Below are 57,671 nucleotides of genomic sequence, written 5' to 3'. Positions count from 1 at the left end.
CGGGGTCGACCTCGGCGGCGGCGAGGGCGCCTGCCACGGCGGCGGCCTGCCCGGCCGGTCCGGGTACGGCGAACCCGGCCCGGTCCGCGCCGTCGTTGGTGACCGCCCAGCCGGGCAGGATCGCGTAGATCCGGTCCCCGTCGGCCTGGGCGTCGGCGAGCCGGCGCAGCACGACCACCCCGGCTCCGGAGCCGAACCCGGAGCCGGCGGCGGCCTCGTCGAAGGCCCGGCACCGGCCGTCCGGGGAGGCCAGTCCGCCGGCCCGGTAGCGCGGCCAGGTGACGTTGACCCCGCCGGCCAGGGCGACGTCGCACTGGTAGTCGGCGAGGCTCTGCGCGGCGAGGCAGACCGCCACCAGCGAGCTGGAGCAGGCGCTCTGGGTGGCCACCGCAGGCCCGGTCAGCCCCAGCCGGTAGGCGACCTGCCCGGGGAGGTGGTCGGTGAACTGCCGGCCGATCAGCCGGGCCTCCCAGTCGTCCGGGTCGACGTCACCGACCACGGCCGGGTTGTCCATCAGGTGGAACAGGAAGTAGCGGTTGGCGGAGGTGGCCGCGTACACGCCGACCAGGCCGGGGAAGCGGGTCGGGTCGCACCCGGCGTCCTCCAGGGCCTCCCAGGCGGTCTCCAGGAAGATCCGGTGCTGCGGGTCGGTACGGGCCGCCTCGTCCGGGCCGAAGGAGAAGAAGTCCGCGTCGAACTCGTCCACCCCGGCCAGCCGTCCGGTGGCCCGCACGTGCCGGGGGTCGGCGCGCAGCCGGGGGCCGATACCCAGAGCGGCCAGCTCGTCGTCGGTGTGGTCGTGGACGGCGTCCACCCCGGCGCAGAGGTTCCACCAGAAGGTGGCGACGTCGGGCGCGCCGGGGAACCGGCCGGCCAGGCCGACCACGGCGATCTCGTCACCGGTGTGTTCCCGGACGGTGGTCGCGGGCGCGGGCGGAGTGGGCAGGGCGGGGGCCCGCACCGGGGCGGCCGGGGCGTCCAGCAGCCGGGCCTGCGCGGCCACCGTGGGGTGGGCGAACAGCTTGGGCATGGGCAGCCGTACGCCGAAGCGCTCGGCCAGCCGCTCCTGCACCAGGCCGAGCAGGAGGGACTGCCCACCCAGGTCGAAGAAGCTGTCGGTACGGCCGACCGCCGCCCGGCCGAGCACGGCGCACCAGATGTCGTGCACCACCCGCTCGGTCGGGGTGGTCGGCTCCTCCCCCGTCGGCACGGCGACCGGCGGGTCGGGCAGCGCGCGCTCGTCGACCTTGCCGGTCACGGTGAGCGGGAACGCGTCGACCACGACGACCGCCCGGGGCAGCGCGTACTCCGGCAGCCGTCGGGCCAGCGCCGCGCGCAGGGCCGCCGGGTCCAGCGACCCGCCGGCCGGGGTGGCGTACGCGAGCAGCTCACCGTCCCGGGCGATGGCGCGGACGGCGGCCACGCCCGGACAGTCGGCGAGGTGCGCCTCGACCTCGGTCAGCTCGACCCGGTGCCCGCGCACCTTGACCTGCCGGTCCAGCCGGCCGAGGCAGACCAGCTCCCCACCGGGCAGCCGCTCGCCCAGGTCGCCGGTGCGGTACGTGGGCACCCCCGCCGGGTCGACGCCGAACCGGTCGCTGTCGAGGTTGAGGTAGCCGGGTGCCAGGTGCGCGCTGCGGACCTCGATCTCGCCGTCCGCGGTGAGGTCGACGGCGTACCCGGGCAGGGCGTGGCCGATCGGCAGCGGGCCGCTGCGGGTGGCGTCCACCCCGGCCAGCGGGAGCGCGTACCGGGCGGCGAAGGTCATCTCGGTGGCGCCGTAGCCGTTGACCAGCACGCAGTCGGCGGCGAACCGGTCCCGCCCCCGGGCCGCGTCCGTCCAGGTGGCCTGCTCGCCGCCGAGGAGCACCACGCGTACCTGGTCGAGCCGGCGGTCGCCGAGGGTGTCCAGGAGGAAGCGGTAGACGGTGGGGGTGGAGTGGTAGACGGTCACCCGGTGCCGGACCAGTTCGTCGACGGCGTGGGCCAGCCCGTGCCGGCGCAGCTCGACCGGGACGACCGCCGCGCCGGTGAGCAGCGCCGGCCAGAGATCCGGGATGGCGGCGTCGAAGCTGAACGAGGCGAGCAGGCTGAGCCGGTCGTCGGGGCCGATCGCCAGCGTGGCGATCTGGTTGTCCACCACGTGCCGCAGGTTGCGGTGGGTCTGCCCGACGGCCTTGGGCAGCCCGGTCGAGCCGGAGGTGAACAGCACGTACGCCACCGAGTCCGGGTCGACCGGCACCGGCGTCAGCGGCGCGGGGGCGGGATCGTCGGCGACCAGCACCCGCGTCCCGGGGCGGGCCTGGCTCAACCGGCGCGCGAGTGGTTCTCCAGCGGCCCCGGTGACGATGGTCCGCACGTCGGCGGCGGCGAGCATGTGCCGCAGCCGGTCCTCGGGGAAACCCGGGTCCAGCGGCACGTACGCGCAGCCGGCGGCGAGCGTGCCGAGCATGGCGGCGATGGTGGGCACACCGTGCGCGGTGAGCAGGGCGACCCGCTGCCCGGTGGGGACCGTGGCGGCGGCGAGCACGGCGGCGTACCCGCCGGCCAGCCCGCGGAGCGCGGCGTAGCGCACCGGCCGTTCGCCGAGGACGGCCGGTCGGTCGGGGTGCCGCGCCGCGACGTCGGTGAACCGGTGGACGATCGTGGACTGCGGCATGTCAGTGTGCGACTACCGCCCGTAGGCCTGCCCGCACGCAGCGTCCGACGCCTGCATTCATTGGTCCCCCCAGGATTTCCACAATGGAAGCAGCATAGGCCGGGCCGGGCTGGCGGGAAGATCATCGATCGGGAGTTGAACCGAAGGTCCGATACCCGGTCGGACGTCGGACATGAAGAGCCGTCCGATCAGCCCTCCACCCTGGGAGGCGCTATGGCCTAGGGGGCCACCGGCCGGTCATCCTCCGCGGAACCGGGGCCGGCCCGGGAAGACTTCCGGCTGATGGACCGGGGGCCTTCCGACCCCGGGGGCGGGACCGGGGGCCTTCCAGCCCTGGGGGCGGGACCGGTACCGGCGCGTGGGGGGACACACCGGCGACGGGCGCCGAGCCCATCATACGGTCCGTTGTGGATTGACGCCGCCCCGTCGACGTCGTCCGGCATCCCGGTGGTCACCGGCCCGCCGGTGACCACCGACCGCTACGGTGGGCGTCATGGGCAAGCCGACCCGCTGGGTGACCGAGACCGGACCCGACCACTCCCGCTGGTACATCGACCGGTTCCGCCGGCTGGCCGCCGAGGGGGCGGACCTGACCGGCGAGGCGCGGCTGCTGGACGCCATGGTCCGGCCCGGCGCGCGGATCCTCGACGCCGGCTGCGGCACCGGCCGGGTCGGCGCCGCGCTGGCCGACCGGGGGCACACCGTGGTCGGGGTCGACGCCGACCCGGCACTGGTCGAGGCGGCCCGCGCCGACCATCCGGGGCCGACCTGGCTGGTCGCCGACCTCGCCGAACTGGAACTGCCCGGCGAACCGTTCGACGCGGCCGTGGTCGCGGGCAACGTGATGGCCTTCGTGGCCCCCGGCACGGAGCGGGAGGTGCTCCGCCGGCTCGCCACCCACCTGCGCCCGGACGGGGTGCTGGTGGTCGGGTTCGGCACCGACCGGGGATACCCGCTCGCCGACTTCGACGCCGACGCGTCCGCCGCCGGGCTCCACCGGGAGCACCGGTTCGCCACCTGGGACCTGCGGCCCTGGCGGGCCGACGCCGACTTCGCGGTCACCGTGCTGCGCCGTCCCGCCGACTGAGACCCCGCCGGCCTCGCGGTTGCCGTGCCGCCTTCGACCGGTCGCCCTCAGGCGGGTACGACGACCTCCCGGGCCGCCTCCGGGTCCAGCGGAGGGCCGGCGGGCACCAGGCTGACCAGGCCCGCGGGCAGGCGGACCGGCCGGACGTCGGGATACCCGAGCATGCCCAGCACCTCCGTCGAGGCCACCACGTGCCGCCGGCCGAGGTCGGTGACCACGGAGACGGCACCACCGGTCGCCCCGGGCGCGGCGACCGACTCGACGACCGCGCCCCGGCCCGGCTCGACCACCACGTGGTCGGCGACCACGCCGCCCGTCCCGGCGGGTCCGCCGTCGCGAGGCACCGCCCCCCGCTCCGGCACGGTCGCGCCGACGCGTACCTCCCGGACGCCGCCGTCGTCACCGGCCTGCCCGCAGATCGCGCCCGCCTCGGGGCGCGCCAGCCGGGGTGGGCTGGTCGGCGGGGCGGTGGGGCCGGTCGGCACGAGGTCGGGCAGTTTCGGCAACCGGGCGAACCGGCCGAGGGTCAACGGGTGCGGGTCACCCTGCCCGGTCCGGGCCAGCAGGAGGCTCGCCTGCAACTCGGTGATGCCGGCGACCCCGTCCCGGTCGACGACCACGTACTGGCGACCGCCACCGGAGTTGGTGACCAGATGGACGTCGCCGATGTCGGCACCGGAGACCGCGTCGGACGCCTCCCCCAGGCCGGGCAGGTCCAACGGGGCCAGGTCCGGGCCGGCCGGCAGGCTGTCGAGCAGCGCCGGAGCCACCGGCACCGCCCGCTGCCGGGTGGTGGCCAGCGCGGCCAGCACCCGGTTCGCGTCGCGCAGCCGGTGCCGGTGCCGGTGCCAGACCAGGTGGAGGCTGCCGTCCGGGTGACGGAGCAGCACCGCGTCGTCGCCGAGCGGCCGGCCGTCCCGGGCGGGGGCACCGACCAGCAGCACCGAGTGGGGCGGTGTCGCGTCCGGGCCGGTCACCGAGCAGACCGTCCAGGGCGCGGTGGTGAGCCGTCCGGCGTCCGGCAGCGAGTCGGGCGCGTCGGGGATGCCCAACGGCAGGCCGCGCGGCACCCCCTGGATCGAGCGGCGGGAGACCAGCACGGTCTTCGCCCGCTCGGCACCGATGATCAGCAGCGCCGAGGCGTAGTTCGACACCGGGTGGAGTTTCCCGTCCCGGTAGACGAAGCGGGCACCCGACTCCTTCTCCACCACCACGGCCCGCTCGTCGCGCCAGCCGGAACCCCCGCCGGCGAAGAGACCGTAGAGCGCGGCACCGCCGAGCACGATCACCGCCACCAGCACACTGGCCAGGGCCGCGCCGGCCAACCGGCGAAACGGGGGGACCGCCGGGTCCGTCTCCCGCGTCACCAGGGCGGCGACCGCCCGTTGGACGGTGAACTGGTACGAGTGGAGCTGGTCCTGCCGCGACGGCATGCGTTCCCTTCCCCGTGGTCGGTCGGGTCACAGGATAAGGGGTGCACGATCACACCGCGTACGGGCACGGCGGCACCGCTGGCGACCCGGACGTCACCCCTTCGCGGACGGGACGTCCGTTCCGCTGATCTCGGCGAGCACCCGCTCCTGCACGGCCCGCGCCTGCGGACCGCTCGGCGGCACGCCGCCACCACGGGCCGCGATCGACCGCTCGATCACGTCGGTGCACCAACCCGCCTCCGCGAGCCGGCGCCCAGCCTGGACCTTCGACAGCCACACCCCGTGCCGGAAGCGCACCAGGGAGCGGCAGGCGCCCAGCACCGCGTCCTCGGCGCCGGGCGCCGGCCGGTCGTCGTCCGGCGTGGGCAGGGCCAGCCACCAGCGCAGCGCGTCGACCAGCAGCCGGCGCAGGTCGGCCGGGGCCGGATCGGCGAACACCTCGGCGGCCGGCGGGCCGAACAGCGTCAGTCCGTGCTGGTGCAGGATGCTGCGGTCGAGCCCGTACCAGAACAGGCCGTCGGTGGCGGGTCGGTCCGGCCCGTCGACGCTGGCCCGGAAGGGCATCCCCCGCCCGGTGTTCAACTCGACCTCGTAGCCCGGTTCCGGGGTGCCGGAGCGGGCGACCGCCTCCCGGTAGAGGACCAGTTCCAGGCCACGGGCCGGGCAGGGCAGGGCCTCGTGCCGCAGCCGCGCCACCAGGCGGCGGCCACGTTCCGCCCCCGGGGCGTACGCGCAGAGCAGGGCCACGTCGACGTCACTGCGCCCCGGCTGGTACGCGTCGAGCGCGACCGAGCCGGCGGCGTACGCGCCCACCAGGTTGTCGCCGAGCACGTCGCGCGCGGCGTCGACCAGGTCCCGGAGATAGATCCGCACGTCGGGATGCATGCCGCATTCTGTCCCGCCCGCCGCCGGAGGTGGCACACCCACCCCCGGGGCTGCGCGCACGGAAGGTAGGGGCGAGAATACGGATCGACATGTTTGCCTCCGGTCGCCCGCCCACGACGCCACAGGCGCGTACCACCGTTCGCACCGAGCAGAGGAGCCGGGAGGCGTGATGGACACGAACTGGTCGGTACGACTGGACACCGAGACCCGGACGCTCGGCGCCCGGACCGCGGCCCGCCTGCGGGAGCTGATCCGGGACGGGGTTCTCGCCCCCGGCACGCGGCTGCCGGCGGAGCCGGAACTGGCCCGCCGGCTCGGGGTGAGCCGCCCGACCCTGCGCGCGGCCGTCACCGAGCTGATCGGGGACCTGCTCCTGGTCCGTCGCCGGGGTGTCGGCACGTTCGTCTCGGCGGCCCCCCGCCCGGCGCACGGCCTGGAGCGGCTCACCGGCACCGGACGCGGCATCACGCTGGTCGGACGCAGGCCCGGGACGACCGGACTACGCGTCCGGCACGTCGTCGCGGATCCGGCGCTCGCCGCCCACCTGCACGTCGATCCGGGTTCCCCGGTCGTGCACCTGACCCGCACCCGCACCGCCGACGGCGTTCCGGTGGCGCACTGCGCCGAGTGGATCCCGGCGGGCCTGCTGCCGGAGCCCACCGCGCTCGACGCGTTCGGCGCGGAGGACTCGCTGCACGACCGGCTCGCCGCGCTGGGGCTGCCGCTGCGGCAGGCGGTGGCGCGGCTCGTGCCGGTGGTACCGGACGCCGATCTGCGGGACCGGCTCGACCTCGCCTCGGACGCCCCGCTGCTCCTGCTGGAGCAGCGGCACTTCGCGGTGGCCCCGGGGGACCGGGTGGCGCTGTTCAGCCGCCACTGGTACGACACCGACCGGATCGACCTGGAACTCGTCCGCCGGGGCTGACCGCCGGCCGGACGCGCCGCCAACCGCCAGCCAGCGGGCGGCGGTCGGCGGTCGGCAGTCGGCAGTCGGCGGCGTCAGCCGACCAGCGAGGGCTCGCGAGTCACCGACGGCCGGTCGTCCACCGGGCGGGGGCCGGCGGCGGACCGGTTCGGCAGGGAGAGCCGGATGACCTTCCACCAGGCCGAGGCGACCTGCCGGGGCAGCGAGCCGGTGGTGTACGACAGCCCGTACCGCCGGAAGACCTCGCGCACCTCCGGGGCGATCTCCCCGTAGCGGTTGCTGGGCAGGTCGGGGAAGAGGTGGTGCTCGATCTGGTGGGAGAGGTTGCCGGCCATCAGGTGCAGCAGCCGACCACCGCTGATGTTGCCCGACCCGAGCATCTGCCGCAGGTACCACTCCCCCTTCGTCTCCCCCTCGATCGAGGTCTTCTCGAAGGTCTCCACCCCGCTCGGGAAGTGCCCACACATGATCACCGAGTGGCTCCACAGGTTGCGGATCAGGTTCGCGGTGAAGGTGGCGGCCAGGGTGCTGAGGAAGGACGGCCCGGACAGCAGCGGGTGCAGCACGTAGTCCTTGAGCACCTGACGGCGGATCTTGCGCAGCACCGCCTTCCCCCGGCGGCGGAACACCGGGTCCCGGGTGGTCTTCTCCTGGAGGTGACGGCCCAGTTCCATGTCGTACGCGGCGATGCCGTACTCGAAGAAGCAGGCGTTGACCAGGTTCCACAGCGGCTGGCCGAGGTGCATCGGCCGCCAGGGCTGGTCCTCGTCGACCCGCATGATGCCGTAGCCGAGGTCGTTGTCCCGGCCGACGACGTTTGTGTACTTGTGGTGCAGCTCGTTGTGTGACTGCTTCCACTGCTCGGCCGGGGAGACGTGGTCCCACTCCCAGGTGGTCGAGTGGATCTTCGGATCCCGCATCCAGTCCCACTGGCCGTGCAGGACGTTGTGGCCGATCTCCATGTTGTCCAGGATCTTCGCCACCGCGAGGCCGGCGGTGCCCACCACCCATGCGGGTGGGAAGAGCGAGAAGAGCAGCACGACCCGACTGCCCAGCTCCAGCTTGCGCTGGGTGGCGATGAGCCGGCGGATGTAGGCGGCGTCCCGCTCCCCCCGGCTGGCGATGACCCGGTCCCGGATCGCGTCGAGGTCGGCGGCGAGCGCCTCGATGTCCGCCTCGGTGAGGTGCGCGATCGGGTTGTGCGGCTTCTTCTGGATCACGGTCATGTCCGCAACTCCCGTCGTCAGAGTTCGATGTCGCAGGGGCCGGCCGCGGCCGACACGCAGGTCTGGATGAGTACGCCGTCGCCGGGCAGTGCGGTGGTGAGTTCCCCGGTACGCAGGTCGCGAACCGCGCCCTGGCGCAGCGGCAGGACGCAGCCGAAGCAGATGCCCATCCGGCAACCGGAGGGCATCAACACCCCGGCCTCCTCGCCCGCGTCGAGCAGCGCGCGGGCCCCGTCGGCCTGGACGGTGACCCCGACGCCGGTGAAGGTCACCGGCCCGCCCTCGCCCGCGGTGATCACGGTCGGGCGGAACCGCTCGGTGTGCAGCCGGTCGGCGGCACCGGCGTCGGCCCAGTGCCGCTCCACCGCGTCGAGCAGGCCGACCGGGCCGCAGGCCCAGGTCTGCCGGTCGAGATGGTCCGGCACGAGATCGGCGAGGTCCGCCACGTCGAGCAGCCCGTCGGTGTCGGTGTGCCGCTCGACCAGGCGCAGCGCGCCGCGCGCGGCGAGACCGCGCAGTTCGGCGCCGAAGATCACGTCGGCCGGCGTGGGCGCGGAGTGCAGCACGACGACGTCGGCCCCGGCCAGGACTCCGGACCGGAGCATGCCCATGACCGGGGTGACACCGCTGCCGGCGGTGACGAACAGGACCCGGTCCGGCGCCGGTCGGGGCAGGACGAAGTCGCCCTGGGCCTGGTCGAGCTGGACGATGGTCCCCGGCCGGATGCGGCGGACCAGGTGGTTGCTGACGACACCGTCAGGGAGGGCCTTGACGGTGACGGTGACCGGGTCGGTCCGCCGACCGGGCGGCGAGGTGAGCGAGTACGCGCGCCACTGGCGCACGCCGTCGACGTCCACGCCGAGTCGGACGTACTGGCCGGGCCGGTGGCCGCGCCAGCCACGGCCGGGGCGGATCACGACGGTCGCCGCGTCGCGGGTCTCGGGCCGGACGTCGAGGATCCGGCCGCGCAGGTCGGCCCCGGCGCGCAGCGGCGCGACGAGGTCGAGGTAGTCCTCGGGCAGCAGCGGGGTGGTGACCGCGCCGGCGAGCCGCAGGAGCCGGTCCCGGAGGGGAACCCGGCTGGACCGGTGCGGGACGGTGGTGGTCATATAACCATGGTGGGCGCACCGTAAGTACAAAAGCTTGGCTCGGCGAGGTAAAACAGCCTCACCTTCTTGTGCGGAGGGAACAAAAAATGGCGGAAACCTCCCGCGCCACCCGCGAGGCGGCCCGGCTGGCCCTGGACGAGCGGGTCGCCCGGGAGCTACAGGACCAGCTCCCGCTGCTGGCCGAGCGGACGGTCAGCGCGATCACCGCCGAGGTGCCCAGCTACTCCGGCACGCTCACCGGCCAGATGCGCGACAAGATCTCCAACGCCGTGCAGATCGCCCTGGGCACCTTCCTCAACCTGCTCGAACACGCCCAGGGCACCGACCCGAGCACCCCCCTGGCCCCCGCGTTGGAGGCCGCGTACGCCCTCGGCAGCGGCGAGGCGCGCTCCGGCCGCAGCATGGACGCCCTGCTGGCGGCCTACCGGATCGGGGCCCGGGTCGCCTGGCGGGAGATGTCCACCACGACGGTCCGCAGCGGGCTCCCCGCCGCGACGGTGGCGGAGTTCGCCGAGCTGCTCTTCGCCTACATCGACGAACTCTCCGCCGCCAGCGTGGCCGGGCACGCCGACGAGCTGGCCAGCGCCGGACGCGCCCGACGGCGCAACCTGGAACGGCTGGCGCAGCACCTGCTGGCCGGCGAGCCGGAGAAGGTGCTGCTGTCCAGCGCCGAACGGGCGGACTGGCCGCCACCGCAGACCCTCACCGCCGTCCTGGTTCCCCGGACGAGCCTGCGGGGCCCGCTCGCCCTGCTCAGCCCGCACACCCTGGAGGCCGGCGAGGACCTGCCCGGGCCGGAGCCGGGTGCGGAGACCGCCGTGCTGCTCGTACCGGACATGCATGGAGCCCGGCGACGGCAGCTGGCCCGGGTGCTGCACGGACGCCGCGCGGTGCTCGGGCCGGCCCGCCCCTGGCACCGGGTGGCGGTGTCGTTCCGCCGGGCCTGCCGGCTGCTGGCCCTGGACATCGGCCCACCGACGGACGGCGAGCCGCTGGACACCGAGCGGCACCTGGCCGAACTGGTGCTCGGCATGGATCCGGAAGGGCTGGCCGACCTGCGGAGCCGGGCGCTGGAGCCGCTGGCGTCACTGCCGCCGGCCACCGCGCACCGCCTCGCCGAGACGCTGCGGTCGTGGTTGCTGCACCACGGCCGGCGCGACGACGTGGCGACCGATCTCTTCGTCCACCCGCAGACCGTCCGCTACCGGATGGGCCGGCTACGGGAGCTGTACGGGGACCGGCTCACCGACCCGGCCACGGTGCTGGAGCTGACCCTGGCCCTGGCCTTCCCGGAGCGCCCGGCCCCGGCCGGCGACTGACGGCCGACACCGGACCGAAGGCATCGACGAGCGTTGACGGAACGGATGGCGGCTCGTATCGTGACTGCACCGGGAAAGCGCTTTCCAAGACACCAACCCGCCGCCGTCCCCGGATCCCGCGCCCGTCCCGCCGGGGTCTGCCGGCCGGCCGGCGGGCGGCTCCCGCATCCCCGCCTACCTCCACCGGCGGCGCGCTCCGCGACGGCTCCGCGCGCCCGGAAAGCAGAGCGATCCGATGACCACCACCCCCACCGTCCCCACCACCCGGCTCCACCGGGCCTCCCGGCGCACCGCCCTCCTGCTGGCCGGCGTTCTCGCTGTCCCGCTCGGCGGCAGCGTGGCCGGCCCGGCCGCCGCCCGCGTCGACGCCGGCAGCGCCCCCGGCGTGGCCTGCACCGGCGCACCCGACGGGTTCGCCTCGGTCAACGCCCTCGGCCAGAACGGCACCACCGGCGGCGCGGGCGGCCCGACCGTCACCGTCACCACCGCGGCGCAACTGGCCTCCGCCGCCGGACAGGCCGGACCGCTGGTCATCCGCGTCTCCGGCCGGATCCAGGTCAGCGACATGATCACCGTCGTGGCCAACAAGAGCATCATCGGCGTGGGCACCACCGCGGAGATCACCGGCGGGGGCCTCCAACTCGGCTCGACCACCCGGCCCGGCAACAACGTGATCATCAGGAACATCACGTTCACCGACGCCGAGGACGACTCGATCAGCGTCACCAACAAGGCCCACCACGTCTGGATCGACCACAACGACCTGTCCGACGGGTACGACGGGCTGCTCGACATCAAGCGGGAGTCGGACTTCGTCACCGTCTCCTGGAACCGGTTCCACCAGCACAGCAAGGCATCGCTGGTCGGCCACTCGGACACCTACCCCGCCGACCGGGGCAAGCTGCGGGTCACCTACCACCACAACTTCTTCGACGGTACGGACCAGCGGCACCCGCGCGTCCGGTTCGCCGAGCCGGTGCACGTCTACAACAACTACTACCGCAACAATGCCCTGTACGGCATCGCCTCGACCGAGGACGCCGGACTGATGGTCGAGGGCAACTACTTCGAGAACGTCGCCCACCCGATCCACGTCGGCTACGCCGACAGCGCGCCGGGCCGGGTGGTCGAGCGGAACAACCTGTACGTCAACTCGGGCACGCCGGAGACCGCCGGCACGGTGGTCGAGCCGCGCACCTACTACCCGTACACGGTGGACTCCCCCGCCAGCGTGCCCGCCACGGTCTCCGCCGGGGTCGGCGTCGGCAGGGTCTGCCCGTGAGTCCGGCGACCAGGCCCGCGCCTGGCCGCACCACCCGAATCTCCTGGTCAGCGACGGCTTGACATCTTGACGCATTGATAAGCGTCATTTAATGTACGTTGTTAACAGCTGCGACATGTCCCGGCTACTGTCCACTCGAAGGAGAGCGAGTCATGCGACACCGCAAGCTGACAGCACTTGCCGCGCTGGCCGTGATCTTCGCCGGGGCGCAGCCGGCCCACGCCGCCAGCAACCTGGTCGACGGGAGCATCACCGCCGGAGGCTCGGTCTGCACCTGGACCAACGGCCGGACCAGCGCCAACCCGCCCAGCACACTGACCATCGACCGCACGAGCATCAACCCGCCCGGCGGTAACCTCCAGTGCGGTAGCGGCACCACCGTGACGCTCAACAACAGTCCGACGGTGACGTTCAACGACTCGAACGCCACCGCCACCGGGGACGCCGTGGACGTGAGTGTCTCCCTCATCGGGATCACGTGTCGCTACCGGGTGAGCAACGCCGTGTTCACCCGCCAGGGCACCACCCGCGACTACGTCGGCGGCCCCTACACCGCCAGCCGTGTCTCGGGCTTCCTCTGCCCCAGCACCACCACGATCGACCAGGCGAGGCTGTCCTTCCGCTGATGCGCAACTCGGGTGAGGTTGCCGTGCGGGAGCCTCACCCGACCCGTCACCGCTGAGCGGCGGGTCAGCACCAGCGCCAGCCTGGCGTGTCACCCGCTCCACCTGGCCGGACGATCTCCCGCCGGGCATCCCGACCTGCTGCGCCAGCACCCGGACAGCCGGACTGCCGGACCGGTGGACGACCGGTCCGGCAGCTCGTCGATACCAGACCGCACGGTCAGGACAGGGTGATGCGTACCTCGATCCGGCCCTCGTGCGGCACCCGCAGCATGTGCGTCCGTCGCCGGGCGTCGCGCAGATAGGTCCGGGACGTGCTGGTCACGGTGGCCGGCCGTACGCTGTCCCAACTGACCGTGATGACGGTGCCGCCGCGACGGATGGTCAAGCCGTCGGTGCTGGCGGTCGCGTTGGCGCCGTAGGCGACCGGGGTGCCGTCGGCGAACGTCACGACGTCCTCCGGTTGCAGCACCAGTGGGATCTGCTCGGTCGCCGTCGAGGTGACCCGCACCGAGCGAACCACGCTGTCCCGGGTGACGGTCAGCTCGGTGGTGATCCGCGAGTCCGGCAGGCGGTAGCGCACCCGCACCGGCGCGCTGCCGGGGGAAAGCGACTTCCCGTCCCACTCCCGGTCACCGACCTGGTATTCGGCTACCAGGTTGCTCCGGCCGTCCGGGTTGCCGTTGGGCAGCAGGGTCGACCAGCAGCCGGTGTCGGTCTGCTGGGCGTGCACGATGGTGCCGGCCGCCGGGTGCCACAGGAAACCCGGTCCGCTGCGGACCGTGCTCGTCGGCCGGGTGCCGAAGAACGCTCCGAAATAGAGCTGCGGCCGCTTGACGTAGAGGTAGTCCTGGTTGAAGTTGGTGTCCCGGCGCACCTCGGCGAACTCCGGCCGCCGCAGGTAGGGCAGCGCCGCGATGGCCCGCTCCTTCTCGGCGTTGCTCGGCAGCGTCTCCCCGTACGGCGCGTGCGCGATGATCCGGGGCGAGGTGTCCTGCTTGGCCAGTCCCGGGGCGGGCCCCGGCTCGGCGGCCCAGGCGGCGCGGGCGGCGGCCCGGTCCTCCGTGGAGGTGAAGAACGCACCGAGTTCCGGCAGGTCGGGGACGAAGAACGAGCCGAGGTTGCTGCGGTCCGGGTCGGGAATCACGTTGTCGTAGTAGGCGACGCTGGTCCGGGCGGACACCGCGTAGTAGGTGAGCCAGCCCGATCCGTCCGGCTCACGGAGCAGGTTGTAGCCGAACCACTCGGTGAAGCGCCGGGCCATCTCCAGAATGGCCCGGTTGCCGGTGAGCAGGTAGATCTCCGCGATCTCCGGCAGCATCACCTCGAAGTTGTAGTTGATGTCCATGCCGGTCGGGTCGTAGAAGAAGCCGGCCGGGCTCTGCCCGTGCTCGGCCAGGAAGTCGATCCGCTCGGTGAGCCGGGCGGCCAGCGCGGCGTCCGGATGGAGCCGCAGCGCCAGGGCCGAGCCGGCCAGGCCGCCGGCGACCTGGTTGGTCCACTCGACCGGCGTACGCCAGATGTTGTTGGCCGGATTCAGCAGCCAGCCGATCCCGGCGTGCAGGGCCCGCTCGATCTCTGCCCGCCGCTGCGGCAGCGCGGCCGACTGCCGCAGGTTGGCCAGGGTCTTGGCCAGGTAACCGAGGCCGAAGCCGGTGGCCGCCAACGCGTGTTCGTTGGGGTTGTACTCCGGCCAGGAACCGTCGTCGTGCTGGAGCCCGAGGTAGTGCCCGAGCGCCGCGTCGAGCCGTCCGGCCAGCGCCGCGTCCCCGGCGTACGGGTTCCAGGGCCGCTGGTTGGCGTGGAACCAGCTCAACGTGTAGACGTGCTCCTGCACCCGGGCGTTGTACGGCGCGTTCGGGGAGCGCCACCAGCCACCGCCCATGAACCCGCGGCGGGTGCCGTCCTCGATGTCGTTGGTCATCGCCGGCAGGATCGCCAGGTAGCCGGCGTACCGCTGTTCCAGCGGAACGAACAGGGTCCGGTCCGGCGCTCCGGGCGGCAGTGGGGCCAGCAGCGGCAGGCTCGACGCGGTGGTCTCCAGCGTCCCGGCGACCGCCCGGGGCGGTACGGCGAGCAACGCCGCTCCGCCCGCCGCGGCAGCCAGCAACGCTCGGCGGCTGAACATGGTCGGGGTCGGATCGTTGGCCATGGTGGTCCTCCTGTCGGAACGGGCCGGCGGGTCGGAGCGGAATCGGCGACTCGGACGAGGCACGGGGACCGACCGGCGGTCGCGGCGAGGGCGGCGTCGGGGCACGACCACCCGTAATCATCAGTGGCGGAGGGAGCGGCAGGCGACTGGCCTGCCCGAGTGCTGAGTTTGATCCCGGGTGATCCGTGGAGTCAAGACGCTAATACGGATTAGCGGCGCACTTCTCGACCGTCGGGACAACGCTCGGGGCCCTTGACCCGGATGCTCACTGCGGCCAAGGATGACATCCGGCCGTAACCCGTCCGTCCCATGCGGGACATCAGTCGACACTCAGCGTGACCGTGGCTGGTGCGGTTCGGCCGACGCGACCAGACAGAATGGGGGTACGTCATGCCGCTGACCGACCTGTCGTTGGCCGAACTCGCCGGATACCGGCCGGTGCGCCGCGAGCCCGCCGATTTCGACGGGTTCTGGGCCGACACGCTGGCCGCGGCGGCCCGGCACGAGCTGGACGCCACCTTCGAGCCGGTCGACTCGCCGCTGCGGGTGATCACCGTCCACGACGTGACCTTCAGTGGCTTCGGCGGCGACCGGGTCAAGGCGTGGCTCGCCGTCCCGGCCGGCGCCGAGGAACCGCTGCCCTGTGTGGTGGAGTTCCCCGGTTACGGCGGCGGGCGGGGCCTGCCGCACGAGAACCTGCTCTACGCCGCCTCGGGCTATGCCCACCTGTTCATGGACGTACGCGGTCAGGGCAGCGGGTGGAGCGCCGGAGCAACCCCCGACCGCGAGCCGGACGGCGGGAACCCGCAGCATCCCGGCTTCGTCACCCGGGGCGTGCTCGATCCCCGGACCCTCTACTACCGTCGGGTGGTCACCGACGCGGTACGCGCCGTCCAGGCGGCCCGGGCGCATCCGCTGGTCGACCCGGACCAGGTGGTGGCCACCGGGATCAGCCAGGGCGGCGGGCTGTCGCTGGCGGTCGCGGCCCTCGACCCCCGGCTGCGCGCGGTCGCGCCCGACGTGCCGTTCCTCTGTGACTTCCGGCGCGGCGCCGAGCTGGCCACCGCCGGCCCCTACCAGGAGATCGTCAACTACCTGAAGGTCCACCGGGGCAACGTGGAGCGGGTCTTCGACACGCTGAGCTATGTCGACGGGGTCAACTTCGCCACCCGGGGGCGCTGCCCGGCACTGTTCAGCGTGGCGCTGATGGACGCCAGCTGCCCGGCGTCGACGGTGTTCGGCGCCTACCACCACTATGCCGGCCCGTCCCGGATCGAGGTGTACCCGTTCAACGGACACGAGGGCGGCGAGTCGGTGCAGGACGAGGTCCGGTTGCGCTTCTTCGCCGAGGTGCTCGCCACCGGAGGAGACCTGTGACAGCCGGGCGCTGATCAGACCACGCCACGCACGGAACCAACGCGTCAGGAGTTGTGGAAAGGTGTGGACGCGGCAGACAGGGGAGGCGGCGTTGCCACTGTACGAGATCGACGGCGGACACCTGCGGCGGCACGACGCGGCCCGGTTCGCCGCCCTCGGGCTCTACGAGCGTTCGGACCTGCAACGTCTCCTCCGGGACGACATCGCCGTGCTCAGCCCCGATCTTCTGGTCGTGGCCGAGGAGTTCGGCAACTGGGAGGACTCCCGGCGCCGGATCGACCTGCTCGCCGTGGACAAGGCCGGGCATCTCGTGGTCATCGAGCTCAAGCGCACGGACGACGGCGGCCACATGGAACTCCAGGCGCTGCGGTACGCGGCGATGGTGTCGGCCATGAGCTTCGACGAGGTGGTCGCCGCCTACGAGGCGCACCTGGCCAGGACCCGGCCGGACGACGAGGTCGACGCGCGTGCCGATCTGCTCGGCTGGCTGGACGTCAGCGACGGCGACGACCCCCCGATCGTCTCGTCGGACGTACGCATCATCCTGGTCTCGGCCGACTTCGGGCGGGAGCTGACCACCGCCGTTCTGTGGCTCAACCGGTTCGAGGGCATGGACGTCCGCTGCGTACGCCTCATCCCGTACCAGATCGACGGGCGGATCCTCCTCGACATCCAGCAGGTCATCCCGCTGCCCGAGGCGGCGGACTACCAGATCCGGGTCGGACGCAAGGCCACGGAACAGGAGCGGCGAAGCAGCGACAACCGGGACTGGACCCGCTACCACATCGTCATCGACGGCCAGTCGCTGCCCGACCAGAACAAACGTCGGGCAGTACGACTGATGATCGAGAGTCTGGTGGCGCGAGGGGTGCCGGCGGCAGCCATCGGGAAGGTACTCACACCCGGCCGTTTCCGACCGCTCAAGGGAGAGCACCACACCGACGAGGAGGTCCAAGCCGCGCTCACCGAGCAGTACCCGGACGTGGACGTCCGCCGCTGGTTCACCGACCACGCCCTGGTGGAGAACGGCATGACCTGGGTGGTACGCCGGATATGGGGCCGTAACACCGAGCCCACGCTCACCGCGCTGCGCGATGCGTTCCCGGACGCACGGGTCGGCTTCCAGCGCGCGAGCACCTGAGACGCCTCAACCACGTGTCTGCGCCGCCAGGCGCATGAGCATGGCTGTGGTGGCGGCCCAGCCGCCTTGCGTGCTCCTGTCAGCGCAGTCCGGCGAACAGGTCGTCCTCAGGCGTTGGCGCATCGGTGGTGTCGCGGACCCGGACGAAGGTCTCCACGCCCATCAGCTCGGTGAACTGTTCCTGGCCGAGTTGCAGGAAGAAGATGTTCTCGGCCTGACTGGCGTGCGCAGCCAACGACTCGAACTTCTGCGCGCCGTAGCCGCTCGTGTCCACCCAGGTGGTGATCTCGTCGTCGGGCAGGCCGAGCTGCGGCATCGCGTCCGACGGCCCGTCCGGCTCGGGAAACTCGACGCCGATCTCCTTCATCACGCGGCCGAACTCCTGAAACGCACCACGCGGCACGGTGGTCCAGTACACCTTCGCGGGGATGTCCGTCCGCTCGACGGCGGCCATCGTGATGCGGTGCGCCTGGATGTGGTCCGGATGGCCGTAGAAGCCGTTCTCGTCGTAGGTGACGACGACGTCGGGTCGATAGCGCCGGAACAACTCACTCAGCCGGTCGGCCGCCTCCGCCACCGGCGTGTTCCAGAACGCGCCGGGCGCGTCGTTGGCCGCCCAACCCATCATCCCGGAGTCGGCATAGCCGAGCGTCTCCAGGTGCGTGACCTTCAACGCCTCGCAACTGGCCGCCAACTCGGCCCGGCGCATCGCTACCACGGCCTCCGGGTCGTGCCCCGGGTCGCCCGGCTTCACTCCGCCGGGACCGTCGCCGCACCGCCCATCCGTGCAGGTCACGAGCACCGTCGTGATCCCCTCCGCCGCGTACCGCGCGAGGACGCCGCCAGTACTGGACGCCTCGTCGTCCGGGTGCGCGTGTACCGCCATCAACGTCAGAGATCGCTCAGCCACCCCACCACAATACGAGGGACGTCCGACGCTCCCGCATCGCCGCGGTCCGCGACGGCGGTGAACCGTCGCCAGCCATGTTGGACCGGCGGTGGCTGCGCGAGCGCACGGCGAACACGAGCAGCCACCCCATGAGGATGATCTCACCGCCGAACGTGACCGCGGCGACCTCAATCATGTACGCGGACGAGATCAATGGTCCGATCGAGTCGGCGAGGTAGCCCGCACCGGCGATCGCCACGAGCACCGCCACCCAGGTCGGCGCAGACGGAGACCGCCAGGCCAGCCACCCGAGCAGAAGCAGGTGGACGCCGAACAGGATCAGACCCCGGCTCCAGATCTCCTCGAATTCGGTGATCTGCGCGTACACGCTGGGGCTGATCCGGTCGGTCGCCGGATCGTCACGCAGGAGACCAGCCGCGGCGATCAGGTGCGTGATCGCGACGGCGAAGACGACCGCGTAGACGGTGATCCTCGACGCGCTGGCGGTGCACGGCAACGTCACGCGCCCGTCGTCAGCTGCCGAGCCCGGCGGTGAAGCTACCCGGCTGACCAATGACAGCGGCGGCTCCCGGGTGGTCGCCGTGATCAGCATCATGTGTACGAACCGACCTGCAGCCCTGTAGATCAACTGCTTAGTGCCACCCTCCGGGCAGCGCTCAACCTCGCCGTGCACCGCCCGGTCGGCCTCGGCCAGTCCCGGAGGCCTGGTAACCGACGCGCGGAGCCCGTACCACCGGACCGTTGCTCGATCCGGGGCGGAAGTCTCGCGCCGCGCCGGCAACCATCTCGTCGGGATCGCGACCGAGTGCCTGCCGGATGTGCGGCGGGACCACCTCCGACTTCGCCATCGCCATCCGAACCTGCACCGAGCGGTCGTCAAGCAGGCGTCGCAGGTCCGCCTCGTCCAGTTCGACCGCGAGCACCAGCGCGGCGCGGACGTCCACCACGGGATCCTGGGCGAGCGCGCTGCGCTGGGCGGTGGTGGTCCGCGGGTTGCGGGCGAGCCCCTTGCGCACGCGTGCGGTGCGATCGGCCATCAGAGCGGTGATCACGTCGGGGTCGTGGGTGTGGGTGGCGAGTCGTTCCCGTACCTCTGCTGAGACGTCGTCAACCAGCCGCGCAGCCAACTCGGGCTCCAGTTCGCGCCTTTCCGCGAGGAGACCGCGTAGCTCCTTGTCGGGGGCCTCCGCCATCACCCGGCGAATCGACTCGTCGCAGGCCGGGTTGCCGGCGACCGCCCAGCGGACCCACCGGTCGGCGTCTTTGACGAGTCGCAGGAGATTGGCGACCGAGGTCGAGGGGTTTCTCGCCACGGCCTCCCGGACGTGACGATCATGGTCCCTGGTCAGCGGTCGCAGTGCCTGCGCGGGCGCGTCGGTGCGGGACGCGACCGCCTTACGAACCACGGCCGACGGGTCGGACGCCAGGTCGATGAGGGTCATCTGGGGCGTTAGGGGGTCCTGTGCGAAGGCGAGCCGCGCATCGACGCTGCCACCCGTCGCACCGTCCGAGGCGGCACCTGACCCACTGTGACGGTTGGGCCCGCCGACATCCTGCTGTTTCCCCATGGGCGCCATCATGTCACGCCCTCTGCATTTGGATCCGGAGAGGGAGGTCCGTGATGGTCGACTATCTTGCCTGGGCTCTGGTGACATGATGGTCACGTTCGTCGAGTCTGGCCGGAATTCGGATCGCATGGCCCTGAATGGGGGCGAAAGAAGGAGCAATGTTCGACGAGACTGCGGCGATTCCATCCGGACTGCACCACGACCAATTCGTTGCGGCGCCACTGACCACCGACACGGCTGCCTTGGATTACGAGTCGTACATGGCAAGCCCGCACGTCATCCGCGCACACAGCGACGGCCGGTGGCCCGTCGAGGGGTTCACCCTTGCGGATGACCTGAAACTGGTCACGAAGCACCAGGCTGATCACGAGAACCGCCGCGCGTTCACGTTCGTCCTCCTCGCCCCGTCTCTGCGCGAGGCACTGGGCTGCTTGTACGTGAATCCACTCCGCGAGTACCTCCAACGCGCTGGGGCCGATCGCCGACTCCTCGACGCCGTACCGTCGGCTTCCGCGCTGGTCACTTTCTGGCTTCGCCAAGACCAGCAGGACACCGGTCTGGCAGACGTTGTGGTTGAGGCCGTGAACGACTGGCTGCTCACCGAGTGGCCCTTGACGACGCACGTGTTTCGCGTCCTGCCCGATGAGCGGTCGTCATGCAGGGCCCTCGACCAACTCGATCTTCGGAAGACCCGCCTCTCCTTGCCGGGCGATACGCGGCCCTACATCTGGTATCAGCCTTCGGCGTAGGCGCGCTGGCTCGACCTGCGCCGCCACGCTGGTTGCCACCTCACGTCCAAAGGTTGACCGCCATCACCCATCCCAACGGGCACGCTGCTCCCCTGACTCCACCCCATCGGCTCGCGCACGCCCCTGATGGCCCAATCGAATCTGGCGGCTCCTCGCCCAGAGCGGCAACGTCCCGCAACTGAGCGAGAAAGCTCCGGCGCCCGGGGGTGCGGCCCGAGGGACGTCGCGTCCTCCCTGGCGGTAGAGCTGCTGGCCGCCCTGCCCGGACCCGAGGATCTCCAGACGACCGTGAGCCGCCGAGCCTTCGACGGCATGTGTCAGCCCCACGGGCCAAAACCGCTGGTGACGCCCCGGTACTGCCCGGTCGGGCGGTCCCAGTGCAGGACAGCCGCACATGGCTCGGTGTCGACGCGACGCGCCGACACCACAACGGTTTTTGCCTGCTGCGGGGCCGCGCGCGGCGTGTCGAGTCGACCTGTGGTGGCGTGGACCTCACCCGACCGCCACAACTGCCCGTCAATGCTTATCTGCCACCTCAGGACGGCGTTGGCGCAGTCGTTCGACGGCAGGAGCCTGAACTCGCCGCCCATACCCTGGAACTGGATCACCCGTTGCCGGTTCGGGAATGTGAAGGTGGTGTCGACCCGGCCACCAGGGCCGACTGGCCACTGGTAGCCGGCGACGTACTCGACGCAGCTCGGGCTGCCACCGGCACCGCCGCAGCTCACGTCCATGATGGTCTCGGGCCGGTCCCCGGAACGGTAGTTGGGAGCCCACTCTCCGGTGGAGAGCACGAACAGCCCCAGGAAAGCCAGGCCGACCGACGCCACGCAGAGGCGGACCCGCTGCTGGTGCTGCTTTGGTCGGTGCCCGTCCGCCTGCTGCGGCGCCAGCGTCACCGAGGGAGGCTCGGCGGTCAGCGGACTTGCCCCACCAGCCAGGTGTTCCTGCAGAATCAGGTGCCGGAACTGGTATCGGGCACCCGACTGGCGGAGCACTCCCCGGCGGTGAGCGTCTTCGAGGAATCGCGGCAGCCCGAACGGCAACCGGCCGGTGACGCCCAACCAGAACCGGGCGACGAGGAACGAGCCCCAGGGGTGGTCCAGCGCGGTGGCCAGGGTGTAGGCCCCGCCGAGTACCGCGACGAGGAGTACTGCGTACCCGATTCCCAGGCCCAGCAGAATCGCCAGCAACAGACCGATCGCGACACCGATGAGCGCGCCACCCCCTACTCCCCGGGATATCGCCCGTGCCCGCTCAGTGGACAGAGCCGACCGGGGGGTGGTCTCCTCGGCATGGATGCTCTGCGGCGGCCCACCTGTCTGGACCACGACCACGACGGTGACCAGACCTGCCACGGCGGTCACGGCCAGCCCGAAGACGGGCCCGAAGACAGGTACGAACAGCAGCGCCGTCATCAGCGTGACCAGAAGACCGGCAAGGGTGACGAAGACGGTACGGATGAGCGGGCTCAGCTCCCACCAGCCCACGTCCTGCACGCCGTGCTCACTCATGTGCCGGGCGAGGAACGTCAACCACCGTTGCGCCTTTTCCGGATGGTAGTGGACCCCGGCCTGTGACTGGTCGGACGCGAGACGGCGGGGCCGAGGCGCGTAGACCGCCGGGACGAAGTCCGCCATCAGCCGGGCCTCCACAGCGCGCTGACCGGCGGCGGTCTGCGCCACGTCAAGCAGGTCCACGGGGTCTGCGGTGGACCCGGCCTGGTAGGTACTGCGGGCCAGGGCCACCATCAACGGGGTGGACAGCGCCTTGGCCAGCGGCCCGTCCTGGTGCGCCCGTAGGTGGGCGAAGACCGGCTCCCAACGCGGATCCGGCACCGGCTGGGACAGATAGGTGATGGCATCCTCGACCTCCACCGAAGCCAACTCGACCACCGCCGCCCGGGACAGCACGCGGCTACGCGCCACGGCCTCCTCGTACTCGTCGCCGCGGCAGGTGACGACCAGCGGCCGCCCTGCCGCGGCGAACAGGTCGAGCCGGTCCATCGCCTCAGCGACAGCATCAGCGGGCAGCTCGTCGAGGCCGTCGAGTACCGGCAGTACCCGCTGGTCTTCCACCAGACGCCGCGCCACGGCCAACGGGTCGCCATGCGCGGCCAGCACGTCACCGTAGTCCTCGGCCAGCCGACAGGCCACGAAGTCGTCCAACAGCTCGGCGGCGTCCCAGAGGTGGATCGACAGAAGTACCGGCACCGGCTCGCCTGCGGCAGGACGGCGGATCAGGCCCAGGGTCAGCAGCATGGCGAACACGGTCTTGCCCGCGCCAGGCTTGCCGAGGACCATCAACTGTCGGTGCGGCAGGCTGCGGAACGCCGCCACGATGTCGTTGCTGTCGTTGTTCGGCTCATCAGTCTTCCCGGACAGCGGAAAATGGTGCCATTCACCCCCGAGCTGATCGTCGACGACAAATTGTCGGGCGGCGGCTGGCCGTCCCGTCGATGACCAGCGCACCAACACCGGCGCCGGCCGGGTGACCTCCCGCCGCACCGCCTCCTCCGCCCAGTCCCGCCGGATCCGTCCCGCGAGATCCGCAACCGCCCGCCCGATCCGGTCCTCGTCGACCACGGGCGGATCCACCCGCCGGGCGCGTTTCCCCCAGACCTGGATGATGATGCCGAGTGAGCCGGACAGCGCCGCGAGAATGGCAGCCCATTCCCCCCACCGCTTGAATTCCTCCGGACCGTCGGCGGCGACGGCCCTCACCAGGATCCACATCATCGCGGCAAGCAGAACGCCACAAAGCAGGATGTATCCGACCCACCGTATCGCGTTCCGCAGCCGTCCCCGCACACCATGCATCATCGGCTAAGGGTGGCCACACTGTCACGCAGCAGATCCATCAGATGGCGAGGTGGGCGAACCACGGCGTGGAGCGGGTGGAGGGAACCTCCGACGTCCGGCGCGCAGGTGACGCGGCTGGCTGAGCTGCCCGGGTGGGAGTCGCCGCACTACAGATATGGAAAGGCCAAGGGCAGGGCGACAGCGCGGGGATTCGGTTTCGTGGAGGCGCGCGGCCCGTTCACCGGGGTCTCTGACGTGCCTGACGTTCCGCGGCCCGCGGCCGGTCACCCGGCCGCAGGCCGCGCACGCGGCGTCAGGAAATGGTGGGCTCGAGCCCTGGACGGTCGTCGAACAACTGCACCCAACGCCCGTCGAACCCGCCGTTCGCGGAGGTGTACCAGGCGCCGCGCAGCCACTCGCCGTTCTCGGTCGACCCGGCGGTGTCGACCGTCCCGTCATGGACGAAGAAGTCGTGCTGCCACCAGTACGAGTTGGGCGAGTCGTAGCGCCCGCTGGCCATCTGCCGGGTCCAACCGTAACTGTCGGTGCCGGTCCCCTCGTATCCCGGGAAGTGGTCGGACGAGCCCTCGATGTCCTCGTCCGCCTCGGCGGAGTACACGCCGTAGAGCCAGTTCTTGTGGATGATCCCTTCACGGTCGTCGGTCAGGTCCGAAGCCCCGTTGTCGCGGGACTTGCTGTAGAAGCGCTGACGGCCGGCGTTCACCTCCACCGCACCGGTCTCGTTGACCACCGGTGACTCCAGCTCGATGTCGTCCACGGCCGACGACAGCCAGTGGGTGGACCAGGCCGGGTTGCCCGCCCAGTGGGTCGGAATGATGTCCGCGATGTCCTGCAGCTCGTAGGTGAGCCGCTTGGCCTGGTACCAGTCGACGGTGTGCTCGTTGTCGTGCCCGGCGATCAGCGTCGAGGCGTTGGAGAAGGTCAGCGGCTTCGCGCCCCAGGCGGTCACCGCGGCCGATGACGCCTGCGGGACGAAGATGTAGTGCACGTTCTTGTTCTCGTCCTTGCCGCTGATCTCCACCTCGGCGTCGTTGGTGACGGGCTGGCTGACGAGCGAGCTGTAGGTGTCGTTGACGTACCGCAGCTCGTGCGCGTGCGTGGCCAGGACGCTGCCGGCCTCGTCGGCCTGCCAGACCATCAGGTGTCTGCCCGTCGCGGTGTTCATGAAGTTGAAGCCGGAGTCGCCGCGCTTGCGGATGACATGCTCGTGGTGGTGGGTGATGGTCGAGTTGTTCACGTACTCACCGGTCGCCCCCGGAGTGCCGGTGACGTTGCGCACGACGATCTCGATCCGCTCCCAATCGTGGATCGCGTCGCCTTCCTTGTCCGCCGCGTTGTACACGTGGTAAAGCAGCACGAGCGACTTGGTGGTGCCGCTCGTGTACTCGATGAGCGAGGTGTAGAGGGTCGGACGGATCCGCCACGCGGCGTACGGACTGCTGGTCGCGTTCGCCGCCGATGCCGCGACATAGTGCTCGCTCTCCAGCCAGCGGTAGCGGTTCGTCGCGAAGTTGTGGTCCTGGTCGAAGTTGTAGTTCGTCAGCCAGTCGCGACCGTCCTGACCGTTGTCCTCATTGGCCCGCTTGAAGATCACCGGGGCGTAGTAGTTCAAGTACGCCTGCCGCTGCGCCGTCGTGAGCAGTGACACGGTGGCGTAGGCCGGCCGGTTCCCGGTGATCGGCAGGGTCGCGAGGACGATCGCCACGAGCAGCAGCGCTCGGGCCATCGTCCGCCACGACGCTCGCAGGGGTCGATCAGGACGGACACCGGACGGAATCGGTACGCGCAGCCGCACGCTTCCTCCTCTGGGGTTTCATGAGAACGCCCGACGGCGAGCCGGTCATCGGCTCGGGTCGGGCGGGTGGCGCCCCACTATCACACGCACCTGGGAGAGATCGCCAGAAGCTGATGGATCCTCCGCCCCGCCTCTCCACAGCGCTTGGGCACAGCGAGATCCTTCCAGCCCGCCCACAGGGCAAGCCATCTGAGATGTCACCTGCCGGCAAGCCGGCTGGCCCACGACTGGTGGGCGATCTACGGCACCACCGGTACCGGCAGCTACCAGCCGACCGGACACAACCGCAGTCGCCAACCCGACACACCACGTCCCAACCGGCCCAAACCACACCATCATCGACCGGTCGCCGATCCAACCAGGGAGACCCCGTTGACCCACCAGCAGTCCCAGTTCGACCACGACCCGAACCAGCAGTCCTGGAGCACCCCGCCGCAGCCCACGGAGTTCACCGCCACCGCACCGCAGGCGACCATCCGGAAACCCCTCCTCATCGCCGGCGTCGCCGCCCTGGCCGTCCTCTTCACCGGCACCATCGGCTACGCCGTCTGGGAAGGGTTCATCCACGAAGACACCGGCGTCGCCGCCTGTAAAGCCATGCGCGACGGCAAGAAGATGGACGGCAGCGAAAAGACCAACGGCGACGACAAGATGACCGAGGCTGAGTACCGGGAAGCGCGGGCAATCTTCGAGGAATCCCGGTACGAGAAGCTGGAAGAGCACGGCACCGCCATCGTCGACCTGGCGTGGCAGATCCAGAACTTGGGGGACGGCAACGAGATGGCCGCCCTCGCATTCGCAAGGCCGATGGGGATGCACCTGTCGGGGTTGCAGTCGGCGTGCGCGGACCGGGGGGTGATCGTGAATCTGAGCGCCGGTTGAACGGCGTTGTGGTGGGGAGCCGGTCGCTATGGGGCGGCCGGCTCTGCTGTACGCGTACGCGACCGACCAGTTCCCGACGCCGGTACGACCGATCCGAATGGCCGACAGTCAAGCAGAGCGCCAGACCGGCTTCACCTTGACTGATCTTGGTCCCGGAACGCCGAAAGGGCCGACCCGAAATCCGGATCAACCCTCTGACCTGCGTTTTTACCTGTCGGGACGGCCGGATTCGAACCGACGACCCCTTGACCCCCAGTCAAGTGCGCTACCAAGCTGCGCCACGTCCCGATGCTGCCGTCGGGTCTCCCCTGCGGCAGCCGGTACAGCTTAGCGCAGGATCTTCCGGACGTACGCACTGGCCCCTCCCGCCTCGGCGGGCCTCGCCACACGCCACAATCCCTCAAGCGTCCTAGGAGGTTGGGTGCGGCGGGAAGCGCGAACGCCGGGTCGGGAGGTCCCGGCCCGGCGTTCGGTGTTGCTACGACGGTCAGCCGTGCGCCTTGCCTCGGCCGCCCGGGCCCAGCTTCTTGCGCGGGCGTACCGAGATCTCCACCGGGCTGCCCTCGAAGCCGAACTCCTCGCGGAGCTTTCGCTCGACGAAGCGCTGGTAGCCGGCGTCCAGCGGCGCGGTGGTGAAGAGCACGAAGCGCGGCGGGCAGGTGCCGGCCTGGGTGGCGAAGAGGATCTTCGGAGCCCGTCCGCCCCGCACCGGGTGCGGGGTGGCCTGGACCAACGCGGTGAGCCACGAGTTGAGCTGCGCGGTGGGGACCCGGGTCTCCCAGCTCGCCAGGGCCTTACGCAGCGCCGGGGCGAGCTTGTCCACCGCCCGGCCGGTCATCGCGGAGAGGTTGAGCCGGATCGCCCACGGGATCCGGCGCAGCTCCCGCTCGATCTCCTTGTCCAGGTAGTACCGGCGGTCGCCGTCGACCAGGTCCCACTTGTTGAAGGCGATCACCAGCGCCCGGCCGGTCTCGGTGACCATCGACAGGATCCGCTGGTCCTGCTCGCTGATCGGCTCGCTGGCGTCCAGCAGCACCACCGCCACCTCGGCCGCCTCGATCGCCGCGGCGGTACGCAGGCTGGCGTAGTACTCGGTGCCGCTGGCCTTGCCGACCCGCTTGCGCAGCCCGGCGGTGTCCACCAGGTGCCAGGTCTCCCCGCCGATGCGCACGAGGCTGTCCACCGGGTCGACGGTGGTGCCGGCGACCGAGTCGACCACCGCCCGCTCCTCCCCGGAGAAGCGGTTGAGCAGGCTGGACTTGCCGACGTTGGGGCGGCCGACCAGGGCCACCCGGCGCGGGCCGCGCGGCCGGTCCTCCACGATCTTCGGAGCCTCGGGCAGCGCCTCCATGATGGCGTCGAGGAGTTCGCCGGAGCCGCGCCCGTGCAGCGCCGACACCGCGAACGGCTCACCGAGCCCGAGCGACCAGAGCGAGGTCGCCTCCACCTCGACGGCCGCGTTGTCCGCCTTGTTCGCCACCAGGATCACCGGCTTGGCGCTGCGGCGCAGCATCCGGACCGCCGCCTCGTCCACGTCGGTGGAGCCGACCACCGCGTCCACCACGAAGAGGACCACGTCGGCGGTGGCGACCGCCGTCTCGGCCTGGGCGGCGATGGCCGCCGCCCGGTCCTTCGCGTCCGGCTCCCAGCCGCCGGTGTCCACCACGGTGAACTGCCGGCCGGCCCACTGGGCGTCGTACGGGACGCGGTCCCGGGTGACTCCGGGGACGTCCTCCACGACCGCCTGCCGCCGGCCGATGATCCGGTTGACCAGCGTCGACTTGCCGACGTTGGGGCGGCCGACCACGGCCACCACGGGCACCGGGCCGGTCTGTTCCTCGTCGAGGTCGGGTTCGCGCAGCTCGACCCAGCCGCTGTCGTCGGTCATGCCACGCCCCGCTCGGTCAGTAGTTCCCGCAGCCGGGCCACGACCTCGTCGACGCCCAGTTCGGTGGTGTCCAGCACGACCGCGTCCGCCGACTGCTGCAACGGGTCGGTCTTGCGGGTCGAGTCCAGCCGGTCCCGCCGGGCCAGGTCGGCGGCGGTGGCGGCCACGTCGGCGGCGTCCTCCGCGCTGCGCCGCTGGGCCCGGGCCACCTCGGAGGCGGTCAGGTAGACCTTCAGCTCCGCGTCGGGGGCGACCACCGAGCCGATGTCCCGCCCCTCGACCACGATCCGGCCGGCGTGGGTGATCATCTCCCGCTGACAGGCCACCAGCAGCTTCCGGACCGCCGGCACGGCGGCCACCGCGGAGACCGCGCCGGTGACCTCGGGACCCCGGATGTCGGCGTCGACCGCCACCCCGTCGACGGTCACCCCGTACCCCTGGGGGTCGGTGCCGATGCGCAGGTCGATCTCACCGGCGACCTTCGCCACCGCCTCGGCGTCGGCCGGGTCGACACCGCTGCGGAGCACCGCCCAGGTCACCGCCCGGTACATCGCACCGGTGTCCAGGTAGCGGGCGTCGATCCCGGCGGCCAAGCGCCGGGAGACGGTGGACTTCCCCGAACCGGATGGCCCGTCGACAGCGACCACACATCGCCCGGTCCGTACGTTCTCCGCCACCGCGTGTCCTCCTCAGCCCGTACCCCGCCGACCGTCGTTCTCCCGACGTTCGGCGAGCGGTTACCCATCGTGGTCCATCATGCCTGGCGGTCCGATCCGCCCCCGTCGGCACCGCCGCCGGGCGCAGGTCCGCCTCCCGGGCGACCCGCGGGCCGCCTGGGAGCCTACCGGGGCCGCTTTCCCGAACCGCCGGCTCAGTCACCCACCGCGCGGAACAGGGCGGCGACCTCGGCGTTGGTGAGTCGGCGGGTCCGCCCGGCGCGCAGGTCACCCAGCCGGATCGGCCCGATCGAGGTACGCACCAGCCGGCTCACCGGGTGTCCGACCTCGGCCAGCAACCGCCGGACGATGTGTTTGCGGCCCTCGTGCAGGCTCACCTCCACCTGTGCGGTCTTGCCCAGGGTGTCCACCACCTTGAAGGAGTCGACCTGCGCCGGGCCGTCCTCCAGTTCGACCCCGGCCATCAGCTTCTTGCCCAGGTTGCGCGGGATCGGTCCGGCGACCTGGCAGAGGTAGGTCTTCTGCACCCCGTACGACGGGTGCATGAGCTTGTGCGCGAGGGTGCCGTCGTTGGTGAGCAGCAGCAGGCCCTCGCTGTCCGCGTCGAGCCGCCCGACGTGGTAGACCCGCTGCTCGACCCGGTTGCCGAGGAAGTCGGCGAGCGCGGTGCGCCCCTTCTCGTCGGCCATGGTGGAGACCACCCCGCGCGGCTTGTTCATCGCCAGGTAGACCAGGCGGGTGTCGACCTGGAGGCGCTCGCCGTCGACCATGATGACGTCCTGGGTCGGGTCGGCGCGGTCACCGAGCTGGGCCACCCGGCCGTTGACGGTGACCCGGCGCCGGAAGATCAGGTCCTCGCAGGCCCGGCGGGAGCCCACGCCGGCGGCGGCGAGCACCTTCTGGAGGCGTTCGGGCCCCTCGTAGACGGGCGCGTCGGGGCGGGGGGCGCGGTCATCGCGTGGCATCGGCAAACTCTTCTACGTCGTCGGGGAGGAACGGGGCCAGCGGCGGCAGGTCGGCGACGCTGTTCAGCCCGAGCTTCTCAAGGAACAGGGTGGTGGTCCGGTAGAGGAACGCTCCGCTCTCCGGCTCGGTGCCGCACTCCTCGACCAGGCCGCGGGAGACCAGGGTACGGATCACCCCGTCACAGTTGACACCCCGGATGGCGGAGATCCGGGAACGGGTGACCGGCTGCTTGTAGGCGACCACCGCCAGGGTCTCCAACGCGGCCTGGGTGAGCCGGACGGTTTGCCCGTCGAGGATGAACCGCTCCACGTACGGGGCGTACTCCGGTCGGGTGTAGAGCCGCCAGCCCCCGGCCGCGCGGCGTAGCTCGAAGCCGTACCCGGCCTCGGTGTAGCCGGCCGCGATCCGGTCGAGGACGGCCCCGATCCGCTCGGCGGGTTGCTCCAGCACCTGGGCGAGGGTCAGTTCGCTGACCGGCTCGTCGACGACCAGCAGGATCGCCTCCAGCGCCGCGCGGAGTTCCCCCTCCTCCATCGCGGTCGCCGTCGCCGGGCTCTCCCGCACCGTCCCGGCTGCCCGCCGTCCGCCCCTGGGCGGGGTCGTGGTGGTGACCGGCCCCTCCAGGGGACCTTTCCCACCACGACCCGCAGCCACCGGCTCGGCCGGAGCAGCCGGAGCAGGCGGAGCCGGAGCAGCGGCCGGGGCGGGTGACACCGCCGGGGCAGGTGGGGTGGCTGGCTCCGGTGGGGCGGCGGTGTCGTCGACGTCGGTACGGTCCGAGACGGGAGCCGGGTCCGGGCTGGGGCGGCGTTCCCACGGCGGGATCCACGCGGCGGCCTGGTCGGCGAGGGATTCGCTGCGCTCCTCGTTGCTCATCCCGGTCACTCCTCCGTCGTCGTCCCGGTGCCGGCCACCGGCCCACCCGGCAGGTCACCGGCACCCCCGGGCGAAGCACCCTCGGCCACGTCCGTCCCGGTCGGACCGGCCACGGCCACGTCCAACCCAGCCGAGTCGCTTCCGGCAGCGTCATGCCCGGCGGTCGCGTCGGCTGAGCCGGTGGGCACCTCCGGTGCGGCGGCCTCGGAATCCGACGGCGCGCCGGCGTACTCGTCGATCTGGAGGTCGGTGTCGCCCTCGGCCGGGCCGGTCCAGCGTACGGTCAGCTCGCCGAGCGCCTGCTCCTGGGTGAAGGCGACCAGTCCTTCCCGGTACAGCTCCAGCAGGGCCAGGAACCGGGCCACCACCTCCAGGGTGGCCGCACAGTCGGCACAGAGCAGGGAGAAGGCGGCGGTGCCCGCGCGCCGCAGCCGCGCGGCCAGGATCTGGGCGTGTTCCCGGACGCTGACCCGGACCATGTGCACGTGGTCGATGGAGACCACCGGGACGGGCTTCGGGGTCATCGCCCGCACCGCGATCCTGAGCAGCCGCTCCCGGCCGATCCCGAGCACCAGGTCCGGCAGGGCCTGGGCGTACCGGGGTTCCAGGCTGACGGCGCGGGGATAGCGTCGCCCGCCCTCGGCCTCCAGCGCGGCGATGTGCGCCGCCGCCTCCTTGAACGCCTTGTACTGCAACAGCCGGGCGAAGAGCAGGTCCCGCGCCTCCAGCAGGGCCAGGTCCTCCTCGTTCTCGACCTCGGCGGCGGGCAGCAGCCGGGCGGCCTTCAGGTCGAGCAGGGTGGCCGCGATCAGCAGGAACTCGCTGGCCTCGTCGAGGTCCCACTCGTCGCCCATCGCCCGGATGTAGGCGATGAACTCGTCGGTGACCTGGTGCAGGGCCACCTCGGTCACGTCGAGCTTGTGCTTGCCGATCAGTTGCAGCAGCAGGTCGAACGGGCCGGTGAAGTTGGCCAGCCGCACGGTGAAGCCGCTGCTCTCCTCCGGGCCCCCCGAGCCGGTGCCGGGCGTGGGTTCGGTGGGTGCCACCGGGTCGGCCGGCACGGGGTCGAGCGGCGGTGCGGTCACCGGACGACCGTAGTCCACGCCCCGGACGCCGGCGCTATCGCTCCGCCTGCGCGGCGATCACCTCACGGGCGAGCTGCCGGTAGTTGCGCGCGCCGGACGAGGCCGGGTCGAGGGTGGTGATGGGTGCGCCGGCCACCGTCGACTCGGGGAACTTGACCGTCTTGGTGATGACGGTCTGGTAGACCTTGTCGCCGAACGCCTCGACCACCCGCTGGAGCACCTGCCGGCAGTGGGTGGTGCGGCTGTCGTACATGGTGGCGAGGATGCCCTCGAGTTCGAGGTCGAAGTTGAGCCGCTCACGCACCTTGTCGATGGTGTCCAGCAGCAGCGCCACACCTCGGAGGCTGAAGAACTCGCACTCCAGCGGGATCAACACGCCGTGCGCGACGGTCAGCGCGTTGATGGCGAGCAGACCGAGTGAGGGCTGGCAGTCGATGAGGATGTAGTCGTACTCCTTGCGGATGCTGCGCAGCACCCGCGCGAGCGCCATCTCCCGGGCGACCTCGTTGACGAGCTGGATCTCGGCGGCGGAGAGGTCGATGTTGGCGGGCAGCAGGTGCAGCCCCGCGACGTCCGTCTTGATCAGGACGTCCTCGGCGGTGACGTCGTCCTGCATGAGCAGGTTGTAGACCGACAGGTCGAGGTTGTGCGGGTTGACGCCGAGGCCGACCGAGAGCGCGCCCTGCGGGTCGAAGTCGACCAGCAGCACCTTGCGGCCGTACTCGGCCAGGGCCGCGCCGAGGTTGATGGTGGTGGTGGTCTTCCCGACGCCACCCTTCTGGTTGGCCATCGCGATGATCCGCGCCGGCCCGTGCCGGTCGGTGGGCATCGGCTCGGGGATGGGTTTGCGCATGGTGTACGCGGCCGGGTCCGCCGGGCCGAGGTCCGCGCCGAGTGTGGCCTGCTGCTCACGGAGCTCTGTCGTCCACGTCTCGGCACGGTCGCCGTTGCCAGCCATGTCCTGTTGCCCCCTCCCGACGACCACCCGGCGTCGGAGCCGTCCGACGTCCTTCTGCGGCGCCGCTGCGCACCCCGGTTGTCGCCCCAGGAGGTCCGCGCCGATGCCGACTGTACGCCACGTTCGAGCAGGCCGGTCGGTACCGGGTCGGCGTGTCGGGCGGCCCGGCGGTCGCCACCGGCCCGGGGTGGGTCGGGGTGACGGTCGACACAGCACCCACCCCCGGTGCCGGTGCGCCCACCCGGCTGACGGCACCGCCCGGGGACGTCACCGGCGGACCCGGTTCAGCCGCGCGCCCGGGGGTGGGCGGTGGCGTAGACCTCGCGCAGCCGTTCCACCGTGACCAGCGTGTAGACCTGGGTGGTGGTCACCGAGGCGTGGCCGAGCAGTTCCTGCACCACCCGGACGTCCGCCCCGCCGTCGAGCAGGTGGGTGGCGTAGGAGTGGCGCAGGGTGTGCGGGGAGACCGCGTTCGGCCCGTCCACCGGCAGCCCGACCCGCTCGGCGGTACGCCGAAGGATGGTCCACGCACCCTGCCGGGAGAGCGCGCCGCCCCGGGCGTTCAGGAAGACCGCGGGGGTGCCCCGGCCGGCGGCGACCAGACCGGGGCGGGCCCGGACCAGGTAGGCGCGGAGCGCCTCGGTGGCGTACCCGCCGATCGGCACGAGCCGGGACCGGCCGCCCTTGCCCCGCAGCAGCACGGTCCCCTCCGCCGGGTCCAGGTCGTCGACCGCCGCGCCGACCGCCTCCGAGATCCGCGCGCCGGTGCCGTACAGGAACTCCAGCAGCGCCCGGTCCCGCAGCGCCAGGGGCGCGCCCGCACCGGACGCCCGCACCGACCCGGCCGTCTCCAGCAGCCGGACCACGTCGTCGACGGGCAGCGCCCGGGGCAGCCGGCGCGGCGGGGTGGGCGGCCGGACGTCCCGGCTGGCGTCCGCACCGACCAGCCCCTCGCGCAGCGCGAAGCGGTGCAGGCCGCGCACCGCGCTCGCCGCGCGGGCGGCCGAGGAGACGGCCAGCGGCGGGTGCCCGTCCCCGCCCGCCCGCAACGCGGCCAGGTGCGCCTCGACCTGGGCCGGCCCCACCGCGGCGAGGTCGGTCACCCCGGCGACGGCCAGCGTGGCCAGGTAACGCTCCAGATCCCGCCGGTACGACGCGAGGGTGTTCACCGACAGTCCCCGCTCGACGGTCAGGTGGTCGAGGTAGCCACGCACGGCCCGCCGCAGCGCCGGCGCCGGCGCGGACGCCGGGCCCTCGGCGTCCGCGACCGCCGCCGTGCCGTCCCGTGGCCCGCCGTTCAGCCGAGGACCTCCGCCAGCGGCAGGGTGGCCATGCCGTGCGCCTCGGCGACCGGGCCGTAGGTGACCTGCCCGTCGTGCGTGTTCAGGCCGAGGGCGAGGGCGGGATCGCGGCGCAGCGCCTCCCACCAGCCGTGGTTGGCCAGTTCCAGGGCGTACGGCAGGGTCACGTTGGTCAGCGCGTACGTGCTGGTGTGCGGGACCGCGCCGGGCATGTTCGCCACGCAGTAGAAGATCGAGTCGTGCACCCGGTAGGTCGGCTCGGCGTGCGTGGTCGGCCGGGAGTCCTCGAAGCAGCCGCCCTGGTCGATGGAGATGTCCACCAGCACGCTGCCCGGCTTCATCCGGGAGACCAGCTCGTTGGAGATCAGCGTCGGGGCCTTCGCGCCCGGCACCAGCACCGCGCCGATGACCAGGTCCGCGTCGAGCACGGCCCGCTCGATCTCGTACGCGTTCGAGGCGACCGTCTGGAGGTGGCCCCGGTAGATGGCGTCGGCCTGGCGCAGCCGCCCGACGTTCTTGTCCAGCAGCAGCACCTCGGCCTGGAGGCCGAGCGCGATGGCGGCGGCGTTCATGCCGGAGACGCCCGCGCCGATCACCACGGTCTTGGCCGCGTACACGCCGGAGACGCCGCCCATCAGGATGCCGCGCCCACCGCCCTGCCGCTGGAGGTGGTACGCCCCCACCTGGGGAGCGAGCCGGCCGGCGACCTCGGACATCGGGGCGAGCAGCGGGAGCGACCGGTCCGGCAGCTCGACCGTCTCGTACGCGATGCCGGTGACCTTCCGGTCGATCAGCGCGTCGGTGCACTCCTTGGAGGCGGCCAGGTGCAGGTAGGTGAAGAGCACCTGCCCCTCGCGCATGCGGTGGTACTCCTCGGCGATCGGCTCCTTGACCTTGAGCACGAGGTCGGCGCTGTCCCACACCTCGTCGGCGGTGGACAGGATCTTGGCCCCGGCGGCGGCGAACTCGTCGTCGCCGATGCTGGAGCCGGCCCCGGCGCCGGACTCGATGAAGACCTGGTGGCCACTGCGGGTGAACTCGTTCACGCCCGCCGGCGTGATCGCCACGCGGTACTCGTGGTTCTTGACCTCGCGTGGGATTCCGACCTTCACGACGACACCTCTCCTCGGGGCCGCACCGCCCCGACCGCTCGGTGCGCGACGGCTCCGTTGCCGACGCGGCCCACCGCTCCTGCCGGCCGCAGTCTAGGGCCGTCGACCCGGACGGGAAGCCAACAGAGTGACACCCCGTACGCGGCTCTCCTGACGATGTGTCAGGCGCACCCTGACCGACAACGTGAGTCGGCCTCGGCCGTTGGGACAGTGTTCGCCCATTATCGTCCGATCGGCACCACCGCGCTGCGGACAGCAGGAATGTCGATCACTAGGGTGTCGCCTCATGACCTACCCTCCTCCGTACCAGTACCCCGGCGGCGTCTCCGACAAGAGCAAGGTCGTCGCCGGTGTCCTCCAGATCGTGCTCGGTGGCTTCGGTGTCGGCCGGTTCTACATCGGCGACACCAAGACCGGCGTCCTCCAGCTCGTCGTGACCCTGGTGACCTGCGGCATCGGCAGCCTCTGGGGCTTCGTCGACGGCATCCTGATCCTGATCAACGGTGGCGTCGACGCCCAGGGCCGGCCGCTGCGCGACTGATCCTGTCCACCAGCGAGGGGCCGTGCGGCACGCCGCACGGCCCCTGCCGTGTGTGGGTGGGTGTCCCCCGCGCCCGTGACTAGCCGGGCAGTGGGGAGTCCGCCGGGCGCAGCGGCGCCCAGCCGGCGTCCCGGGCCCGGGCGGCGGCGAGCAGGCCCGCCACGCAGGAGGCGTTGGTGACCTCCCCGGCCAGCACCCGGGCCACCGCCTCGTCCAGGTCGACGCGGACCACCTGCATGTCCGCCTCCTCGTCGTGCCGCTCGTGCCGTTGACCGGCCGGCACCTCGGCGAGGTCCCGGGCGAGGAAGATCCGCACCCGCTCGGTGGAGAAGCCGGGTGAGCTGTGCAGGTCGACCAGCAGGTCGACCCGGCCGGCGGTCAGGTCGGCCTCCTCGGCCAACTCGCGCAGCGCCGCCGCGGCGAGGTCCTCACCGTCGACGTCCATCAGCCCCGCCGGCAGCTCCCAGAGGTACTCGCCGACCGGGTGCCGGTACTGGCGGACCAGCACCACCCGGCCGGCGTCGTCCAGCGCCACCACGGCGACCGCGCCGACGTGCCGGACCACGTCGCGGGTGGCGGTGCCGCCGCCGGGCATGGTCACCTCGTCGGTGACCACCTGGAACACCCGGCCGGTGTACCGCTCGGTCCGGCCCCTCAGCTCGTAGTGCCGCCCGTTCACGACGCGGCGGCGGCGGTCGTCGCGGCGTCGTCCCGGGACGCCTCCTCCGCCACGGCGGCCGGCCGGCGGGGCGCGGCGCCGTCCATCTCCACCGGCAGCTGGTCGGCCTCGGAGTAGGTGACCGCGGCGCGGACGAACGCGGCGAAGAGCGGGTGCGGCCGGGTGGGCCGGCTCTTCAGCTCCGGGTGCGCCTGGGTGGCCACGAAGAACGGGTGCAGCGCGCGGTCCAGCTCGACGAACTCGACCAGCCGGCCGTCCGGCGAGGTGCCGGAGATGTGCAGGCCGGCCTTGGTCAACGCGTCCCGGTAGGCGTTGTTCACCTCGTACCGGTGCCGGTGCCGCTCGCTGACCTCGGTGGTGCCGTACGCCTCGGCGACGATGGAGCCCTCGGCGAGGGTCGCCGGGTACGCCCCGAGCCGCATCGTGCCGCCCAGGTCACCCTTGCCGGCGACGATGTCCTCCTGGTCGGCCATGGTGGCGATCACCGGGTGGGTGGCCTCCTCGTCGAACTCCAGCGAGTTCGCGCCGTCCAGCTCGCCGAGGTGCCGGGCCACCTCGATCGCCATGCACTGCAGGCCGAGGCAGAGACCGAGCAGCGGGACGCCGTTCTCCCGCGCGTACCGGGCGGTGCCGATCTTGCCCTCGATGCCGCGCACCCCGAACCCGCCGGGGATGACGATGCCGTCCACGCCGGCCAGGGCCGCCGCCGCCCCGGCCGGGGTGACACAGTCGTCGCTCGGCACCCAGCGCAGCTGCACCCGGGCCCGGTGGTGGAACCCGGCCGCCCGGATCGCCTCGCTGACCGACAGGTACGCGTCGGGCAGGTCGACGTACTTGCCGACCACCGCGACGGTGACGGTGTGGACCGGGTGGTGCACCCGGTCCAGCAGGTCGTCCCAGCTCGTCCAGTCCACGTCCCGGAAGGAGAGCCCGAGCCGGCGCACCACGTACGCGTCGAGGCCCTCCCGGTGCAGCACCTTCGGGATGTCGTAGATGCTCGGCGCGTCCGGGGCGGCGGTGACCGCCTCCCGGTCGACGTCGCAGTAGAGCGACAGCTTGTGCTTGAGCTTGTCCGGGATGTCCCGGTCGGAGCGGCAGACCAGGGCGTCCGGCTGGATACCGATGTTGCGCAGCTGTGCCACCGAGTGCTGGGTCGGCTTGGTCTTCAGCTCCCCCGACGGAGCCAGGTACGGCACCAGCGAGACGTGCAGGTAGAAGCAGTTGTCCCGGCCGAGATCGTGCCGCACCTGCCGGATCGCCTCCAGGAACGGCAGCGACTCGATGTCGCCGACCGTTCCCCCCACCTCGGTGATCACCACGTCCGGCACGTTGCCGTCGGCGTCCGGGTCGGCCATCGCCAGGATGCGCGACTTGATCTCGTTGGTGATGTGCGGGATCACCTGGACGGTGTCGCCGAGGTACTCGCCCCGCCGCTCCTTGGCGATCACGTCCGAGTAGATCTGGCCGGTGGTGACGTTGGCCTTGCCGGAGAGGTCCTGGTCGAGGAAACGCTCGTAGTGACCGACGTCCAGGTCGGTCTCCGCGCCGTCCTCGGTGACGAACACCTCGCCGTGCTGGAAGGGGTTCATCGTCCCGGGGTCGACGTTGAGGTACGGGTCGAGCTTCTGCATCACCACCCGCAGTCCGCGGGCGGTGAGCAGGTTGCCGAGGCTGGAGGCGGTGAGCCCCTTACCCAGCGAGGAGGCGACGCCCCCGGTGACGAAGATGTGCCTGGTCGTCCGTGCTGATGGGGCCAAGGCCTGCTCCCGTGTCGTCCGTTGCGGTCGTGCAGACCGCCGTGCCGATCAGCCAAGTGATCACGCGATCCACGGGATTCCACGCTAACACCTCCCCCGGGTGCGCCCCGGAGCGCACCCGCCGGGCCCACCGGCGGCTACGCGGTCGCGACCTCGGTCGACGTCCGGGGTGCCCGGTCGCCCGCGTCCCCGGCGGGCTCCTCCGGAGCCGTCCGCGCCGCGTCGTCCGGCCCGGTGGCCTCCGCCCCGACCGGGGCACCGCCGACGAAGTCCTGGGGCCGGTTTCCCGGCGGCTGCGTACGGTCGGTCGCGTGGTCGAGCACCCGCAGCGAGGCCAACGCCGCCATCGGCACCACCAGCGCCCCGGCCGCGCCCGCCACGTCCAGCGCCGAACCGCCGAGCAACCCGCCGGTCACCGCGGCCACGGCGGTGCCGGCCATCGCCGCCCGCATCGCCGGGTAGATGCCGAACAGGCGCAGCAGCCCACCCCAGGGCTGGAAGAGGGCGAACCACACCAGCACCGCGCCGACCACGGCGAGGACGGTCAACGGGCTGCCGACCAGGGTGTCGAAGTTGGCGGTGCTGGACCGGTGCACGGTCAGCCCGGCCCGCCCCTCCCCCAGGGCGGCGAGGAACCGGCCCAGGCTGCCCCGATCGGTCGGGGGCCGGCGCAGGTCCAGTACGCCCAGCCCGATGGTGACGGCCAGGCCGGCCATGCTCGCCCAGACCAGCCGGCTCAGGGTCAGCCACCCGCCGGTGCAGATCACGGCGGCGACGGTCACCCCGGCGGTCAGCGCGATCGCCCCGACCGAGTCCGAGCCGAGGTACGGGCTGCCGACGACCACCACGGCCGCCGTGCCCACGGCCACCACCACGGTCGGCCGCCAACGCCGGTCCACCCGTTGGGCCAGCCAGCCGGCGGTCAGCAGCACACCCGCGAGGAACGCGCCGAGCCCCACCGTGCCGAGGCCGGCGTACCGGCCGCCCTCCAGGGCCGAGTAGCCCACCACCCCGTTGAGTTGGAGTCGGGCCCCGGTGAGCACGTCCACGCCGACGACGAGGGTGGTCAGGCCGGCCACCGCGCCCAACGGGCCGAGGGTGCGGTCGTGTCCGGGCGCGAAGCGGACCAGCGCGGTCGCCCCGGCGAGCAGCAGCGCCGTCACCACGGCGAAGTACCAGCCGGCGTGGTCCCCCCGCCACCAGGGCACCAGGTCGGCGACCAGGGCCGCGGGGATGGCCAGCGCGGCGGCGACCAGCAGCACCTCGACGGTCGCCACCACGGACCGGGGCACCGGGGTCGGCCCCACCGGACCGGCGTGCCGGCGGGCCCGGCGCAACAGCGGGAGGACCGCGACGGCGAGCAGCACCTGGAAGCCGGCGAGCAGCACGAAGAACCACCGGGCGACGCGCCGCTGGGCGCCGGCCTCCCGGTCGGCGTCGGCCGGTGCGTCGATGGCGGCCCGCAGGTCCGCCGGGCGGCCGTCGACGGGGGTGGCGGCCCGGCCGGTGAAGTTGCGTTCCGGCAGCGGACGGCCGAGCACGGTCAGCGCGGTGGGGGCCAGGTCGGCCAGTTGCAGGTAGCCGTCGCGGCCGGTGCTGGCCGAGGTGAGCCACCCCCGTTCCCAGCCCGGTCCGTCGGCGACCGCCACGTGCAGCCGGGCCGGCGCGGCGGTGTCCGAGACACCGGCCACCAGCACCAGGGACTGCTGCGGTCGGGCGGCCAGCACCCGGGCCAGGGCAGCGTCGGCGCGGCGGGCGGCCGCGTCCCGGGCGGCCCGGTCCTCGCCGCTGACCGTGCCCAGGTCGATGATGCTCAGCACGCAGGAGCCCAGCAGGGGGGCGGGGTCGGCGGGCAGGGTGGGCTCGTACCGGTCGACCCGGCCGAACGGGCGGGCGGCGGCCACGGCGGCACCGGGGCCGACGGCGACGGCGCAGCGCACCGACTCGGCCAGCGCGCCGGGTACGGCCCCCCAGGGCAGCCGCTCCTGGTTGTGCAGGACCACGCTCTCCTGCTGGGGCAGGTTGGCCCCGAATCCGTCGGGCTGTTCCACCTTCACGTCCACCGCCGGGCAGGTGCCGGCGGGCCGGTTGGTGTTCCAGGCGGCGAAGTTGCCCGCGCCGAGGGTCAGCCAGCCGTCGACCGGGCAGGTCGGCCGGCGGGCCGAGCGGACCGACAGCGATCCGATCGAGCCGTTCTCGGCCATCCGCCACAGCGTCGGGGTCGTCTCCGGGTCCACGTCGTCCCAGCGCAGGCCGGGCGCCCCGGCGATGACGACGAAGTCCGCGGTGGGCCGGCGCGGCGCGCGGTCCGGTTCGGCGGCCAGCGCGGTCACCCCGAGCACCGCGACGAGCAGGGTGAGCAGGAGCGGTGCGACCCGCCGCAGCATCAGCCACGCCCCGTCGTGGCCCCGGCGTCCGGGGTGGCCGGGCCGGCGGCGTTCGCGGTCAGGTCGGCGTAGAGGTCGGCCAGGGCGGCGACGGTGTCCGCCTCGGTCGGCCAGGTCGCCGCGCGGGCCGTGCCCCGGCGGGCCAGGTCGGCCCGGCGGGACTCGTCGTCGAGCAGCTCACGGACCGCCCGGTCGACCGCGTCGACGTCGCCGGGCGGGACCAGCACCGCGGCGTCGCCGACCAGATCGGGCAGCCCGCCCACGCCGGTCGCCACCAGCGGTACGCCGGCCCGCAGCGCCTCCTGCGCGAACAGCTGCCGGGCCTCCCAGTCGCTGGTCACCACGGCGAGGTCGGCCGCGGCGAGCAGGTCCGCCACGTCGGTGCGGTGCCCGAGCAGGGTCACCGGGGCGCGGGCGGCGGAGACGCGCGCGGCCAGCGGCAGGTAGGCCGGGCCGCTGCCGGCGACGACGACCACCGGCGGTGGCGTACGGTCCCGCCACCGGGCGGCGGCGTCGATCAGCACGTCGTAGCGCTTCTGCGGGTGCAGCCGCCCGACCGAGAGGATCAGCGGCTGACCGGGGGCGACGGCGAACTCGGCCCGTACGGCGGCGCGCCGCCGTCGCGGCGCGGGCAGGGCCGGCGCGGCCACCGGGGCGAGGCGGGCGTCGGCGGCGCCGAGCGCGGTGGCCCGGTCAACCAGGTCGCTCGACGCGCCCAGGGCGACCCGGGCCCGACGGGCGACCAGCCGTTCGGCCACGCCGGAGAGCCGGCCCCGCAACCCTCCGGCGAGTACGGCGTTGTGCCAGGTGACCACCAGTGGGGCGGCCGGTCGGGCGAGGACGGCGACGAGACCGGCGCGCAGCCCGTGCGCGTGCACCACGTCGACCGGCTCGGCAGCCAGGGCCCGGCGCAGCGTGAGCACCGCGCGGGCGTCGGCCGGGGTGGGACTCGCCGGGATCTCCACCGGCGTGAACCGCGCGCCCGCGCCGACGAAGTCGAACTGCTCGCCGGCGGCGGCCGGCCCGCAGACCAGCACGGACACGCCCTGCGCGGCCAGCCCACGGGTCACCGACCTGACGTGCTGCCCCACCCCGCCGGTGCTCGACGCGAGCAGCAGGGCCACCGTGCCCTGCCACGCGGCCCCACTCCTGGCACTCACCGATCCACCCTTCCGTCTTCGGGCTCCGCTCGCCGACGGCGGACGCGGCCGGCGACGGGCAGCCGACGGACCACTCCCGCCAGCAACGGCCCTACGTCCCGCCGGTCGGCCGGGTACGCCACGGCGAGGAACACCACGCCCACCACGGCTCCGGACAGCATGCCCTCCAGCACCGCCCCGGATGTCGTCGGGGTACCGGCACCCGTTCCGGCCAGCGCTCCCGCCACCTGTGCCCCGGCCAGGGCGGCGGCGGTCGCCGCGAGCACCCCGGCGATGCCGGCGCGCAGGCTGCCGGCCAGCGCGGCCGGTCCCGCCGCCCGGCGCACCGCGACCAGCAGCAGCACGCCCAGCAGCAGCATTCCGGCGCTGTTGGCCAGCGCGACGGCCAGCACCCGGTCGCCGACCGGCAGCACCGCCGCCAGCGGCAGCGCGACCATCGGGACGGCGAGCCAGCCGAGGGTGATCGCCACGGTGGCGGGTCGGGTGTCGCCGCGCGCGTAGAGGGCCCGGGAGAGAGCCGCGAACAGCCCGTACCCGAGTAGTCCCGGCGCGAACCCGGCGATGGCGGCGGCGGTGCCGTCCGGGTCGGTCGGGTAGAAGAAGGCGGCCACCGGCGCGGCGGTGCCGACCAGCGCGGCCGCGCCGAGGCAGCTGAACAGCAGCACCCCCCGGACGGTCGGGGCGAGGGTCCGCCGGTAGCCGTCCTCGTCCCCGGCCGCCGACGCCGCCGCGAGGGTCGGGTACGCGGCCACCGCGAGCGGCACCGCCAGCACCGCCCAGGGCAGCAGGTACATGGTCTGCGCCAGGTTGAACACCTGCGGGGAGCCGGTGGGGCCGCCGGAGACCCGGTTGAGGATCACCAGCAGCGCGACCTGCTGCGCGGTGACGGTGACCGCCCCGGCCACGGCCAACCCGCCGACCCGGGCCCGTACGTCGGCGGTGAACGCGTACCCGAGGCGGGGCCGCAGCCCCAGCCGGCGCAGCGGGACCAGCAACGACAGCGACAGCACCAGCACGCCGAGGGTGGTGCCGGCCGACAGGATCAGCTCACCGCCCCGGCTCACGCCGACCACCGTGGCGCCCCGCCCCTCGGCACAGGCGAAGGCGAGGTAGACCACGATCACGGTGAGGCTGGACAGCAGCGGCGCGAGCACCGGCCAGGCGAACCGACGGTGCGCCTGGAGCACCCCGGTCAGCACGATGCCGACGCCGTAGAGCGGCAGCTGGGGCGCGAAGACCCGCAGCATCCGCGCCCCGGCGGCGAGTTCGTCCGGCGACCGGGCGGTGCTGATCGCGGCGATGATCGGGTCGGCCAGGAGCGCCACCAGCGCCGCCAGTGGCACCAGCAGGGTCACCGTCCAGGTCAGCAGCGCCCCGGTGGTGGCGGCCACCGCCGTTCGGTCGCCGGCCGCCACCGCCCCGGCCAGCAGCGGGACGACCAGGCTGGCCAGCGCGCCACCGGCGACGATCTCGAAGACGATGTTCGGCACGGTGTTGGCGATGACGTACATGCCGCCCAGGTCGCTCTTCTCCACGACCCAGGTGAAAACGGCGGTACGGGCGAAGCCGGCGAGCCGGGCGGCCACGGTGAGGACGGCGATGAGCGCGGCCGCCCCGGCGACCCGGCCCGCGCCGGCGAGGGGTGCCGGTGCGCTCACGTCAGGCGGGGCGTCGGCCCAGCGCGTCCAGCTCGCGCAGCCCGGGGGTCTTCTGGATGACCGCGGTGAAGCTGACCTTCTCGCTGGCCGCGGTGAGCCCGGCGAGCACGGCGAGGATCCCGGCCCGCCCGACCGGTCCGGTGCGGGCGGCCAGGGCGACGCCGAGCAGCGCGCCGAGCGCGTTGGCCCCGCTGTCGCCGAGCATCACCTGCTCGTCGAGGTCGTCGCGGATCAGCCCGGCGGCGGCACCGACCGCCCCGGCGGCCAGCCCGCCGTGCGGACCGCGCGCCAGCGGCGCACCGAGCAGGATGCCGGACTTCAGCGCCCGGCCGGGGCGCAGGTCGAGCAGGTTGAGCAGGTTGGCCGTACCGGCCACCACGCCCGCGCCGAGCAGCACGTCGGTGGTCCGGCCCAGGATGCCCAGCCGCTGCCGCCGCCGGTGCGCGGCGACCTGGGGGTCGGCGGCGAGCAGGGCGGCGGCGGCGAGACCGGCCGCCCCGACCCCGACGACCTTCACCAGGCCGGCGGTGACCATGCCCTCACGCAGCGCGGTGAGGTGACCGGCGAAGCCCTTCGCCGCCTTCTGCTCGGGGCGGGCACCCACCACGTCGTCGTAGAGCCCGACCGCGCCGGCACCGAGTCCGGCGACCAGCGCGGCGGCGCCGGAGGCGGGGCTGGCCGCGCCGAGCGCACCGGCGGTGGCCGCGCCCGCGGCGAGCGCCGGCCCGGCGGCCAGCGTGACCGTGTGGCCCCGGAAGTTGGTGCGCTCCAGCGCCGGACCGGCCGGCGAGTTGCGGACCTGGCCCAGCAGGTGGCGGGCGGCGAGCGCGCCGGCCCCGGCGGCCAGCAGCCGGGCCGTGCGGCTCCACGCGCTCATGCCGACCACCTCAGCCGGTACGCGGGACGGGAGGATACGGGCATCGGCGCGCTGCGTTCGCTCACTGGGGCAGTCTAGGCACCAGTGACGCGGCGCTGTCGCCGACACCGTAGTGCCCCGCCTTCTTCTCGTTGATCTGCTGCACCAGGGCCATCACGGAGACCAGCTGCCCCTGCGGGGTGTTGCCGTTGTCGACGGTGGAGATGGACTGCGACAGCACCGGGTCGCCCCGGACGACGGCCACCACGTTGCCGCCGGCCGAGCCGTTGCCCGCCACCACGAGCGTGCCGGTCCGGTCGAACTGCTCGGCGATCTTCACCACCGACTCGTCCTTGCGGTCGGCGTCCTTGTCCACGTACGGCTGGCCGCTGACCAGCACGACCGCCTCGGCCGCGCCGGTGACCGGCTCGGCGGAGGTGACGTACCCGGCGTTGGCGTACGAGGCGAGCACCGCCTTCCGGTCGGCGTCGGTCACCGCGGGTGTGCGGTCCAGCAGGACGTTGGCCAGCAGCGCGCTGGAGGTCTCCACGCCGTGCCCGTTGCCGGGCAGGTTGGCGGTCGGCGCGCCGGTGGGGCCGGCGGCGGTGGCCGTCAGCTCCAGCAGGTTGTTGTTGTTGTCCGGGCTGACGAACTTGTCCTGGACGTCCATCCGCGCGGTGACCGTGGCCCCGGCGGTCTGGAGCATCTTCACCACGCCCTCGGTGTGGTCGCGGCCGGTGGGGAGGCTGAGCACCAGCACCCGCTTGCCGGTCAGGGTGCCCGGCAGGAACGCCTGGGCCATCTCGGCCGCGAAGTCCTCCTCCATCTCCAGCTCGCGTTGCAGGTTGTTGACCGCCTGACGCATCTGCTGGTTGTCCTTGCTGAGCGAGCTGACCCGCTCCTTGAGCGAGTCGGCCACCGGACCGTTCAGGGCGGCGGTGCCGACCACCAGGCCGATCGCCAACGCCAGGAAGACCGCGGTCAGGGACACCACGTGGTAGCGGAAGTTGATCACGCTTGCAGCCTCTTGATCGGTCGGGGAGCTAGAAGAGCTGGCCGAGTTGGAACACGAAATTGTCCCACCACTCCGAGGCCACGCCCAGGTACGCCTTGCCGACGGTGGACACGGCCACCGCCGAGGCCATCGCCGCGACCGCGGAGAGGACCAGCAGCAGCAGGGACGACCCGGAGATGCTCTGCCGGTAGAGCCGGCTGACCCCCTTGGCGTCGACCAGCTTCCCGCCCACCTTCAACCGGGTCAGGAAGGTCGAGGCCATGCCGCCGCGCCCCTTGTCGAGGAACTCCACCAGGGTGGCGTGGGTGCCGACGGCGACCAGCAGCGAGGCGCCCTTCTCGTCGGCCAGCAGCATGGCCAGGTCCTCGCTGGTGGCGGCGGCGGGGAAGGTCTGCGCCGACACCCCGAGCCCGGTGACCCGCGCCAACCCCGGCGCCCGCCCGTCCGGGTACGCGTGGACGATCACCTCGGCACCGCAGCGCAGCACGTCGTCGGTGACCGAGTCCATGTCCCCGATGATCATGTCCGGGGTGTAGCCCGCCTCGACCAGCGCGTCCGCGCCGCCGTCCACGCCGATCAGCACCGGCTTGAACTCCCGGATGTACGGGCGCAGCACGTCCAGGTCGTCCTTGTAGTCGTAGCCACGGACCACGATCAGGCAGTGCCGACCCCGCATCGGGGTCTGGATCTCCGGCACGCCCACCCCGTCGAGCAGCAGGTCGCGCTCCTGCTTGAGGTAGTCCATGGTGTTCGCGGCGAACGCCTCCAGCTGGACCGACAGGCCCTCCCGGGCGTCGGCCATCGCCTTGGCCACCGTCTCGGCGTCCTGGAGGGTGCCGTGCGCCACCGGCTCGTCGCCGACGAAGACGGTGTTCCCCTCGATCCGGACGACGTCGCCCTCCCGGATCCGCTGGAAGACCCCCTCGCCCAGGTCGTCGAGGAGCGGGATCCCGGCCGACACCAGCACCTCCGGCCCCAGGTTCGGGTAGCGACCGGAGATCGAGGGCTTCGCGTTGAGCACGGCGGCGACACCGACGGCGACCAGCGAGTCGGCCGCCACCCGGTCCACGTCGACGTGGTCGATCACCGCGATCTCACCCGGTCGCAACCGGCCGACCAGTCGCTTCGTCCGGCGGTCCAGGCGTGCGGTACCGACGAGGGAGCCCGGTTCCGTGCTCCGGTTGCGGCGCAAGGTGGGTAGACGCATCGTGACCATCCTGGCATGGGAGGCAGGGTTTTCCGTCGCGACATGCCTGAGCAGGGCCGCCTACCCAGGGAAGCACAGGTGAGCGCAGCCCGGTGTGGCTGCGCTCACAGAACCGTCGGTCACGGCCGTCGTTCCCGGGCCGCCACCGCGAGCAACTCCTCCGCGTGGGCGATACCCAGGTCGGAGTCCGGCAAACCCGCGAGCATCCGGGCCAGCTCCCGGGCCCGCTCGGTGTCCTCCACCATCCGCACGCCGCTGGTGGTCACCGCTCCCCCGGTGTCCTTCGCCACCACCAGGTGCCGGTCGGCGAACGCCGCAACCTGGGGCAGGTGGGTGACCACCAGCACCTGGTGACTGCGGGCCAGCCGGGCCAGCCGGCGGCCGATCTCCACCGCCGCCTGACCGCCCACCCCGGCGTCCACCTCGTCGAAGACCAGCGTGGGCGGACCGCCGGAACCGGCGAAGACCACCTCGATGGCGAGCATCACCCGGGACAGCTCACCCCCGGAGGCGCCCCGCTGCAACGGCAACGCCGGCGCGCCCGGGTGGGCCAGCAGCCGCAGCTCGACCTCGTCGGCGCCGTCCGGCCCGATGCCGACCTCCGCGCCGTCGACCTCCAACGTCGGTTCGCTGCGGCCCGGCGTCCGGGGCAGCACCGCCACCTCGATCCGCGCGTGCGGCATGGCCAACCCGGCCAGTTCGGCGGTGACCTCCCCGGCGAACCGGGACGCCGCCTCCCGCCGGGACGCCGACAGCCGGACGGCCAGCTCGGCCACCTCGGCGGCCAGCCGTTGCCGCTCCCGGTCCAGCTCGTCGAGGAGGTCGTCGGAGGTGTCCAGGTCGGCCAGGCGGGCCCGGGCGCGCTCCGCCCAGGCCACCACCCCGTCGACGTCGTCGGCGTACTTGCGGGTCAGCGTGCGCAGCGCGGCCCGGCGCTCGTAGATGGTCTGCAACCGGGCCGGGTCGGCGTCCAGCGCCGCGAGGTATCCCGACAGCTCCGCCGAGACGTCCCCGACCAGGGTCGCGGCCTCCTCGATCCGGGCCGCCAGGTCGGCCAGCGCCGGATCCGTTCCGGCCTGCGCCTCCAGGGCCCGCCGGGCCACCCCCAGCAGCGCGGTGGCGTCGGCCACCTCGTCGGTCGGCTCCGCGCCGCCGGCCACGCACTGGTAGGCGGTCTGCGCGGCGGTACGCAGCCCCTCGGCGTGCTCCAGCCGCTGCGCCTCCGCCTTCAGCTCGTCGTCCTCACCCGGCTGCGGGTCGACCCGGGTGATCTCGTCCAGCCCGAGCCGGAGCAGGTCCGCCTCCTGGTGGCGTTCCCGGGCGTTGCGCCGTCGGTCGGCCAGGTCGTCGACCACCCGCCGCCACCGGGTGTACGCCTCCCGCAGCTCGTCGAGGAGCTTCTCGTGCTCCGGGCCGGCGAACCGGTCCAGCGCGGCCCGCTGCTCGGCCGGCCGCAGCAGCCGGAGCTGGTCGGACTGGCCGTGCACGGCCACCACCTGCTCGCCGACCTCACCGAGCATGGACACCGGCATGCTCCGGCCCCCCAGGTGCGCCCGGGAGCGTCCCTCCACGGTGACCGTACGGCTCAGCAGCACCGAGCCGTCCTCGTCCGGCTCACCACCGGCGTCGACGACGCGGGCGTGCACCGTCGCGGCGACCCGCCCGGTCAGCCGCAGCCGCCCCTCGACCACCGCCCGGCCCGGCTGGGCGCGCACCCGGCCGGCGTCGGCCCGGCCGCCGAAGAGCAGCCCCAGGCCGGTGACGACCATGGTCTTGCCGGCACCCGTCTCGCCCGTGATGACGTTCATGCCGCCGGTCAACGGCAGCGTGGTGTCCTCGATGACGCCCAGTCCGGTGATGCGCAGCTCTTCCAGCACAGCCACCGACAGTAGACGCGGGCCCCGACAGTTGACCAGCCGACGCGGCGCGGCCCGGTCGGACCGGCGGATCGGTCAGGGCCGGTGCCCGGCCGGGACGAGCGCGCTCACCTGCGGCCGCCCCGCCAGCCGTGCACCGGCAACCGGAACTTCGCCACCAGCCGGTCGGTGAAGGACCGCGTCCGCAGCCGCACGACGCGTACCGGCAGCGAACCCCGCCGGACGGTGACCCGCGCCCCCGGCGGCAGGTCGTACACGCGACGCCCGTCGCAACAGAGCACGGCGAGGGTGGTGAACGGGTCCACGGTGATCGAGAAGATCGAGGTGGGTGCGGTGACCAGTGGCCGGCTGAACAGGGCGTGCGCGCTGATCGGCACCAGCAGCAGCGCCTCCACCTCGGGCCAGACGACCGGACCGCCGCCGGAGAACGCGTAGGCGGTGGAGCCGGTGGGGGTCGCGCAGACCACCCCGTCGCAGCCGTACCGGGACAGCGGCCGGCCGTCCACGTCGACCAGGAGTTCGAGCATCTGCGCCCGCTCTCCCTTCTCGACGCTGATCTCGTTGAGCGCCCACGATTCGATGGTCGGGCCGCCCTCGAACTCGGCGGTCACGTCGAGGGTGAGCCGCTCGTCCACCGTGTAGTTCCGCTCGACCACGTCCCGGACGGCCAGGTCCAGGTCGTCGATCTCCGCCTCGGCCAGGAAGCCGACCTTGCCGAGGTTGATGCCGAGCAGCGGCACCTTCGCCGGGCGGGCCAGTTCCGCGGCCCGCAGGAACGTCCCGTCCCCGCCCAGCGCGAAGACGATCTCGGCCCCCTCGACCGCCGTCGGCCCGTCCACCGGTACCACTCCGGGCAGGTCCAGGTCCTCCGCCTCCTCGGCGACCACCCGCACCTCGAACCCGGCGGCGATGAGGTCGGCCGCCACCGCCCGCGCGTGTTCGGTGCTGCGCCGCCGGCCGGTGTGCGTCACCAGCAGAGCCGTCCGGCCCGCCGGGTCAGCCGCGCCCACGCCGCGCCTCCTGTCCGACCACCGCACTCCTCGTGCCCACCGATCCCGGCCTTCCGTCCCCGACCACGACCGCGCGGGCCCACCCCGCGCTCACTGCGCCGACCCCTCGGCCACGACCGGGGCATCGGCCGGGCCACCTCCCGCGTCCACCGGGGCCAGTTCCCCGGGTGACCGCGGACCGGCCAGGACCACCGACCGGACCCGCCCGGCGTCAGCCGGCGGGGCGTCCCGGCGTAACCATACGAAGAATTCGACGTTGCCGCTGGGCCCGGGCAACGGGCTCGCCGCCACACCGGCCAGGCCGAGGCCGAGATTCGCGGCGGCGGCGGCCACGTCGAGCACCGCCTCGGCCCGCAGCAGCGGATCGCGCACCACGCCACCGGAGCCGACCCGCTCCCGGCCCACCTCGAACTGTGGCTTCACCATCAGCGCCAGGTCCCCGTCGGGCCGGGTGCAGCCGGCCAGGGCCGGCAGCACCAGCCGCAGCGAGATGAAGGACAGGTCGGCCACGGTCAGGTCGACCGGCCCGCCGATCTCCTCCGGGGTCAGGGCCCGCACGTTGGTCCGCTCGAAGACCCGGACCCGGTCGTCGTTGCGCAGCGACCAGGCGAGCTGCCCGTACCCGACGTCGACCGCGACCACCTCGGCCGCGCCGGCGCGCAGCAGCACGTCGGTGAAGCCGCCCGTCGACGCGCCCGCGTCGAGGCAGCGCCGCCCGGCGACCGGCAGGCCGGTGAAGGCGGCCAGCGCACCGGCCAGCTTGTGTCCGCCCCGGGAGACGTACTCGGAAACGGGGTCCGCGCCGGTGACCCGCAGCGCGTCGGCGGGGTCGACCATCGCGGCGGCCTTCCGGGCGACCACCCCGCGCAGCTGGACCCGACCCGCCTCGACGAGGGCTGCGGCCTGCTCCCGGGACCGGGCCAGACCGCGGCGGACGAGTTCGGCGTCCAGCCGGTTACGACGTGCCATGGGGTGGTTCTCCGGTCGGTCAGGTCTGGTCGATGGTGGCGAGGGTTTCCCGCAGCGTCTGGTACGCGGCCTCGTAGTGGGGAATCTGGTCGGCCGGGGCGAGGGCGGCCGCGTTGGCGATCGCCCGCACGGCGGCGTCGACCGCCGGATGCCGGACGGCGTCGTCGCCGTCGGCCGGGTGGGTCTCCTGGTCCGGCGGCCCGGGACGGAATGCGGCCGGCGGTGCCGGACGGGGTCCACCGGTCGGCGGTCCTGGACGGGGGGTGCCCGCCGGCGGACCGGGACGGAACGGGGCGCTCACGACCGGCCCCGGCGGCGCGGTCGCCCGGTCATCCGACCGCACCCGACCCCGGCTCGTCCGGAGCGGGAGCGGTCGCGCCGCGGGTGACCGCCTTCTTCGCCACCGCCTTCTTCGCCACGGTCTTCTTGACCACAGCCTTCTTCGCGGGGGTACGCACCTCGAGCCGCGTCTCGTCCGCGCCGGCGGTCCGGCTGACCGTGGCCGGAGCCTTCCGGGCGACCGTCTTCTTCGCCACGGTCTTCTTCGCGACCGTCTTCTTCGCCACCACGGCGGCGGTCGACGGCTCCCCCAGCCCGGCCGGGGCGGACCCCGCTCGCGCCTCGCGCAGCTGCCGCTCCAGCTCGTGCACCCGGCGGGTCAGCTCCGCGACCTCGTCGGCGGTGGCCAGGCCCACCGCACCCAGCGTCCGGTCCACCTCGAACCGGACCAGCTTGGTCAGTGACTCCCGGTTGGCCGCGCTGGTCGCCACCAGCTCCTCGGCCAGGGCCTGCAACTGGGCGGCCGTCGCCCCACCGGAGCCGACGAGCCGCCGGACCGCGTCCTGTGCCTTCTTCCGGGGCGCCTCCGTGAGGCCCATGGCCAGCTCGAGGTAGGCGCGCCACGCGTCCTGCATACCTGAGTCCTTCCGTGGGGTCGGGATGTGCTGGTGTCACGCTACCGGGCCGGCGGGCGGCCTCCGTGCGGTACCGTGCCCGGAGCGGACGTGGCGCGAGGCGAGGGGGCGATGGTGGCCAGCGTTGACGAGTGCCGGCAGGCGTTGCGGGACCTGGCCGCCCGGCTGGACGCGAACGCGGACAAGGTCCGCGAACGCATCGACCTGGACCGCACCCTCGCCTGCCGGGTCACCGACCTCGAGACGGCCTTCCACGGCCGGCTGGCCGGTGGCCGGCTGGTCGACCTCGCCGACGGCGACGACCCGACGGCCAGGATCGCCCTGGTCACCACCGGCGACGACCTGCTCGCCCTGGTCCGTGGCGAGCTCGACGTGACCCGCGCGGTGGCGTCCCGCCGCGTGTCGATCAAGGCCAACCCGTTCGACCTGATGAAGCTCCGCAAGCTGCTCTGACCCGCCGGCCGGGAGCGACCGCCGACGGCCTGCGCGGGGCGGTCCGGCGAGCACGTCGGTCACGAGGCCGGCGGGTGCCCGCCGCCCCGGCTCAGTCGGACAGACCGAGGGTCCGCAGGGCCCGCTCCGCCCCGGGCGAGGTCGCCCGGACCGGACGACGCCGCGCCGTCTGCGGCGTGGACCAGGCCACCGCGCAGAGCGCGGCCAGGGCGTCCAACGGCCGACCCGACCCGCTCACCTCGAGCACGTCGTCACGGACCGCGACCGACCACCCGCCAGCCGTCGCCTCCCCGGGTACGCGCACCACGGCGTCCGGATCGAAGAGTCCCGCCAGGTCGATCGAGACGTACGTCGGTCGGGCCTGCGGGGGCGCGGCGAGCAGGTCGGCCACCCCGCTGACCCCGGTCAGCACCAGCAGGCTCGGCAACCCGGCCCGAACGGCGCCCTCGATGTCGGTGTCCAGCCGGTCACCCACCACCAGGCAACCCGCACCGTCGGCCCGTCGGGCGGCGGTGGCGAACAGTGCCGGCTCCGGCTTGCCGACCACCAGGTCGGGATCCCGGCCGAGGGCCGTACGCAGCGCCGCGACCAACGCGCCGTTGCCCGGCAACGGACCCCGAGGGCTGGGCAGCGTACGGTCGGTGTTGGTGGCCACCCAGAGGGCACCGGAACGGACGGCGACCGCCGCCTCGGCCAGGTGGGCCCAGCCGACCTGCGGACCGTACCCCTGCACCACGGCGGCCGGCTCCTCCTCGGCCCTGTCGACCGGCCGCAGACCTGCGGCACGGATCTCCGCCCGTAACGCGTCGGCCCCGACCACCAGCACCGCCGAGTCGGCGGGAAGGCGGTCCCGGAGCACCTCGGCGGCGGCGGCGGCCGAGGTCAGCACCTCCTCCGGCCGGGCCGGCACACCCATGCCGGTGAGCAGCTCGGCGACCTCGGAGGATCGGCGGGAGGCGTTGTTGGTGGCGTACGCGACGAGGTGGCCGTCGGCGCGCAGCCGACCGACCGCCTCCACCGCGCCGGGGATCGGCCGGTCGATCAGGTAGATCACGCCGTCGAGGTCGAAGACCACGAGACGGTACCCGTCGACCAGCCGCTCCCCACCGCTCACTGTCGGTCCGTCCCCGGAGCTGCGTCGACCTCGTCCGGCTCCGGGCCGACCACCCCGGCTCCAGCGGCGTCCGCCGCCGTGACGTCCCCGGCACCGTCGACGGACTCGTCGTCCCGTCCGGGCTCGTCGTCCTCGGCGGAACCGGTCGCCCCGGTGTCCGTGCGGGCCTCGACGTCCCCGGCCGGCTCGACGTTGCCGCCGGCGGTGGTGTCACCCTCCGCCCGGGCCGTCTCCGACGACTCCGCGCCGGCGTCCTCGTCGACCTCGTCCTCGTCGCCTTCGAGTACCACGCCGTCCAGCTCCAGCAGGCGCTCCGCGGCGTCGGTCTCCGCGTCGGGGTCGGCCTCGGCGGCCCGGGCGAACCACTCCCGGGCCTCCTCGCGCCGGGCCGCCGCCAGCAGCGCGTCGGCGTAGGCGTACCGCAGTCGCGCGGTCCACGGCTGGACCTGGTCCCCGGTCAGCTCCGGCACCTGCAGCATGGCCACCGCGGCGTCCTTCTGCCCGAGGTCCCCCCGGGCACCGGCGGCCACGATGAGCAGTTCGACCGCCACGGCCGGGTCGAGTGCGGCCCGGTCGGCACCCCGGAACAGGTCGATGGCCCGCTCCGGACGCCCCAGCGCCCGCTCGCAGTCGGCGAGCACCGCCAGGTGGCTCTGCGCCCCGGTCATCCGGTGGTACGTCCGCAGCTCGGCGATGGCGGTCTGCCACTCCCCGGCGTGGTACGCGGCCAGCCCGACCGCCTCCCGTACGGCGGAGATCCGAGCGGCCAGCCGGCGGGCCGCCAGCGCGTGCGCGAGCGCCTCAGCCGGGTCCTCGTCGATCAGCTGACCGGTCGCCACGAGGTGCCGGGCGACGGTCTCCGCCACCGGCTTGGCCAGCGAGAGCAGCTCCGCCCGGACCGCCGTGTCGAGGTCGCTCGCCACGATCTCGTCCGGCAGGGCCGGCGCCTCGACGCGACCGGTGTCGGCCGTGTCCCGCCGTTCCTCGCGACGGTCGTCCCGACCCGCCGGCCGGCTGTCCCGCTCCTCCCGACGGGGGCCGCCGAAGCGGTCACCCTCGCGACGACGATCGCCGAACCGACCACCGTCGTCGCGCCGCGGACGGTCGCCGTAACCTCCCCGGTCGTCCTCCCGGTGCGGACGCGGCCGGTCCTGGCTGCGGTCGCCGTCCCGGAAGCCCTCCCGGGCGCCGCGACCGCCCTGGTCGCCACCCCGGAAACCACCCTCGCGACGGTCGCCCCGGAAGCCGGCGTCCCGCCGGTCACCACCGCGGAAACCACCCTCACGGCGGTCGCCCTCGCGGGCCGAGCCCTCCCGCGGACCCGAGCGGTAGCCACCAGCCTCACCACGGTCGTCGCGGCGGAAGCCGCCCTCGCGACGGTCGCCACCCCGGAAACCACCCTCACGGGGAGCCCGGTCGTCCCGACGGAACTCCCCGCCCTCACGACGGAAGCCACCCTCACGGGCACCGCCAGGCCGGGAACCACCCTCACCACGGTCATCCCGACGGAAGCCACCCTCACGGGCACCGCCAGGCCGGAAGCCGCCCTCACGCGGGCCACGGTCGTCCCGGCGCGCGTCGTGCCCCCGGTGCTCACCACCACGGAACCCGGAGTCCCGGGGCGGTCCGCTCCGGAACCCGCCCTCGCGACGGTCGCCACCCCGGAAACCACCCTCACGGGGAGCCCGGTCGTCCCGACGGAACTCCCCGCCCTCACGACGGAAGCCACCCTCACGGGCACCGCCGGGCCGGGAACCACCCTCACCACGGTCGTCCCGACGGAAGCCACCCTCACGGGCACCGCCGGGCCGGGAACCACCCTCACCACGGTCGTCCCGACGGAAACCGCCCTCACGGGCACCGCCAGGCCGGGAACCACCCTCACCACGGTCATCCCGACGGAAACCGCCCTCACGGGCACCGCCAGGCCGGAAGCCACCCTCACCACGGTCATCCCGACGGAAACCGCCCTCACGCGGGCCACGGTCGTCCCGCCGAGGTCCGCTGTCGCGAGCCCCCCGGTCGTCACGGCGGAACCCGCCCTCGCGGTCACCTCCCCGGAACGAACCGGCTCCGCGCGGGCCACCGGGGCGGAAGCCGCCCTCGCCCCGATCGTCACGGCGGAAGCCGCCGTCACCACGGTCGTCACGGCGGAAGCCGCCCTCGCGGCGGTCGCCACCCCGGAAACCACCCTCACGGGGAGCCCGGTCGTCCCGGCGGAAACCGCTGTCCCGAGGTCCACGGTCGTCGCGACGGGCGTCTCCGCCCTCGCGCCGGAATCCGCTGCCACCCCGGTCCTCGCGGTCGTCCCGCCGGAAACCGCCGGTCCGGCGGTCATCGCCACGGAATCCGCCCGGACGTCGGTCGTCGTCACGCCGGTAACCGCCCGGACGACCGTCACCGTCGCGGCGGAAACCGCCGCCCTCCCGGGAACCGCCATCACGCGGCGCGGCACGGAAATCGCCGGTCCGGCGATCGTTGTCGCGGGAACCCGCCTCACGACCGCCCCGGTCCGCGCCATGTCCGCCGCGCTGTCCGGCGGAACGCGGATCACGGTCGCCACGGTACGGCGGACGGTCGTCCCGGCGCGGCGACCCCTCACGGTCGCCTCGACGGTCGGTACGGTCCTCGTACCGACGGGGACGGTCTCCGCCCTCCGGTCCTGAACTCACTGGTACATCCTTCCTCAGTGCGCCACAAACGGCGCTACGCAGTCGAGGGCCGACCCCATTGGGGCGGCCCTCGACTGAAAAGAAGTCCGGCGGTGTCCTACTCTCCCACACCCTCCCGAGTGCAGTACCATCGGCGCTGGAGGGCTTAGCTTCCGGGTTCGGAATGTAACCGGGCGTTTCCCCTCCGCCATGACCGCCGTAACACTATCGACATATCAAACAACCGGCCGGGTTGTTCGTTAGCCGTGAATCACACAGTGGACGCGAAGCAAAAAGTATGTAGTCAAGTCCTCGGCCTATTAGTACCGGTCAACTGAACCCGTTACCGGGCTTACATTTCCGGCCTATCAACCCAGTCGTCTAGCTGGGGGCCTTACCCATCCGAAGATGGTGGGATACCTCATCTTGAAGCGAGCTTCCCGCTTAGATGCTTTCAGCGGTTATCCCTTCCGAACGTAGCTAACCAGCCGTGCCCCTGGCGGGACAACTGGCACACCAGAGGTTCGTCCGTCCCGGTCCTCTCGTACTAGGGACAGCCCTTCTCAAGTATCCTACGCGCACGGCGGATAGGGACCGAACTGTCTCACGACGTTCTAAACCCAGCTCGCGTACCGCTTTAATGGGCGAACAGCCCAACCCTTGGGACCTGCTACAGCCCCAGGATGCGACGAGCCGACATCGAGGTGCCAAACCATCCCGTCGATATGGACTCTTGGGGAAGATCAGCCTGTTATCCCCGGGGTACCTTTTATCCGTTGAGCGACACCGCTTCCACTCGCAAGTGCCGGATCACTAGTCCCGACTTTCGTCCCTGCTCGACCTGTCAGTCTCACAGTCAAGCTCCCTTGTGTACTTGCACTCAACACCTGATTGCCAACCAGGCTGAGGGAACCTTTGGGCGCCTCCGTTACCTTTTAGGAGGCAACCGCCCCAGTTAAACTACCCACCAGACACTGTCCCTGAACCGGATAACGGTCCGAAGTTAGATACCCAAATCAACCAGAGTGGTATTTCAAGATTGCCTCCACCCGTACTGGCGTACGGACTTCACCGGCTCCCACCTATCCTACACAAGCTAATTCGGATACCAATGTCAAGCTATAGTAAAGGTCCCGGGGTCTTTCCGTCCTGCCGCGCGTAACGAGCATCTTTACTCGTACTGCAATTTCGCCGGGCCTGTGGTTGAGACAGTGGGGAAGTCGTTACGCCATTCGTGCAGGTCGGAACTTACCCGACAAGGAATTTCGCTACCTTAGGATGGTTATAGTTACCACCGCCGTTTACTGGCGCTTAAGTTCTCCGCTTCGCCCCGAAGAGCTAACAAGTCCCCTTAACGTTCCAGCACCGGGCAGGCGTCAGTCCATATACATCGAATTACTTCTTCGCATGGACCTGTGTTTTTAGTAAACAGTCGCTTCCCCCTGCTCTCTGCGGCCATACAACGCTCCACCCGCGCGGGGCTTCACGTCTCCGGCCCCCCTTCTCCCTAAGTTACGGGGGCAATTTGCCGAGTTCCTTAACCACAGTTCGCCCGATCGCCTCGGTATTCTCTACCTGACCACCTGTGTCGGTTTGGGGTACGGGCCGCTAAGAACTCGCTAGAGGCTTTTCTCGGCAGCATAGGATCACTGACTTCACCTGAATCGGCTCGGCATCACGTCTCAGCCCTGTGCACCACGGATTTGCCTATGGTACGGCCTACACGCTTACCCCGGCACAACCACCGGCCGGGCTCAGCTACCTTCCTGCGTCACCCCATCGCTTGACTACTACCCGCCAGGTTCCCACGCTCCCCAACATTGGTCCGAAGACCGCCGCCAGTTCGGGTGGTTAGCACAACGAGGTTCATCAGGGACGCTCTTTCGCGGGTACGGGAATATCAACCCGTTGTCCATCGACTACGCCTCTCGGCCTCGCCTTAGGTCCCGACTCACCCAGGGCGGATTAGCCTGGCCCTGGAACCCTTGGTCATCCGGCGGAAGGGTTTCTCACCCTTCTTTCGCTACTCATGCCTGCATTCTCACTCGTGCCGCGTCCACACCTCGATCACTCGGATGCTTCACCCCCGGCACGACGCTCCCCTACCCATCCACACACCTGCACCAGACATCAAGGCCTGGCGAAGTAAAATGTGAATGCCACAGCTTCGGCGGTGTGCTTGAGCCCCGCTACATTGTCGGCGCGGAACCACTTGACCAGTGAGCTATTACGCACTCTTTAAAGGGTGGCTGCTTCTAAGCCAACCTCCTGGTTGTCTATGCGACCCCACATCCTTTTCCACTTAGCACACGCTTAGGGGCCTTAGCTGGTGATCTGGGCTGTTTCCCTCTCGACTACGAAGCTTATCCCCCGCAGTCTCACTGCCGCGCTCTCACTTACCGGCATTCGGAGTTTGGCTGATTTCGGTAAGCTTGTGGGCCCCCTAGACCATCCAGTGCTCTACCTCCGGCAAGAAACACGCGACGCTGCACCTAAATGCATTTCGGGGAGAACCAGCTATCACGGAGTTTGATTGGCCTTTCACCCCTAACCACAGGTCATCCCCCAACTTTTCAACGTTGGTGGGTTCGGCCCTCCACGCGGTCTTACCCGCGC

The 57,671-nt window shown here is 72.4% G+C and carries 45 protein-coding genes, 1 tRNA gene, 2 rRNA genes and 1 pseudogene (2 of these 49 cut by a window edge); 11 read left to right on the top strand and 38 right to left on the bottom strand.

The features are described 5' to 3' along the window. Positions 1-2,659, bottom strand: the 5' portion of a protein-coding gene (locus IGA62_RS24045; protein ID WP_145818747.1) for a beta-ketoacyl synthase N-terminal-like domain-containing protein. The gene continues 806 nt to the left of window position 1, outside the view; 2,659 of the gene's 3,465 nt are visible here — the first part of the coding sequence; its start codon is at positions 2,657-2,659; its stop codon lies beyond the left edge, outside the window. A gap of 493 nt (positions 2,660-3,152) precedes the next feature. Here IGA62_RS24045 and IGA62_RS24040 point away from each other — a divergent pair, with 493 nt between their 5' ends. Beyond that, complete coding sequence (locus tag IGA62_RS24040; RefSeq protein ID WP_145818748.1) at positions 3,153-3,746, top strand: class I SAM-dependent methyltransferase; 594 nt, start codon at positions 3,153-3,155, stop codon at positions 3,744-3,746. Between the two features lie 47 nt (positions 3,747-3,793). Here IGA62_RS24040 and eccB read toward each other — a convergent pair whose 3' ends face one another. Together eccB and IGA62_RS24030 are read right to left on the bottom strand one after the other, a co-directional pair. Continuing rightward, entirely contained in the window at positions 3,794-5,179 is a 1,386-nt protein-coding gene (eccB, locus tag IGA62_RS24035; RefSeq protein WP_145818749.1) for a type VII secretion protein EccB, read from the bottom strand. 93 nt (positions 5,180-5,272) lie between these two features. Further along, positions 5,273-6,064 carry a nucleotidyltransferase domain-containing protein gene (locus IGA62_RS24030; protein ID WP_145818750.1) on the bottom strand — a complete coding sequence of 264 codons (792 nt, stop codon included), beginning with the start codon at positions 6,062-6,064 and terminating at the stop codon, positions 5,273-5,275. A 169-nt stretch (positions 6,065-6,233) separates the two neighbouring features. On the opposite strand from IGA62_RS24030, the gene IGA62_RS24025 reads away from it, so the two are divergent. After that, a complete protein-coding gene (locus IGA62_RS24025) occupies positions 6,234-6,989 on the top strand; it encodes a GntR family transcriptional regulator (protein ID WP_186499915.1) in 756 nt (251 codons plus the stop codon). A 74-nt stretch (positions 6,990-7,063) separates the two neighbouring features. On the opposite strand, the gene IGA62_RS24020 is transcribed toward IGA62_RS24025, so the two are convergent. Together IGA62_RS24020 and IGA62_RS24015 are read right to left on the bottom strand one after the other, a co-directional pair. Beyond that, positions 7,064-8,215, bottom strand: a complete 1,152-nt coding sequence (locus tag IGA62_RS24020) for a fatty acid desaturase family protein (RefSeq protein WP_145818752.1) — start codon at positions 8,213-8,215, stop codon at positions 7,064-7,066. 17 nt (positions 8,216-8,232) lie between these two features. Further along, positions 8,233-9,324, bottom strand: a complete 1,092-nt coding sequence (locus IGA62_RS24015) for a ferredoxin reductase (RefSeq protein WP_145818753.1) — start codon at positions 9,322-9,324, stop codon at positions 8,233-8,235. 86 nt (positions 9,325-9,410) lie between these two features. On the opposite strand from IGA62_RS24015, the gene IGA62_RS24010 reads away from it, so the two are divergent. The 3 genes from IGA62_RS24010 to IGA62_RS24000 all read left to right on the top strand — a co-directional run bounded on the left by IGA62_RS24010 (position 9,411) and on the right by IGA62_RS24000 (position 12,551). Beyond that, complete coding sequence (locus tag IGA62_RS24010) at positions 9,411-10,643, top strand: PucR family transcriptional regulator (protein WP_145818754.1); 1,233 nt, start codon at positions 9,411-9,413, stop codon at positions 10,641-10,643. A 235-nt stretch (positions 10,644-10,878) separates the two neighbouring features. Continuing rightward, a complete protein-coding gene (locus tag IGA62_RS24005; RefSeq protein WP_145818755.1) occupies positions 10,879-11,925 on the top strand; it encodes a pectate lyase family protein in 1,047 nt (348 codons plus the stop codon). A 152-nt stretch (positions 11,926-12,077) separates the two neighbouring features. Continuing rightward, positions 12,078-12,551: a hypothetical protein gene (locus IGA62_RS24000; protein WP_145818756.1), complete on the top strand. Its 474-nt coding sequence runs from the start codon at positions 12,078-12,080 to the stop codon at positions 12,549-12,551. A 217-nt stretch (positions 12,552-12,768) separates the two neighbouring features. Here IGA62_RS24000 and IGA62_RS23995 read toward each other — a convergent pair whose 3' ends face one another. Next, positions 12,769-14,700, bottom strand: a complete 1,932-nt coding sequence (locus IGA62_RS23995) for a hypothetical protein (protein ID WP_198501104.1) — start codon at positions 14,698-14,700, stop codon at positions 12,769-12,771. Positions 14,701-15,090: 390 nt separating this feature from the next. Between IGA62_RS23995 and IGA62_RS23990 the strand changes: the two genes are divergently transcribed. Further along, positions 15,091-16,077 carry an acetylxylan esterase gene (locus tag IGA62_RS23990; RefSeq protein ID WP_145818757.1) on the top strand — a complete coding sequence of 329 codons (987 nt, stop codon included), beginning with the start codon at positions 15,091-15,093 and terminating at the stop codon, positions 16,075-16,077. A gap of 91 nt (positions 16,078-16,168) precedes the next feature. Then, positions 16,169-17,218 carry a PDDEXK family nuclease gene (locus IGA62_RS23985; RefSeq protein ID WP_145818758.1) on the top strand — a complete coding sequence of 350 codons (1,050 nt, stop codon included), beginning with the start codon at positions 16,169-16,171 and terminating at the stop codon, positions 17,216-17,218. A gap of 79 nt (positions 17,219-17,297) precedes the next feature. Here IGA62_RS23985 and IGA62_RS23980 read toward each other — a convergent pair whose 3' ends face one another. The 3 genes from IGA62_RS23980 to IGA62_RS23970 form a co-directional block, all read right to left on the bottom strand. After that, positions 17,298-18,128, bottom strand: a complete 831-nt coding sequence (locus tag IGA62_RS23980) for a PIG-L family deacetylase (RefSeq protein WP_145818759.1) — start codon at positions 18,126-18,128, stop codon at positions 17,298-17,300. Then, positions 18,121-18,630 carry a DUF4386 domain-containing protein gene (locus IGA62_RS23975; RefSeq protein ID WP_186499917.1) on the bottom strand — a complete coding sequence of 170 codons (510 nt, stop codon included), beginning with the start codon at positions 18,628-18,630 and terminating at the stop codon, positions 18,121-18,123. Before IGA62_RS23975 ends, IGA62_RS23980 begins: the two co-directional genes overlap by 8 nt. Before the next feature lie 154 nt (positions 18,631-18,784). After that, entirely contained in the window at positions 18,785-19,696 is a 912-nt protein-coding gene (locus IGA62_RS23970) for a DUF2336 domain-containing protein (protein ID WP_145818761.1), read from the bottom strand. Between the two features lie 158 nt (positions 19,697-19,854). On the opposite strand from IGA62_RS23970, the gene IGA62_RS23965 reads away from it, so the two are divergent. Continuing rightward, positions 19,855-20,445, top strand: a complete 591-nt coding sequence (locus IGA62_RS23965) for a hypothetical protein (RefSeq protein ID WP_145818762.1) — start codon at positions 19,855-19,857, stop codon at positions 20,443-20,445. Between the two features lie 317 nt (positions 20,446-20,762). Here IGA62_RS23965 and IGA62_RS23960 read toward each other — a convergent pair whose 3' ends face one another. Next, complete coding sequence (locus IGA62_RS23960; protein WP_145818763.1) at positions 20,763-23,267, bottom strand: NACHT domain-containing protein; 2,505 nt, start codon at positions 23,265-23,267, stop codon at positions 20,763-20,765. 292 nt (positions 23,268-23,559) lie between these two features. Beyond that, positions 23,560-24,993: a hypothetical protein gene (locus IGA62_RS23955; protein ID WP_145818764.1), complete on the bottom strand. Its 1,434-nt coding sequence runs from the start codon at positions 24,991-24,993 to the stop codon at positions 23,560-23,562. A 441-nt stretch (positions 24,994-25,434) separates the two neighbouring features. On the opposite strand from IGA62_RS23955, the gene IGA62_RS23950 reads away from it, so the two are divergent. After that, positions 25,435-25,944 (top strand): hypothetical protein, encoded by a 510-nt coding sequence (locus IGA62_RS23950; RefSeq protein WP_145818765.1) that lies wholly within the window; start codon positions 25,435-25,437, stop codon positions 25,942-25,944. A gap of 214 nt (positions 25,945-26,158) precedes the next feature. On the opposite strand, the gene IGA62_RS23945 is transcribed toward IGA62_RS23950, so the two are convergent. The 9 genes from IGA62_RS23945 to ald form a co-directional block, all read right to left on the bottom strand. Next, a tRNA-Pro gene (locus tag IGA62_RS23945) sits at positions 26,159-26,232 on the bottom strand. A gap of 199 nt (positions 26,233-26,431) precedes the next feature. Beyond that, positions 26,432-27,832 carry a ribosome biogenesis GTPase Der gene (der, locus tag IGA62_RS23940; protein WP_145818766.1) on the bottom strand — a complete coding sequence of 467 codons (1,401 nt, stop codon included), beginning with the start codon at positions 27,830-27,832 and terminating at the stop codon, positions 26,432-26,434. Then, a complete protein-coding gene (gene cmk, locus IGA62_RS23935) occupies positions 27,829-28,509 on the bottom strand; it encodes a (d)CMP kinase (protein ID WP_145818767.1) in 681 nt (226 codons plus the stop codon). Before cmk ends, der begins: the two co-directional genes overlap by 4 nt. A gap of 194 nt (positions 28,510-28,703) precedes the next feature. Further along, on the bottom strand, positions 28,704-29,474 hold the full coding sequence (locus IGA62_RS23930; RefSeq protein WP_091462676.1) for a pseudouridine synthase: 771 nt from the start codon (positions 29,472-29,474) through the stop codon (positions 28,704-28,706). Further along, positions 29,461-30,351, bottom strand: coding sequence for an SMC-Scp complex subunit ScpB (gene scpB / locus IGA62_RS23925; protein WP_145818768.1), 891 nt, complete (start codon positions 30,349-30,351; stop codon positions 29,461-29,463). The genes IGA62_RS23930 and scpB overlap by 14 nt, the downstream gene beginning before the upstream one ends. A 5-nt stretch (positions 30,352-30,356) precedes the next feature. Further along, positions 30,357-31,436 (bottom strand): segregation and condensation protein A, encoded by a 1,080-nt coding sequence (locus tag IGA62_RS23920; protein ID WP_377465508.1) that lies wholly within the window; start codon positions 31,434-31,436, stop codon positions 30,357-30,359. Positions 31,437-31,470: 34 nt separating this feature from the next. Then, a complete protein-coding gene (locus IGA62_RS23915) occupies positions 31,471-32,394 on the bottom strand; it encodes a ParA family protein (protein WP_043968099.1) in 924 nt (307 codons plus the stop codon). A 284-nt stretch (positions 32,395-32,678) separates the two neighbouring features. After that, the gene (locus tag IGA62_RS23910; protein ID WP_186500299.1) at positions 32,679-33,620 is read right to left on the bottom strand and encodes a site-specific tyrosine recombinase XerD; all 942 of its coding nucleotides are present in this window, start codon (positions 33,618-33,620) and stop codon (positions 32,679-32,681) included. 71 nt (positions 33,621-33,691) lie between these two features. Beyond that, positions 33,692-34,807, bottom strand: a complete 1,116-nt coding sequence (gene ald / locus IGA62_RS23905; RefSeq protein WP_145818770.1) for an alanine dehydrogenase — start codon at positions 34,805-34,807, stop codon at positions 33,692-33,694. A gap of 286 nt (positions 34,808-35,093) precedes the next feature. On the opposite strand from ald, the gene IGA62_RS23900 reads away from it, so the two are divergent. Next, positions 35,094-35,348, top strand: a complete 255-nt coding sequence (locus IGA62_RS23900) for a TM2 domain-containing protein (protein WP_145818771.1) — start codon at positions 35,094-35,096, stop codon at positions 35,346-35,348. Positions 35,349-35,427: 79 nt separating this feature from the next. On the opposite strand, the gene IGA62_RS23895 is transcribed toward IGA62_RS23900, so the two are convergent. The 13 genes and pseudogenes from IGA62_RS23895 to IGA62_RS23835 all read right to left on the bottom strand — a co-directional run bounded on the left by IGA62_RS23895 (position 35,428) and on the right by IGA62_RS23835 (position 50,837). Then, positions 35,428-36,027 (bottom strand): NUDIX domain-containing protein, encoded by a 600-nt coding sequence (locus IGA62_RS23895; RefSeq protein WP_145818772.1) that lies wholly within the window; start codon positions 36,025-36,027, stop codon positions 35,428-35,430. Next, the gene (locus IGA62_RS23890; RefSeq protein WP_145818773.1) at positions 36,024-37,784 is read right to left on the bottom strand and encodes a CTP synthase; all 1,761 of its coding nucleotides are present in this window, start codon (positions 37,782-37,784) and stop codon (positions 36,024-36,026) included. Before IGA62_RS23890 ends, IGA62_RS23895 begins: the two co-directional genes overlap by 4 nt. A 224-nt stretch (positions 37,785-38,008) precedes the next feature. Further along, positions 38,009-40,171 (bottom strand): annotated as a pseudogene (locus IGA62_RS23885) (hypothetical protein); the annotation flags it as partial. Continuing rightward, positions 40,171-41,331, bottom strand: coding sequence for a glycosyltransferase family 4 protein (locus tag IGA62_RS23880; RefSeq protein ID WP_145818774.1), 1,161 nt, complete (start codon positions 41,329-41,331; stop codon positions 40,171-40,173). The pseudogene IGA62_RS23885 and the gene IGA62_RS23880, both read right to left, overlap by 1 nt. Continuing rightward, complete coding sequence (murJ, locus tag IGA62_RS23875) at positions 41,328-42,989, bottom strand: murein biosynthesis integral membrane protein MurJ (RefSeq protein WP_145818775.1); 1,662 nt, start codon at positions 42,987-42,989, stop codon at positions 41,328-41,330. The genes IGA62_RS23880 and murJ overlap by 4 nt, the downstream gene beginning before the upstream one ends. 1 nt (position 42,990) lies before the next feature. After that, on the bottom strand, positions 42,991-43,866 hold the full coding sequence (locus tag IGA62_RS23870) for a hypothetical protein (protein ID WP_145818776.1): 876 nt from the start codon (positions 43,864-43,866) through the stop codon (positions 42,991-42,993). Between the two features lie 61 nt (positions 43,867-43,927). Then, the gene (locus tag IGA62_RS23865; RefSeq protein ID WP_145818777.1) at positions 43,928-44,860 is read right to left on the bottom strand and encodes a copper transporter; all 933 of its coding nucleotides are present in this window, start codon (positions 44,858-44,860) and stop codon (positions 43,928-43,930) included. A gap of 28 nt (positions 44,861-44,888) precedes the next feature. Continuing rightward, positions 44,889-46,067 carry a putative cytokinetic ring protein SteA gene (steA, locus tag IGA62_RS23860; RefSeq protein ID WP_091462687.1) on the bottom strand — a complete coding sequence of 393 codons (1,179 nt, stop codon included), beginning with the start codon at positions 46,065-46,067 and terminating at the stop codon, positions 44,889-44,891. A gap of 119 nt (positions 46,068-46,186) precedes the next feature. Then, entirely contained in the window at positions 46,187-47,944 is a 1,758-nt protein-coding gene (recN, locus tag IGA62_RS23855) for a DNA repair protein RecN (RefSeq protein WP_145818778.1), read from the bottom strand. A gap of 107 nt (positions 47,945-48,051) precedes the next feature. Continuing rightward, the gene (locus IGA62_RS23850) at positions 48,052-48,954 is read right to left on the bottom strand and encodes an NAD kinase (RefSeq protein WP_091464026.1); all 903 of its coding nucleotides are present in this window, start codon (positions 48,952-48,954) and stop codon (positions 48,052-48,054) included. A gap of 90 nt (positions 48,955-49,044) precedes the next feature. After that, positions 49,045-49,923, bottom strand: coding sequence for a TlyA family RNA methyltransferase (locus IGA62_RS23845; protein WP_145818779.1), 879 nt, complete (start codon positions 49,921-49,923; stop codon positions 49,045-49,047). A gap of 19 nt (positions 49,924-49,942) precedes the next feature. Continuing rightward, positions 49,943-50,224 (bottom strand): hypothetical protein, encoded by a 282-nt coding sequence (locus IGA62_RS23840; protein WP_145818780.1) that lies wholly within the window; start codon positions 50,222-50,224, stop codon positions 49,943-49,945. Positions 50,225-50,252: 28 nt separating this feature from the next. Continuing rightward, a complete protein-coding gene (locus IGA62_RS23835) occupies positions 50,253-50,837 on the bottom strand; it encodes a phasin family protein (protein ID WP_145818781.1) in 585 nt (194 codons plus the stop codon). A gap of 114 nt (positions 50,838-50,951) precedes the next feature. Between IGA62_RS23835 and IGA62_RS23830 the strand changes: the two genes are divergently transcribed. Next, a complete protein-coding gene (locus IGA62_RS23830) occupies positions 50,952-51,290 on the top strand; it encodes an SCP2 sterol-binding domain-containing protein (RefSeq protein ID WP_145822040.1) in 339 nt (112 codons plus the stop codon). A gap of 91 nt (positions 51,291-51,381) precedes the next feature. On the opposite strand, the gene IGA62_RS23825 is transcribed toward IGA62_RS23830, so the two are convergent. From IGA62_RS23825 to IGA62_RS23805, 5 genes are all read right to left on the bottom strand, one after another. Next, entirely contained in the window at positions 51,382-52,404 is a 1,023-nt protein-coding gene (locus IGA62_RS23825) for an HAD-IIA family hydrolase (RefSeq protein ID WP_145818782.1), read from the bottom strand. After that, positions 52,401-53,291, bottom strand: coding sequence for a tetratricopeptide repeat protein (locus IGA62_RS23820; RefSeq protein ID WP_232625129.1), 891 nt, complete (start codon positions 53,289-53,291; stop codon positions 52,401-52,403). The genes IGA62_RS23825 and IGA62_RS23820 overlap by 4 nt, the downstream gene beginning before the upstream one ends. Then, positions 53,225-54,958, bottom strand: coding sequence for a hypothetical protein (locus IGA62_RS23815; protein WP_145818783.1), 1,734 nt, complete (start codon positions 54,956-54,958; stop codon positions 53,225-53,227). The genes IGA62_RS23820 and IGA62_RS23815 overlap by 67 nt, the downstream gene beginning before the upstream one ends. A 202-nt stretch (positions 54,959-55,160) precedes the next feature. Beyond that, positions 55,161-55,277 (bottom strand): 5S ribosomal RNA (rrf, locus tag IGA62_RS23810). 78 nt (positions 55,278-55,355) lie between these two features. Next, a 23S ribosomal RNA gene (locus IGA62_RS23805) occupies positions 55,356-57,671 on the bottom strand (it continues 793 nt past the right edge of the window).

Source organism: Micromonospora sagamiensis (genome assembly GCF_014680085.1).
Taxonomy (GTDB): Bacteria; Actinomycetota; Actinomycetes; order Mycobacteriales; family Micromonosporaceae; genus Micromonospora; species Micromonospora inyonensis.
Note: the sequence above shows the minus strand (reverse complement) of the source record. Positions and strands in the feature narration are given on the sequence as shown.

What these genes read in the sequence shown, in the direction of transcription:
- IGA62_RS24040 (WP_145818748.1), top strand. Translation starts at nt 3,153, where the DNA reads ATGGGCAAGCCGACCCGCTGGGTGACCGAGACCGGACCCGACCACTCC.
- eccB (WP_145818749.1), bottom strand. Translation starts at nt 5,179, where the DNA reads ATGCCGTCGCGGCAGGACCAGCTCCACTCGTACCAGTTCACCGTCCAA.
- IGA62_RS24030 (WP_145818750.1), bottom strand. Translation starts at nt 6,064, where the DNA reads ATGCATCCCGACGTGCGGATCTATCTCCGGGACCTGGTCGACGCCGCG.
- IGA62_RS24025 (WP_186499915.1), top strand. Translation starts at nt 6,234, where the DNA reads ATGGACACGAACTGGTCGGTACGACTGGACACCGAGACCCGGACGCTC.
- IGA62_RS24020 (WP_145818752.1), bottom strand. Translation starts at nt 8,215, where the DNA reads ATGACCGTGATCCAGAAGAAGCCGCACAACCCGATCGCGCACCTCACC.
- IGA62_RS24015 (WP_145818753.1), bottom strand. Translation starts at nt 9,324, where the DNA reads ATGACCACCACCGTCCCGCACCGGTCCAGCCGGGTTCCCCTCCGGGAC.
- IGA62_RS24010 (WP_145818754.1), top strand. Translation starts at nt 9,411, where the DNA reads ATGGCGGAAACCTCCCGCGCCACCCGCGAGGCGGCCCGGCTGGCCCTG.
- IGA62_RS24005 (WP_145818755.1), top strand. Translation starts at nt 10,879, where the DNA reads ATGACCACCACCCCCACCGTCCCCACCACCCGGCTCCACCGGGCCTCC.
- IGA62_RS24000 (WP_145818756.1), top strand. Translation starts at nt 12,078, where the DNA reads ATGCGACACCGCAAGCTGACAGCACTTGCCGCGCTGGCCGTGATCTTC.
- IGA62_RS23995 (WP_198501104.1), bottom strand. Translation starts at nt 14,700, where the DNA reads ATGGCCAACGATCCGACCCCGACCATGTTCAGCCGCCGAGCGTTGCTG.
- IGA62_RS23990 (WP_145818757.1), top strand. Translation starts at nt 15,091, where the DNA reads ATGCCGCTGACCGACCTGTCGTTGGCCGAACTCGCCGGATACCGGCCG.
- IGA62_RS23970 (WP_145818761.1), bottom strand. Translation starts at nt 19,696, where the DNA reads ATGGGGAAACAGCAGGATGTCGGCGGGCCCAACCGTCACAGTGGGTCA.
- IGA62_RS23965 (WP_145818762.1), top strand. Translation starts at nt 19,855, where the DNA reads ATGTTCGACGAGACTGCGGCGATTCCATCCGGACTGCACCACGACCAA.
- IGA62_RS23960 (WP_145818763.1), bottom strand. Translation starts at nt 23,267, where the DNA reads ATGATGCATGGTGTGCGGGGACGGCTGCGGAACGCGATACGGTGGGTC.
- IGA62_RS23955 (WP_145818764.1), bottom strand. Translation starts at nt 24,993, where the DNA reads ATGGCCCGAGCGCTGCTGCTCGTGGCGATCGTCCTCGCGACCCTGCCG.
- der (WP_145818766.1), bottom strand. Translation starts at nt 27,832, where the DNA reads ATGACCGACGACAGCGGCTGGGTCGAGCTGCGCGAACCCGACCTCGAC.
- IGA62_RS23930 (WP_091462676.1), bottom strand. Translation starts at nt 29,474, where the DNA reads ATGCCACGCGATGACCGCGCCCCCCGCCCCGACGCGCCCGTCTACGAG.
- scpB (WP_145818768.1), bottom strand. Translation starts at nt 30,351, where the DNA reads ATGAGCAACGAGGAGCGCAGCGAATCCCTCGCCGACCAGGCCGCCGCG.
- IGA62_RS23915 (WP_043968099.1), bottom strand. Translation starts at nt 32,394, where the DNA reads ATGGCTGGCAACGGCGACCGTGCCGAGACGTGGACGACAGAGCTCCGT.
- IGA62_RS23900 (WP_145818771.1), top strand. Translation starts at nt 35,094, where the DNA reads ATGACCTACCCTCCTCCGTACCAGTACCCCGGCGGCGTCTCCGACAAG.
- IGA62_RS23870 (WP_145818776.1), bottom strand. Translation starts at nt 43,866, where the DNA reads ATGAGCGCGTGGAGCCGCACGGCCCGGCTGCTGGCCGCCGGGGCCGGC.
- steA (WP_091462687.1), bottom strand. Translation starts at nt 46,067, where the DNA reads ATGCGTCTACCCACCTTGCGCCGCAACCGGAGCACGGAACCGGGCTCC.
- IGA62_RS23845 (WP_145818779.1), bottom strand. Translation starts at nt 49,923, where the DNA reads ATGGCACGTCGTAACCGGCTGGACGCCGAACTCGTCCGCCGCGGTCTG.
- IGA62_RS23835 (WP_145818781.1), bottom strand. Translation starts at nt 50,837, where the DNA reads ATGCAGGACGCGTGGCGCGCCTACCTCGAGCTGGCCATGGGCCTCACG.